The 56,014-nt window shown below is 34.5% G+C and carries 64 protein-coding genes, 6 tRNA genes and 1 other RNA gene (1 of these 71 cut by a window edge); 35 read left to right on the forward strand and 36 right to left on the reverse strand.

The window, feature by feature from the left end; genetic code table 11:
• Positions 1-60: 60 nt before the first annotated feature.
• The 11 genes from rpsQ to rpsJ are packed head-to-tail and all read right to left on the reverse strand — an operon-like array spanning position 61 to position 4,859.
• Positions 61-309, reverse strand: a complete 249-nt coding sequence (gene rpsQ / locus ABZC13_RS09130) for a 30S ribosomal protein S17 (protein WP_294964879.1) — start codon at positions 307-309, stop codon at positions 61-63.
• 10 nt (positions 310-319) lie between these two features.
• Positions 320-508 carry a 50S ribosomal protein L29 gene (gene rpmC, locus ABZC13_RS09135; protein WP_373002663.1) on the reverse strand — a complete coding sequence of 63 codons (189 nt, stop codon included), beginning with the start codon at positions 506-508 and terminating at the stop codon, positions 320-322.
• Entirely contained in the window at positions 495-920 is a 426-nt protein-coding gene (rplP, locus tag ABZC13_RS09140) for a 50S ribosomal protein L16 (protein WP_373002665.1), read from the reverse strand. The genes rpmC and rplP overlap by 14 nt, the downstream gene beginning before the upstream one ends.
• Positions 921-922: 2 nt before the next feature.
• Complete coding sequence (gene rpsC, locus ABZC13_RS09145) at positions 923-1,624, reverse strand: 30S ribosomal protein S3 (protein WP_373002667.1); 702 nt, start codon at positions 1,622-1,624, stop codon at positions 923-925.
• Between the two features lies 1 nt (position 1,625).
• Positions 1,626-1,943: a 50S ribosomal protein L22 gene (gene rplV / locus ABZC13_RS09150; protein ID WP_373002669.1), complete on the reverse strand. Its 318-nt coding sequence runs from the start codon at positions 1,941-1,943 to the stop codon at positions 1,626-1,628.
• Between the two features lie 2 nt (positions 1,944-1,945).
• A complete protein-coding gene (gene rpsS / locus ABZC13_RS09155) occupies positions 1,946-2,221 on the reverse strand; it encodes a 30S ribosomal protein S19 (protein WP_373002671.1) in 276 nt (91 codons plus the stop codon).
• On the reverse strand, positions 2,221-3,066 hold the full coding sequence (rplB, locus tag ABZC13_RS09160) for a 50S ribosomal protein L2 (RefSeq protein ID WP_373002673.1): 846 nt from the start codon (positions 3,064-3,066) through the stop codon (positions 2,221-2,223). Before rplB ends, rpsS begins: the two co-directional genes overlap by 1 nt.
• A gap of 1 nt (position 3,067) precedes the next feature.
• A complete protein-coding gene (locus ABZC13_RS09165) occupies positions 3,068-3,349 on the reverse strand; it encodes a 50S ribosomal protein L23 (RefSeq protein WP_008339166.1) in 282 nt (93 codons plus the stop codon).
• Entirely contained in the window at positions 3,349-3,963 is a 615-nt protein-coding gene (gene rplD, locus ABZC13_RS09170) for a 50S ribosomal protein L4 (RefSeq protein WP_373002675.1), read from the reverse strand. Before rplD ends, ABZC13_RS09165 begins: the two co-directional genes overlap by 1 nt.
• Positions 3,963-4,538 (reverse strand): 50S ribosomal protein L3, encoded by a 576-nt coding sequence (gene rplC, locus ABZC13_RS09175; RefSeq protein ID WP_373002677.1) that lies wholly within the window; start codon positions 4,536-4,538, stop codon positions 3,963-3,965. The genes rplD and rplC overlap by 1 nt, the downstream gene beginning before the upstream one ends.
• Before the next feature lie 9 nt (positions 4,539-4,547).
• Positions 4,548-4,859, reverse strand: coding sequence for a 30S ribosomal protein S10 (gene rpsJ, locus ABZC13_RS09180; protein ID WP_194366916.1), 312 nt, complete (start codon positions 4,857-4,859; stop codon positions 4,548-4,550).
• A gap of 156 nt (positions 4,860-5,015) precedes the next feature.
• Here rpsJ and ABZC13_RS09185 point away from each other — a divergent pair, with 156 nt between their 5' ends.
• From ABZC13_RS09185 to ABZC13_RS09195, 3 genes are all read left to right on the forward strand, one after another.
• Positions 5,016-6,080 carry an ATP-binding protein gene (locus ABZC13_RS09185; RefSeq protein ID WP_373002680.1) on the forward strand — a complete coding sequence of 355 codons (1,065 nt, stop codon included), beginning with the start codon at positions 5,016-5,018 and terminating at the stop codon, positions 6,078-6,080.
• Between the two features lie 3 nt (positions 6,081-6,083).
• Complete coding sequence (locus tag ABZC13_RS09190) at positions 6,084-6,629, forward strand: ribonuclease HII (protein ID WP_373002683.1); 546 nt, start codon at positions 6,084-6,086, stop codon at positions 6,627-6,629.
• A gap of 61 nt (positions 6,630-6,690) precedes the next feature.
• A complete protein-coding gene (locus ABZC13_RS09195) occupies positions 6,691-7,182 on the forward strand; it encodes a cytochrome P460 family protein (protein ID WP_373002685.1) in 492 nt (163 codons plus the stop codon).
• 15 nt (positions 7,183-7,197) lie between these two features.
• On the opposite strand, the gene ABZC13_RS09200 is transcribed toward ABZC13_RS09195, so the two are convergent.
• Genes ABZC13_RS09200 through ABZC13_RS09215 form a run of 4 tightly spaced genes read right to left on the reverse strand, consistent with a single transcriptional unit; the run spans position 7,198 to position 9,626 of the window.
• Complete coding sequence (locus tag ABZC13_RS09200) at positions 7,198-7,749, reverse strand: hypothetical protein (protein WP_373002687.1); 552 nt, start codon at positions 7,747-7,749, stop codon at positions 7,198-7,200.
• Positions 7,750-8,967, reverse strand: coding sequence for a molybdopterin molybdotransferase MoeA (locus ABZC13_RS09205; RefSeq protein ID WP_373002689.1), 1,218 nt, complete (start codon positions 8,965-8,967; stop codon positions 7,750-7,752).
• Positions 8,964-9,401 (reverse strand): molybdenum cofactor biosynthesis protein MoaE, encoded by a 438-nt coding sequence (locus ABZC13_RS09210; RefSeq protein WP_373002692.1) that lies wholly within the window; start codon positions 9,399-9,401, stop codon positions 8,964-8,966. The genes ABZC13_RS09205 and ABZC13_RS09210 overlap by 4 nt, the downstream gene beginning before the upstream one ends.
• 3 nt (positions 9,402-9,404) lie before the next feature.
• Positions 9,405-9,626: a MoaD/ThiS family protein gene (locus tag ABZC13_RS09215; RefSeq protein WP_373002694.1), complete on the reverse strand. Its 222-nt coding sequence runs from the start codon at positions 9,624-9,626 to the stop codon at positions 9,405-9,407.
• Positions 9,627-9,823: 197 nt separating this feature from the next.
• On the opposite strand from ABZC13_RS09215, the gene ABZC13_RS09220 reads away from it, so the two are divergent.
• The 3 genes from ABZC13_RS09220 to ABZC13_RS09230 are packed head-to-tail and all read left to right on the forward strand — an operon-like array spanning position 9,824 to position 13,502.
• A complete protein-coding gene (locus ABZC13_RS09220) occupies positions 9,824-10,471 on the forward strand; it encodes an MqnA/MqnD/SBP family protein (protein ID WP_373002696.1) in 648 nt (215 codons plus the stop codon).
• A gap of 26 nt (positions 10,472-10,497) precedes the next feature.
• On the forward strand, positions 10,498-11,418 hold the full coding sequence (locus tag ABZC13_RS09225) for a cytochrome-c peroxidase (RefSeq protein ID WP_373002698.1): 921 nt from the start codon (positions 10,498-10,500) through the stop codon (positions 11,416-11,418).
• Positions 11,415-13,502 (forward strand): EAL domain-containing protein, encoded by a 2,088-nt coding sequence (locus ABZC13_RS09230; protein WP_373002700.1) that lies wholly within the window; start codon positions 11,415-11,417, stop codon positions 13,500-13,502. The genes ABZC13_RS09225 and ABZC13_RS09230 overlap by 4 nt, the downstream gene beginning before the upstream one ends.
• A gap of 1 nt (position 13,503) precedes the next feature.
• On the opposite strand, the gene ABZC13_RS09235 is transcribed toward ABZC13_RS09230, so the two are convergent.
• Positions 13,504-14,769 carry a malic enzyme-like NAD(P)-binding protein gene (locus ABZC13_RS09235; RefSeq protein WP_373002702.1) on the reverse strand — a complete coding sequence of 422 codons (1,266 nt, stop codon included), beginning with the start codon at positions 14,767-14,769 and terminating at the stop codon, positions 13,504-13,506.
• Positions 14,770-15,003: 234 nt separating this feature from the next.
• Between ABZC13_RS09235 and ABZC13_RS09240 the strand changes: the two genes are divergently transcribed.
• On the forward strand, positions 15,004-17,412 hold the full coding sequence (locus tag ABZC13_RS09240; protein ID WP_373002704.1) for an EAL domain-containing protein: 2,409 nt from the start codon (positions 15,004-15,006) through the stop codon (positions 17,410-17,412).
• A 63-nt stretch (positions 17,413-17,475) separates the two neighbouring features.
• On the opposite strand, the gene ABZC13_RS09245 is transcribed toward ABZC13_RS09240, so the two are convergent.
• From ABZC13_RS09245 to ABZC13_RS09275, 7 genes are all read right to left on the reverse strand, one after another.
• Positions 17,476-17,610, reverse strand: a complete 135-nt coding sequence (locus ABZC13_RS09245; RefSeq protein WP_373002706.1) for a hypothetical protein — start codon at positions 17,608-17,610, stop codon at positions 17,476-17,478.
• Positions 17,611-17,752: 142 nt separating this feature from the next.
• Positions 17,753-17,837, reverse strand: a tRNA-Leu gene (locus ABZC13_RS09250).
• Positions 17,838-17,885: 48 nt separating this feature from the next.
• A tRNA-Leu gene (locus tag ABZC13_RS09255) sits at positions 17,886-17,970 on the reverse strand.
• 32 nt (positions 17,971-18,002) lie between these two features.
• Positions 18,003-18,079 (reverse strand) — tRNA-Arg (locus tag ABZC13_RS09260).
• 80 nt (positions 18,080-18,159) lie between these two features.
• Positions 18,160-18,236: transfer RNA gene (locus ABZC13_RS09265), tRNA-Arg, on the reverse strand.
• Between the two features lie 55 nt (positions 18,237-18,291).
• Positions 18,292-18,368 (reverse strand) — tRNA-His (locus ABZC13_RS09270).
• A gap of 25 nt (positions 18,369-18,393) precedes the next feature.
• Positions 18,394-18,471 (reverse strand) — tRNA-Pro (locus ABZC13_RS09275).
• Positions 18,472-18,615: 144 nt separating this feature from the next.
• Here ABZC13_RS09275 and ABZC13_RS09280 point away from each other — a divergent pair.
• Genes ABZC13_RS09280 through ABZC13_RS09290 form a run of 3 tightly spaced genes read left to right on the forward strand, consistent with a single transcriptional unit; the run spans position 18,616 to position 21,887 of the window.
• Positions 18,616-19,953, forward strand: a complete 1,338-nt coding sequence (locus ABZC13_RS09280) for a sodium-dependent transporter (protein WP_373002708.1) — start codon at positions 18,616-18,618, stop codon at positions 19,951-19,953.
• 2 nt (positions 19,954-19,955) lie between these two features.
• Complete coding sequence (locus ABZC13_RS09285) at positions 19,956-20,231, forward strand: hypothetical protein (RefSeq protein WP_373002710.1); 276 nt, start codon at positions 19,956-19,958, stop codon at positions 20,229-20,231.
• 36 nt (positions 20,232-20,267) lie between these two features.
• Positions 20,268-21,887: a diguanylate cyclase gene (locus ABZC13_RS09290; RefSeq protein WP_373002712.1), complete on the forward strand. Its 1,620-nt coding sequence runs from the start codon at positions 20,268-20,270 to the stop codon at positions 21,885-21,887.
• A 136-nt stretch (positions 21,888-22,023) separates the two neighbouring features.
• On the opposite strand, the gene ABZC13_RS09295 is transcribed toward ABZC13_RS09290, so the two are convergent.
• The 3 genes from ABZC13_RS09295 to purN form a co-directional block, all read right to left on the reverse strand.
• Complete coding sequence (locus ABZC13_RS09295; protein ID WP_373002714.1) at positions 22,024-22,803, reverse strand: thiazole synthase; 780 nt, start codon at positions 22,801-22,803, stop codon at positions 22,024-22,026.
• A 100-nt stretch (positions 22,804-22,903) separates the two neighbouring features.
• Positions 22,904-24,265 carry an NAD(P)H-hydrate dehydratase gene (locus ABZC13_RS09300; protein ID WP_373002716.1) on the reverse strand — a complete coding sequence of 454 codons (1,362 nt, stop codon included), beginning with the start codon at positions 24,263-24,265 and terminating at the stop codon, positions 22,904-22,906.
• Between the two features lie 2 nt (positions 24,266-24,267).
• Positions 24,268-24,822 (reverse strand): phosphoribosylglycinamide formyltransferase, encoded by a 555-nt coding sequence (gene purN / locus ABZC13_RS09305; RefSeq protein ID WP_373002718.1) that lies wholly within the window; start codon positions 24,820-24,822, stop codon positions 24,268-24,270.
• A 126-nt stretch (positions 24,823-24,948) separates the two neighbouring features.
• Between purN and ABZC13_RS09310 the strand changes: the two genes are divergently transcribed.
• From ABZC13_RS09310 to ABZC13_RS09340, 7 genes are read left to right on the forward strand one after another with little or no spacing between them, the layout of a single operon-like run.
• The gene (locus tag ABZC13_RS09310) at positions 24,949-25,452 is read left to right on the forward strand and encodes a heme-binding protein (RefSeq protein ID WP_373002720.1); all 504 of its coding nucleotides are present in this window, start codon (positions 24,949-24,951) and stop codon (positions 25,450-25,452) included.
• Positions 25,453-25,507: 55 nt separating this feature from the next.
• The gene (locus ABZC13_RS09315; RefSeq protein ID WP_373002814.1) at positions 25,508-26,470 is read left to right on the forward strand and encodes an SIS domain-containing protein; all 963 of its coding nucleotides are present in this window, start codon (positions 25,508-25,510) and stop codon (positions 26,468-26,470) included.
• The gene (locus ABZC13_RS09320; RefSeq protein WP_373002722.1) at positions 26,470-27,258 is read left to right on the forward strand and encodes a pseudouridine synthase; all 789 of its coding nucleotides are present in this window, start codon (positions 26,470-26,472) and stop codon (positions 27,256-27,258) included. Before ABZC13_RS09315 ends, ABZC13_RS09320 begins: the two co-directional genes overlap by 1 nt.
• Before the next feature lies 1 nt (position 27,259).
• Positions 27,260-28,447, forward strand: a complete 1,188-nt coding sequence (locus ABZC13_RS09325) for a replication-associated recombination protein A (protein WP_373002725.1) — start codon at positions 27,260-27,262, stop codon at positions 28,445-28,447.
• 47 nt (positions 28,448-28,494) lie between these two features.
• Complete coding sequence (locus tag ABZC13_RS09330) at positions 28,495-28,782, forward strand: hypothetical protein (protein WP_373002727.1); 288 nt, start codon at positions 28,495-28,497, stop codon at positions 28,780-28,782.
• Between the two features lies 1 nt (position 28,783).
• A complete protein-coding gene (locus ABZC13_RS09335) occupies positions 28,784-30,760 on the forward strand; it encodes a methyl-accepting chemotaxis protein (RefSeq protein ID WP_373002729.1) in 1,977 nt (658 codons plus the stop codon).
• 12 nt (positions 30,761-30,772) lie between these two features.
• Entirely contained in the window at positions 30,773-32,464 is a 1,692-nt protein-coding gene (locus ABZC13_RS09340) for a response regulator (protein WP_373002731.1), read from the forward strand.
• A gap of 41 nt (positions 32,465-32,505) precedes the next feature.
• On the opposite strand, the gene rplT is transcribed toward ABZC13_RS09340, so the two are convergent.
• Both rplT and rpmI read right to left on the reverse strand, forming a co-directional pair.
• Positions 32,506-32,865: a 50S ribosomal protein L20 gene (gene rplT / locus ABZC13_RS09345; RefSeq protein ID WP_373002733.1), complete on the reverse strand. Its 360-nt coding sequence runs from the start codon at positions 32,863-32,865 to the stop codon at positions 32,506-32,508.
• A 104-nt stretch (positions 32,866-32,969) separates the two neighbouring features.
• Entirely contained in the window at positions 32,970-33,161 is a 192-nt protein-coding gene (rpmI, locus tag ABZC13_RS09350; RefSeq protein WP_373002735.1) for a 50S ribosomal protein L35, read from the reverse strand.
• A gap of 81 nt (positions 33,162-33,242) precedes the next feature.
• Here rpmI and ABZC13_RS09355 point away from each other — a divergent pair, with 81 nt between their 5' ends.
• The gene (locus ABZC13_RS09355; RefSeq protein ID WP_373002737.1) at positions 33,243-33,470 is read left to right on the forward strand and encodes a hypothetical protein; all 228 of its coding nucleotides are present in this window, start codon (positions 33,243-33,245) and stop codon (positions 33,468-33,470) included.
• Between the two features lie 32 nt (positions 33,471-33,502).
• Here ABZC13_RS09355 and ffs read toward each other — a convergent pair.
• An RNA gene (gene ffs / locus ABZC13_RS09360) (signal recognition particle sRNA small type) lies at positions 33,503-33,600 on the reverse strand.
• Positions 33,601-33,659: 59 nt separating this feature from the next.
• On the reverse strand, positions 33,660-34,001 hold the full coding sequence (locus tag ABZC13_RS09365) for an Hpt domain-containing protein (RefSeq protein ID WP_373002739.1): 342 nt from the start codon (positions 33,999-34,001) through the stop codon (positions 33,660-33,662).
• 56 nt (positions 34,002-34,057) lie between these two features.
• Between ABZC13_RS09365 and ABZC13_RS09370 the strand changes: the two genes are divergently transcribed.
• The 7 genes from ABZC13_RS09370 to ABZC13_RS09400 are packed head-to-tail and all read left to right on the forward strand — an operon-like array spanning position 34,058 to position 41,309.
• A complete protein-coding gene (locus ABZC13_RS09370; RefSeq protein ID WP_373002741.1) occupies positions 34,058-34,531 on the forward strand; it encodes a hypothetical protein in 474 nt (157 codons plus the stop codon).
• Entirely contained in the window at positions 34,531-36,207 is a 1,677-nt protein-coding gene (locus ABZC13_RS09375; protein ID WP_373002743.1) for a glycoside hydrolase family 3 N-terminal domain-containing protein, read from the forward strand. Before ABZC13_RS09370 ends, ABZC13_RS09375 begins: the two co-directional genes overlap by 1 nt.
• Entirely contained in the window at positions 36,208-37,686 is a 1,479-nt protein-coding gene (locus ABZC13_RS09380; protein ID WP_373002745.1) for a sodium:solute symporter, read from the forward strand. It begins immediately after the preceding gene.
• Complete coding sequence (locus ABZC13_RS09385; RefSeq protein WP_373002746.1) at positions 37,679-38,761, forward strand: anhydro-N-acetylmuramic acid kinase; 1,083 nt, start codon at positions 37,679-37,681, stop codon at positions 38,759-38,761. The genes ABZC13_RS09380 and ABZC13_RS09385 overlap by 8 nt, the downstream gene beginning before the upstream one ends.
• The gene (locus ABZC13_RS09390; protein ID WP_373002748.1) at positions 38,754-39,692 is read left to right on the forward strand and encodes an aminoglycoside phosphotransferase family protein; all 939 of its coding nucleotides are present in this window, start codon (positions 38,754-38,756) and stop codon (positions 39,690-39,692) included. The genes ABZC13_RS09385 and ABZC13_RS09390 overlap by 8 nt, the downstream gene beginning before the upstream one ends.
• Positions 39,689-40,345 (forward strand): N-acetylmuramate alpha-1-phosphate uridylyltransferase MurU, encoded by a 657-nt coding sequence (gene murU / locus ABZC13_RS09395; RefSeq protein WP_373002750.1) that lies wholly within the window; start codon positions 39,689-39,691, stop codon positions 40,343-40,345. The genes ABZC13_RS09390 and murU overlap by 4 nt, the downstream gene beginning before the upstream one ends.
• Positions 40,338-41,309: a lytic murein transglycosylase gene (locus ABZC13_RS09400; protein WP_373002752.1), complete on the forward strand. Its 972-nt coding sequence runs from the start codon at positions 40,338-40,340 to the stop codon at positions 41,307-41,309. The genes murU and ABZC13_RS09400 overlap by 8 nt, the downstream gene beginning before the upstream one ends.
• Here ABZC13_RS09400 and ABZC13_RS09405 read toward each other — a convergent pair.
• From ABZC13_RS09405 to ABZC13_RS09415, 3 genes are read right to left on the reverse strand one after another with little or no spacing between them, the layout of a single operon-like run.
• The gene (locus tag ABZC13_RS09405; protein ID WP_373002754.1) at positions 41,299-42,102 is read right to left on the reverse strand and encodes a D-hexose-6-phosphate mutarotase; all 804 of its coding nucleotides are present in this window, start codon (positions 42,100-42,102) and stop codon (positions 41,299-41,301) included. The genes ABZC13_RS09400 and ABZC13_RS09405 overlap by 11 nt on opposite strands.
• Positions 42,096-43,364 (reverse strand): sugar MFS transporter, encoded by a 1,269-nt coding sequence (locus tag ABZC13_RS09410; RefSeq protein WP_373002756.1) that lies wholly within the window; start codon positions 43,362-43,364, stop codon positions 42,096-42,098. The genes ABZC13_RS09405 and ABZC13_RS09410 overlap by 7 nt, the downstream gene beginning before the upstream one ends.
• Positions 43,357-44,184: an HAD-IIB family hydrolase gene (locus ABZC13_RS09415; RefSeq protein ID WP_373002758.1), complete on the reverse strand. Its 828-nt coding sequence runs from the start codon at positions 44,182-44,184 to the stop codon at positions 43,357-43,359. The genes ABZC13_RS09410 and ABZC13_RS09415 overlap by 8 nt, the downstream gene beginning before the upstream one ends.
• 32 nt (positions 44,185-44,216) lie before the next feature.
• Between ABZC13_RS09415 and ABZC13_RS09420 the strand changes: the two genes are divergently transcribed.
• Positions 44,217-44,912 carry an SDR family NAD(P)-dependent oxidoreductase gene (locus ABZC13_RS09420; RefSeq protein ID WP_373002760.1) on the forward strand — a complete coding sequence of 232 codons (696 nt, stop codon included), beginning with the start codon at positions 44,217-44,219 and terminating at the stop codon, positions 44,910-44,912.
• Between the two features lie 6 nt (positions 44,913-44,918).
• Here the strand turns inward: ABZC13_RS09420 and ABZC13_RS09425 are convergent, their stop codons facing one another.
• From ABZC13_RS09425 to fliD, 3 genes are all read right to left on the reverse strand, one after another.
• Positions 44,919-45,173, reverse strand: a complete 255-nt coding sequence (locus ABZC13_RS09425; RefSeq protein WP_373002762.1) for a hypothetical protein — start codon at positions 45,171-45,173, stop codon at positions 44,919-44,921.
• On the reverse strand, positions 45,160-45,534 hold the full coding sequence (gene fliS / locus ABZC13_RS09430) for a flagellar export chaperone FliS (protein WP_373002764.1): 375 nt from the start codon (positions 45,532-45,534) through the stop codon (positions 45,160-45,162). The genes ABZC13_RS09425 and fliS overlap by 14 nt, the downstream gene beginning before the upstream one ends.
• A gap of 90 nt (positions 45,535-45,624) precedes the next feature.
• A complete protein-coding gene (gene fliD, locus ABZC13_RS09435) occupies positions 45,625-47,001 on the reverse strand; it encodes a flagellar filament capping protein FliD (RefSeq protein ID WP_373002766.1) in 1,377 nt (458 codons plus the stop codon).
• Positions 47,002-47,148: 147 nt separating this feature from the next.
• On the opposite strand from fliD, the gene ABZC13_RS09440 reads away from it, so the two are divergent.
• The 9 genes in view from ABZC13_RS09440 to ABZC13_RS09480 are tightly spaced (at most 17 nt apart) and all read left to right on the forward strand, a layout consistent with a single transcriptional unit that may run on beyond the window.
• On the forward strand, positions 47,149-48,189 hold the full coding sequence (locus ABZC13_RS09440; RefSeq protein WP_373002768.1) for an N-acetylneuraminate synthase family protein: 1,041 nt from the start codon (positions 47,149-47,151) through the stop codon (positions 48,187-48,189).
• Positions 48,182-49,372 (forward strand): UDP-N-acetylglucosamine 4,6-dehydratase, encoded by a 1,191-nt coding sequence (locus tag ABZC13_RS09445; RefSeq protein WP_373002816.1) that lies wholly within the window; start codon positions 48,182-48,184, stop codon positions 49,370-49,372. Before ABZC13_RS09440 ends, ABZC13_RS09445 begins: the two co-directional genes overlap by 8 nt.
• A 17-nt stretch (positions 49,373-49,389) precedes the next feature.
• On the forward strand, positions 49,390-50,523 hold the full coding sequence (gene neuC, locus ABZC13_RS09450; RefSeq protein ID WP_373002770.1) for a UDP-N-acetylglucosamine 2-epimerase: 1,134 nt from the start codon (positions 49,390-49,392) through the stop codon (positions 50,521-50,523).
• Entirely contained in the window at positions 50,516-51,367 is an 852-nt protein-coding gene (locus ABZC13_RS09455) for an NAD-dependent epimerase/dehydratase family protein (RefSeq protein WP_373002772.1), read from the forward strand. The genes neuC and ABZC13_RS09455 overlap by 8 nt, the downstream gene beginning before the upstream one ends.
• Positions 51,354-52,436 carry a nucleotidyltransferase family protein gene (locus ABZC13_RS09460; protein WP_373002774.1) on the forward strand — a complete coding sequence of 361 codons (1,083 nt, stop codon included), beginning with the start codon at positions 51,354-51,356 and terminating at the stop codon, positions 52,434-52,436. The genes ABZC13_RS09455 and ABZC13_RS09460 overlap by 14 nt, the downstream gene beginning before the upstream one ends.
• 3 nt (positions 52,437-52,439) lie before the next feature.
• Positions 52,440-53,135 (forward strand): cytidylyltransferase domain-containing protein, encoded by a 696-nt coding sequence (locus ABZC13_RS09465; RefSeq protein WP_373002776.1) that lies wholly within the window; start codon positions 52,440-52,442, stop codon positions 53,133-53,135.
• The gene (locus ABZC13_RS09470; RefSeq protein ID WP_373002778.1) at positions 53,132-55,267 is read left to right on the forward strand and encodes a hypothetical protein; all 2,136 of its coding nucleotides are present in this window, start codon (positions 53,132-53,134) and stop codon (positions 55,265-55,267) included. Before ABZC13_RS09465 ends, ABZC13_RS09470 begins: the two co-directional genes overlap by 4 nt.
• Positions 55,267-55,962 (forward strand): nucleotidyltransferase family protein, encoded by a 696-nt coding sequence (locus ABZC13_RS09475; RefSeq protein WP_373002780.1) that lies wholly within the window; start codon positions 55,267-55,269, stop codon positions 55,960-55,962. Before ABZC13_RS09470 ends, ABZC13_RS09475 begins: the two co-directional genes overlap by 1 nt.
• A protein-coding gene (locus ABZC13_RS09480) for a kinase (RefSeq protein ID WP_373002782.1) crosses the window boundary here: on the forward strand, positions 55,959-56,014 show its 5' portion. The gene runs 940 nt beyond the window's last position; only the first 56 of its 996 coding nucleotides appear in the window; the start codon lies at positions 55,959-55,961; the stop codon falls past the right edge of the window. Before ABZC13_RS09475 ends, ABZC13_RS09480 begins: the two co-directional genes overlap by 4 nt.

The raw sequence follows: 56,014 nt of genomic DNA on the forward strand, positions 1-56,014 counted from the left end.
ACATAATCTCTTTTGCACCTGTATTATCAGCTACAACTAAACGAGTAAAACCTTGGATCATTACTTAGCTCCTGATACTACTGTTTTAAGTCTAAAAGATTTAGTCTTAGAAAGTGGACGACATTCGATTGCAATAATCTCATCACCAACTTTTACTTCATTACGCTCATCATGTACTAAGTACTTTTTGAAACGTTTTACAACTTTGTGGTAACGAGGATGCATTACACGACGTTCAACAACGATAGATACCGTTTTTTCGCCTGCAATTGTAACTACTTTACCTTGAATTTCACGCTTATGTGTCATTACCAAGCCCCTAGTTTGCCACTGCAGTAAGCGCAGTGTTGATTTTAGCAATGTCTTTTTTAGCGATACGTAGTTCGCTAGTGTTATTTAATTGCATCATCTTTTGTTTTATTTTTAAAGTAAACAGTTCTGTTTTCTTTTCTTTTAGCATAGCATTAAGCTCTGCTGAATTTTTATCTGCTAAATCAGAATATTTCATTGCTCATCTCCGCAGTAATTATTTTAGTTTTGAATGGTAATTTGTGCATTGCAAGAGTTAGCGCTTCACGAGCTAAATCATGAGGAACACCAGCCATTTCAAAAATTATACGACCTGGTTTAATGTTCATAACCCACTGGTCAACTGAACCCTTACCTTTACCCATACGAGTTTCAAGAGGCTTAGCAGTTAACGGTTTAGCAGGGAATACACGAATCCAAATCTTACCATTTCTTTTAATGTGACGAGTAGCTGAAATACGAGCTGCTTCAATCTGACGTGAGTTAATACGACCTGCTTCAACCGCTTTAAATGCGATATCACCAAATGCTAATGTATAACCAGAACGAGCGTAACCACGGTTACGTCCCTTCATTACTTTACGATATTTTGTTCTTTTTGGCATTAACATGATTAATCAGCCTTTCTCGGAGCACGTTTTCTTGGGCGCTCGTTTTTCTCTTCTTTTGCTTCTGCAGGGATACCTTTAGTAAGTACCTCACCTTTGAAGATCCATACTTTAACACCGATAATACCGTATGTAGTATGAGCTTCTGCGAAACCATAATCAATTTTTGCACGAAGAGTATGTAAAGGAACACGTCCCTCTAAGTACCACTCAGTACGAGCCATTTCAGCTCCACCAAGACGGCCTGCAACTGCAACTTTGATACCTTTAGCGCCAGAACGTTGTGCACCTTGCATAACTTTCTTCATAGCACGACGGAAAGCAACACGACGTTCTAACTGAGTAGCAACATTCTCAGCAACAAGTTGTGCTGAAGTTTGAGCTTTTTTCTCTTCTTTGATATTAACAGAAACTGTTTTACCAATTAACTTTTGAAGTGAAGTCTTAAGTTTTTCAATGTCCGCACCTTTTTTACCAATAATGATACCAGGGCGAGCTGCAACGATAGTTACACGAAGTCTCTTAATTGTTCTTTCTATAATGATGTTAGCAACACCAGCATAGTAAAGCTCTTTTTTCAAAAATGTACGAATCTTGTGATCTTCACCTAAAGCTGCCGGAGCAGTTTTAAAATTAGGGAACCAACGGCTCTCCCAATTACGGTTGATACCAAGACGTAAACCAATAGGATTAACTTTTTGACCCATATTATTTACCCTCTACTTCTACTAAGATATGTGCTGTAGGCTTTCTGATTCCAGATGCCATACCACGTGCTCTTGGACGGAATCTCTTAAGAACAGGACCATTATCAATACGACATGATGTAATAGTACAATCTTCAGCTTCACTACCACTGTTAGCAACTGCAGAAGCGATTACTTTAGCGATGATTTTAGCTGCCTTATTAGGAGTAAATTCTAAAGATGCTAATGCAAGTTCTGCATTCATACCTTGAACTTCTCTTGCAATAAGACGAGATTTAATTGGTGATACACGGATAAACTTTAATAATGCTCTAGCCATGACTACCCCTTCTTCTGAACAGAGCCCTTATGGCCCTTGAATGTACGAGTTGGTGAAAACTCACCAAGTTTATAACCAATATGATTCTCTGTAATATATACAGGAATAAATTGACGTCCGTTGTGAACATTTAATGTTAAACCAACCATTACAGGAAGAACCATAGATCTTCTTGACCAAGTTTTAATAGGTTTTTTGTTGCCTTCAGCCTTAGCTGCTTCAACTTTTTTCATTAAATGGTCATCAATAAATGGACCTTTTTTTACTGAACGAGCCATTAGCCTACCCTTTTTGCATTTGGTTTACGGCGAGTAATAATAAGTTTATCACTAGCTTTCTTACGACGAGTTTTAGCACCCTTCGTTGGTTTACCCCATGGAGTAACTGGATGACGACCTGAGTTCGTTTTACCTTCACCACCACCATGCGGGTGATCAATTGGATTCATTGCAGAACCACGAGTTTGAGGACGAATACCTAAGTGACGCTGACGACCAGCTTTAGCGATAACAATGTTACCAAACTCTTCGTTACCAACTGAACCAACAGTAGCTAAACACTCACCTAATACTAAACGCATTTCAGATGAAGGCATACGAAGTGAAACATATTTACCATCACGACCCATAATCTGAGCAGAAGTTCCAGCAGCACGACACATTTGTCCACCTTTACCAGTTTTAAGCTCGATATTATGAATTAATGTACCCACTGGGATATTTTTCAATTTCATTGTATTACCAGGTTGAATATCTAAACCAGCCTCAGCTGATTGGATACTATCACCTACACATAAACCTTTTGGTTGAAGAATATATCTCTTCTCACCATCAGCGTATGTAACTAGTGCAATACGACAGTTACGGTATGGATCATACTCTATAGCACTTACAGTAGCAGGGATATCAAATTTATTTCTTTTGAAATCAACGATACGGTAAAGTTTCTTAGCACCAGCTTGACGGTGACGAGATGTAATACGACCATTGTTGTTACGACCTGCATGAGTAGGTAACTTAACAAGTAATGAACGAACACTTGCTTTTGCAGTAATGTCAGACGAATCAACATTAGTATAAAAACGACGAGATGGAGTTATCGGTCTATAAGTTTTAATTGCCATCTTATACCGCCAAACTTTCTATTTGTGCACCCTCTGGTAACTTAACATAAAACTTTTTAAAGTCATTTTGTTTACCAGCAACACCACGGAAACGTTTAACTTTCCCGCTTTGATTAAGTGAGTTAATGTTTGATGGAACTATTCCAAAATACTCACGAAAAACCTCTTTAAGACCTGTTTTAGTCATACGTGGAGAAGTTTGTACAACGATAACGTTGTCTTCTTGCATTCCTAAAGTCTTCTCTGTATAAAGTATAGATTTAATATCTGTAATATCTGCCATTATTTAGCCTCACCTACAAGATTGTCCCATACCGCTTTTTCGATCACTATAGAACGATAATTAGCAGCTAAATAAGCATTTAATTCATTTGATTCAATTACATAAGTACTTGAAAGATTATCAAACGCTAAAAAAGTATTTTCATCTAAAAGAGATTTTACTATTAGTACATCTCTTTGATTTAGTGCTTTAAACATTGCCGCTGCATCTTTAGTTTTACCAGATGCGATTTCAATGCTGTCAACGATGAAAAGACTACCGTTTTGTGCATGCTCGTTAAGAGCAAAGTTAAGAGCAAGTTTCTTTTGCTTCTTATTTACTTTAAGGTCATAATTACGATTGTTCTTAGAACCAAATGCTTTACCACCACCCACAAAGATAGGAGAACGACGTGAACCAGCACGAGCGCGTCCGCCACCTTTTTGAGCCCATGGTTTCTTACCACCACCTCTAACTTCACTTCTACCTTTTGTAGTAGCAGTGTTTGCACGTTGTGCAGCCTGAGCTGACTTAACATACAAATATAAGTTGTGAGGATTAATACCAGAAAAACTCTCTGGTAATGCTAACTCAGATGCTTTTTCCATTTTATCATTTAAAACGATTGCGCTCATTATTTAGCTACCTTTACACGACCTAAAGAACCATTAGCTCCTGAAACTGAACCAGACACCGCGATGATGTTGTTTTCAGCGTCGAAAGAAACGATCTCATTCTTAACACTATTTTGTGTATTTCCGTAATGTCCTGGCATTTTCTTACCTTTCATTACACGACCTGGCCACTCTGCATTACCGATTGAACCTGTTCTACGACCAAATCTATGACCGTGAGATGCAGGACCACCAGAGAAATTCCAACGTTTCATTGCTCCAGCAAAACCGCGACCTTTAGTAGTAAAAGTAGATTTTAAAACTTTAGCTTCTGCTAAAGGTGCTAAATCTAAATCACCAGCTTCAGTGTTTGATACTTCTAAAGTAACAAAACGGTTAAACTCAGATGAAAGGCTATATTTCTTTTGCTGACCTTCAATTGATTTATTCATTTTTTTACCGCTATTGTAAGCTACAATTGCAGTGCCTTCATTAACTTCACAAACCTTAGCGTCTAAAACTCTTAAAAGAGTAACAGCTTGACTTGGTACTGTGATTGTACGGCTCATACCGATTTTTTCAACAATATATTCCACGACCTACTCCTACTTATCCATAGAGCGAACTTCAACGTCCACTTCCGGTGCAAGATCAAGCTTCATTAGAGAATCTACTGTTTCTGGCGTAGCAGAAACGATATCGATAACTCTAGCGTGCATACGAATTTCAAATTGCTCACGCGCTTTTTTGTTAACGTGAACTGATTTCAATACTGTATATTTACGAATCTTTGTTGGTAAAGGGATCGGACCACGAATTACGGCACCTGTACGCTTTACAGCCTCAACTATTGATGCTACTGATCTATCTAATACACGATGATCGTATGCTTTCAATTTTAAACGAATTTTTTCCATGTTTTTCCTTCTAAAGAACTCGTTAGGTCTTGCCTAACTATATTAAGGGAGTGGAATTGTACCCAAACAAAAGTTCATATCCAAGGTTTTAGGGGGTAAAAAGTGAAATTCCTTAAAATTTATTTCCTTTAAGGAAGGAAATGATAAAATTGCTTTATGGAAATATTACTACAAGAACTATATAAGACTGATATTCATTTAGATAAATTTCACTTTAGAAAAGTATATTTAGAAGATTCAAGTTATCAGATAAATGGAATTTCTCAAAGCGGAAAATCTAAACTGGCTAAAAATTATCTTCTCGGTCTGAAAAAAAACAGTTATCTGTATATAGATTGCAGTGACATAAGAATAGATATAAAAGAGTTAAACAACACTCTGGCTAGATTTTGTAATCTAAACAAAATTGACACATTGGTTTTAGATAATTATAAAAAAGAAATCAAGATAGTAAATGTGTCTCAGCTTATCATATGCTGTGAAACTCATTTAGATATAGATTATCTTAACACTGTACAACTTTATCCACTTGATTATGAAGAGTTTTTAGCTTATGAGCATAAGTATGATTCAAATGCACTAAACCACTTCTTTCAACTTGGCGGCTTTCCATCTATGCATAAGGTACATAGTGATGAGAGAACTATCTATATTCAAAAGACACTAAAGTATGCTCTTGATGAGATGGAGTTTGACATACTGGTTCTTTGTGCGAAGATGATGGCTCAAAAGCTATCTCCATACTCTATATATGAGAGACTCAAACAGACTAGAAAAGTATCAAAAGACAAATTATATAAATCATATGAAAATCTATATGCAAAAAATTATATACATCTGCTGGAGAAAAATAATCATCCAAAGGCTACAAAAAAAATCTACCTATGTGATATATCTCTAAAGTCAGCACTTAGTCTAGATAAACACTTTGGCAGACTTTTTGAGAATATGGTATATCTTGAGCTTTTAAAATCAGGTATTGATTGTTTTTATGACGATGGAATTGATTTTTATATTCCAGATCAGGATGAAGTTATACTATGTAAGCCATTTGCGGATGAGAGAACACTATTTAAAAAGATGGAAGCAATAGAAGCATTTATATTTAGTTACGGTATAAAAAAAGTTACAGCCATTACAATGAATAGAGAAGGTAGTGTGAGTCACCCATTTTCAAAGGTTGAGATGCTACCATTTGATATATGGGCGATAGGAGATTAATATATGTTGTGTGGTATAGATGAAGCTGGACGTGGACCGATAGCAGGAGACTTAGTAATGGCTGGATGCATACTAAATTCTCATATAGAAGGTCTGAATGATTCTAAAAAACTTACTGAAAAAAAAAGAGAGGCTCTTTATGAGCTTATAGTAAAAGATTCTACTTATCATGTAGTAAAGATATCTCCCCAAGCAATAGATGCTGATGGTATATCACTTTGCATCAAGCGAGGACTTGAAGAGATCATAGAAAACTTAGAGTGCGAAGAGTATCTATTTGACGGTAACTCTAACTTTGGAGTTGTCGGACTGCCTACTATGATAAAAGCAGATGGCAAAGTTGCAGAAGTTAGCGCTGCATCCATACTCGCAAAAGTTACGCATGATAGAGATATTTTAATAGAAGCAAAAAAATATCCTGAGTATCAATTTGAAAAGCACAAAGGATATGGAACCGCTCTTCATGTAGAGATGATTAAAAAACATGGTTACTGCGATATTCATAGAAGAAGTTATAAACTTAAAGCTCTTCAGGCAACTCTCTTTTAATTTATATATATAATAGTTTTTTATCATTTGAAGTACTATAATTGTAGTGGAAGGAAAGGCGATGAAGTTTTTATTTCCAATGCTATTTTTTATAGTATCTCTCTTAGCACAAGATAATTATGAAAACTGGGACAAACATTACAAGCTTACGCCTACAGTTATAGACTCTGAAGCTCATAATGCTTATATAGAAATATTTACAAACAAAAAAGCAACTCTAGCCTACATCAATAAAGAAAAAAAATACCCTATTGGAGCGATAGTATATAAACCACTTTATCAAGACAAAGGTAAAAAAATATTGGTACGTGTTGTTATTATGGAGAAGATGTATAAGGGATATGATAGCGAGAATGGAGATTGGTTCTATGCTGTATCAAATCCAAAAGGTGACGATGTTTATGAAAAAGGAAAAATCCAACACTGTATCTCTTGTCATAAATTAGTAAAAGAGGCTGATTATATGTTTAGTAAAAGCGTTATGAAAAAGATAGATGATGTAAACTTTGCGTTTGAGAAAGTAATTCCGGATCTAGAGCTGTATGAAAAATAGCTCCAGAGTAAAGTATTATTGGTTAGCTGTTGCATTTAAAGCAAGAATCGCCATATTTTGCATATGAATAGTAATATCTTTTTTAGCTTCTACCGCTTTATTAAGTTCTTCTAAAAAGTATTCTTTCGTTCTATCATCAGCCATATTGAAGACGTAAAGTACCCATTCAGTATTTAGTTTGATATCTTCTTGCTCTTTTGTAACTTCAAATATTCTATATAAATTAATATCAGTATCTTTGATAAGATTTAAAACCTTCTTGTAAAAAGGTGTTACTTCATAGCTTACAAGTGATTCTAAATCATCTTTAGGGATAGTAGCATCTGTATCAAACAAACCATCTTTACCGACAATAAGTGCATTTCCAACTATAAGTTGTTCACCTATAAAAAATGGTTCCATATTTTTTGATATTGCATCTGCATCACTATGGATAGTATGTTTATCAAGTGTAGAAAGTTCATCTGTTAGAATAGAATTAAAAAAGCTATACACGGTATTAGCCTGCATCTCTATATCTATCTCTTTTACTTCTTGTGTAGTTGAGTCAATCGAATATGCTTTCATTTAAAAATTCTCCAATAAAATTACATTTACAAAAGTGCCCTCTTCCAAGTCACCGTCATCTTCGCCCGTTACCATTAAAGCGCTGCCGTTTAACATGTTAGTTAGTATTGCAGAACTTCCAACTTTTTTGTCTTCAAAATTTACAAAATATTCACCGTCAACAACTTCAACGTTACATGCTGTAAATTCTGTCAGGCGACTTCGTTTTGTAAATCTCTCGCTTAGTTTTGCTTCTACTCTTTTATATGGTTCACTTTTACCTAGCATCTTAGATATAAGAGGTAGTCCATAAAGTATAGAAACCACAGTTGAAGAGTATGCAAAACCAGGTAGAGCTAAGATGAACTTTCCTTCTCTTTGCGCAACCATAATATGCTTTCCTGGCTTAATAGCCACACCCTTGTAAACTACTTCAGCACCAAGACGCGGAACTATATCTTTTACAAAGTCATAATCACCGACACTTACACCACCTGTACTGATAAGTATATCAGCAGATGCAAGCGCATTTTCAAAAGTCTGCATTATCTCGTCTCTGTCATCAGGCGCAGTTCCAAGCTGTATAGCATCTGCACCGGCTTGCTCAAATAGAGCACATAGAGTATAGTTGTTTGAACTTCTGATCTGTGCCGGATTATCACTCTGCTCACCAAGGTCTAAAATCTCACTACCCGTAGAGATAACAGCTACTCTAGGTTTAAGAGCAACTTTAACCATCACCTTGTTCAGGCCAGCCATTACACCAATCTCAGCAAAGCCGATTTTCGTACCTTTTTTTATCAGCACATCGCCAGCTTTGTATCCTTCACCAATAGGACGAACTGAAGATCCAAAACTAACTTTTTCATCTATATAGATTTTATCACTGTTCTCGCTTACGCTAACGTTTTCTATTTGAATAAGAGTATCTGCACCCTCTGGCATCATAGAACCTGTGAAAGTCTTAATACATTCTCCGTCTGAAAGAACTCTTCTTTCATCATTCCCGGCAGGGTTATATCCAAGTATCGAGATGCTATCACTATCTAAGTCTGCGTGCTTAACGGCATAACCATCCATAGAAGCTGTTGGAAACTGAGGGTCATTATACTCTGCAACGATATCATCAGCTAGGATTCTTCCAAGAGTAGAACTTAATGGTAAGTTCTCACTTCTAAAGCTTCCTATATCTAATAGGTCTAACATATTTTGGCTTGTCTCATAAGATAGTAATTTCATTTTAAAATTCCACTCCCTTTTATAGCTGTTGATCTATCTAATGCATAGATTCTTTTTCCATTTCGAAGATCATATTTCCAGATAGGAGCAGAAGCCTTGAAGTCTTCAACAAACTCATCTATAAATTCTAGAGCAACACGTCTTTTTGGAGAAAAGACTGCAGCTATATAAGATGACTCATGAAGCATTACATCTCCACGAGAGTGTGCCATTTTTATTACTGCACCTTTTTCTTTTGCCTTGTCTTGCCAGTCATTAAACCACTTCTCTAAAATAGGTTCATAAATATCAAAACTAAGTCCATCAATATCATCTTCGCTTCTTACAGTTCCAACAAAAGGGATGTAAGCACCATAATTACTAGTAGCTTCTTGCTCATACCAATCTTTTAAAATAGTCGGTACGTCTAAAGATCCGTTATAAAGATATAGCATCTATCAGCCTCCGCAAACCGGAGGGAGTAGTGCTACTTTGTCACCGTCTTTTAAAACAAAATCTCTACTGCTAACAAGCGTATCGTTTACTGCAACTGCTGAGTTTTCTAACCACTCCTGCATCTGCGGATCATCTTGCAGTATTGTTGCTAATTCATTTAAATTTGTAATTTCTAACTCTAAGGGCTCTTTTTGAATAGGGCCTAAAAACTCTACTTTTACCATAATGCTATCTCCTTAATTTCATTCCATAAAATGAAGGGAACCTCCATCTCTTTTAACGAAAAAGGAACTAGTTCCTTTTCCTACGCTTGGACCGCTTCGGTCACTAAAGCTTGATGATTTTTATCAATATTGACGAGATTATATCTAAGATAAGTTAAGTCATGTATAATTTCAATCAATTTATTTTGGAGTTGGATTTGGTTTTTGGAAAAATTGAGTATTTAAATTTATTACCTTTTCATGTTTTTATGAAGCGTTTTACCAAGAGTTCTCAGCAGAGCATGAGTATGCATTATAAGCGTGGTGTTCCTGCAAAAATCAATGAAAAGTTCCTATCTCGCAGAGTGGATGCAGCTTTTATCTCAAGTATCAGTGCAAAAAAATATAGGCATGTAAATCTTGGAATCATCGCAAAAAAAGAAGTTCTTAGTGTTCTTGTAGTTCCCGATGTAAAAAATGAAGCTGATATAGAATCAGCAAGCTCCAATGTACTAGCTCAAATCTTAGATATCAAAGGTAAAGTTCTCATTGGTGACAAAGCTCTAAAGCACTATCTTCAAGGTAAGCCTAATATAGATTTAGCTGCTCAGTGGAACAAAAAATACAACCTACCATTTGTTTTCGCTCTACTTTGTTACCATAAAGATCAAGAAATGTACAAAAACATAGAGAAACTGTTTTCAAAACAAAGAGTTAAAATACCACAATATCTTCTCAATTCAGCATCAATTAGAACAGAAATATCAAAAAAAGATATACTCTACTATCTATCGCATATATCGTACGATTTAGACCATAAGGCGAAGAAAGGTCTCTCACTTTTCTATAAAAGTGTCAAAAACTGACAATTTTATGTTAAAATGTCCCAATGATGAAGACATTTTTATTACTTATTATTACTCTTACACTTTTTGCAAATGAACCGATATCACCGATTCCTACTGAAGTAAAATTCAATCTTGAAAAAGCAAAACTTGGCAAAAAATTATTTTTTGATACTATTTTATCTAAAGATAACTCAACAGCATGTGTTAGTTGCCACAACGTTTTTGATGGCGGGGCAGATTCAAATGTTGTCTCGAGCGGTTATGCAAACAAAAAAGGTAATATCCAATCACCCACAGTTTTAAACTCTAGATATAACTTTAAACAGTTTTGGAATGGACGAGCAAGAAACCTGACACAACAAGCTGATGGTCCTATAAATAATCCAGCCGAACATAATATGGATGCTAAAACTGTTGAGAATAGAATAAATGATTCTATTGAGTATAAAAGACTATTTAAATCAGTATATGGTACTTCATATATTTCTTACACTCAAGTTCTTGAAGCTATAGTAGAGTTTGAGAATGCTCTAACTACGCCAAACTCAAAATTTGATAGATTTTTAAGAGATGAGATTCAACTTACAAAAGATGAAAAAGAGGGCTACATACTTTTTAAGCAAAACGGATGTATTACCTGCCATAACGGTATTAATATCGGTGGCAATTCATTTCAGAAAATGGGAACATTCTTAGAGTATGAACTAAAGAGTGATTATCCAGACAGAAGCAAGATTACAAACAATCCAAATCATAAGAATGTATTTAAAGTTCCTACGCTTAGAAATATTAATAAAACAGCCCCTTACTTTCATGATGGAAGTGCTAAAACACTCAAAGAAGCCTTAACTATTATGGCTAAACATAATTTAGGAATTAAGCTTGAAGATAAGGAAGTTGAAAAGATTATAGCTTTTTTGAAAACACTTGATGGTGAGAAACCTAAAATACTGGAAGAAAAATGAAACTAAAACAACTTATGTTCATAGTACTGGGTCTTGGAATAATATCATCTATTGCCATCGTATACTTCTATATAATCCAAAAAGATTTCACTAAACAACACAGAGAGTTTCTTTTATCTGTAAATGCATTGGAAAATGCCAACATAGACCTTGAACACCAAATACTTCAAAACTCAATCTACGCTTACCACAACCAAGACGAGATATCAGCTACTATAAATAGAGTTGAGAAAACCTATAGAGATATACAAGAGTCTGAAATATTAAATGATAGTACATATGCACAGACTAAGGAAAGTATACTATCACTGCAAAAGGATATAAGCCTTAATCTACAAAATATAGAAGAGTATATCATGCTAAACGCTGGTATAAAAAACTCTTTGGTATTTTTAAGCAGACGTATAGATGAAGCAACTTTTTTACAAAACAAAGATAGAGATCTTTTCATACATGCTACAAAGATTTTAAAACACTTCAACGATGCAAAAAGAATGCAGGATCTTGATTACATAAATCATAATAATTTTTTAATAAAATCTAAATCCACTGATATCAAGACTCAAAGCTTTATTGATAACTTCAACCTTCATTCTAAGTACCTGATAAACAGATATCCAATCTTTATGCAGACTACAAAGACTGTTCTAAACAACGATATTCACAGCTATCTGGAGAAGTTGAAAATAGATTTCTCAAAAGTTGCACTGAGTGATTTTAAAGCACTTGATATGTTTGCATTTATACTCTTTAGTGTGTTTATCTCATCTTTGTTTCTCATAATTGTGCTGTTTGTAAAATATCTAAAAGAAAACAAAAAACTGCAAGATATAACAGCTTCGCTAGAACACTCACTCTCATATGATCACTTAACAGACCTGCATAACAGAAGAGCTTTTGAGATTCAGCTGCAAAAGATCAGAGAACCTCACCTTCTTATTATAAATATTGACGGATTTAAATATATAAATGATATCTACGGAAACGATGTAGGAAATGTAATACTTCAAGAATTAGCGCAAATCTTAAAAGATGAGTTTTCTAATCGTCCAAATACTTGCATCTACCGTCTCGGCGGTGATGAGTTTGGAATACTATTTAATAAAATCTCAAGCGAAAACGCGTTAGAAATAGCAAAAAAACTTGAGAAAAAAATATCTAATTATGACTTTATAGTTTATGACTTGACTCTTCATCTACTTGTTAGTATTGCGAGTAACTCTACAGTCCCTATTTTAGAAAATACCGACTTAGCACTAAAACTACTTAAAAAAGATCACACACAAAGAATTTTAGAGTATAACGACAACCTAAATATCAAAACAGATGTAAAAGAAAATATGAATACAATCGAGCAGATAAAAACTGCTGTTAAAAACGATAAAATAGTTCCATTTTTTCAACCTATTATAAATCTAAAGACATCTAAGATAGAAAAATATGAAGCTCTTGTTAGACTAAGACTTGAAGATGGAACATTTCTACCACCATATAAATTTTTAAATATTTCTAAAAAGAGTTCTTATTACCACTTCATCACTAAGACTATGATAGAAAAAACTCTTAAAATGGCTAAAGAGTTCCCTCAATATAGATTTTCTATAAATATTTCTATGATAGATATACTAGATGCTAAACTGACTCATATGTTATTTGAGACTTTAAATGCTAATCCTGATGTAGCGAATAGATTGGATATTGAACTACTGGAATCAGAGAATTTGCAGAACTTGCAGGTCGTTCAAGACTTCATTACTAAACTTCATGTTTTTGGTTCAAAAATCCTTATAGATGATTTTGGAACAGGCTACTCTAACTTCTCATACTTCTCTAACCTAGATATTGATCTAGTAAAGATTGACGGATCAATTGTTAGTGAGATAGAGACAGATGATAAAAAGCTTCATATGTTAACTAGTATACATAAGTTCTCAAATGGAATGAATATGAAAAATGTTGCTGAGTTTGTTGAGACGAGAGAGGTAGCACTTCTACTTCAAGAGATCGGTGTAGAGTATGCACAGGGATACTACTTCAGTCAACCGCTAGAGAGACCTTTAGAGGATGACAGAGTAATAATTTAAACTATTTTAATATCTTAGCCAACTCTTTTCTGTATGTTTTGATATTAAAGTCTTTCATATCAGATGCACCACTATCTACTGCAGCCTGAGCTACAGCACTAGAGATTTCTACAATTAGTCTTTTATCAAACGGCTTTGGAATAAGATAGTCTTTACCAAACTTGATCTCTTTAGCATATAGCTCACAAATATCTTTTGGTACTTCTGTACGAGCTAGATCAGCAAGTGCATGAGCAGCGGCTAGTTTCATCTCATCGTTTATCTTTTTTGCTCGAACGTCCATCGCACCTCTAAATATAAATGGAAAACCTAGAACATTGTTTACTTGATTATCAAAGTCACTTCTACCAGTTGCTACAACAGCATCCGGTCTAGCTTTCATAACATCCTCTGGAAAAACTTCAGGTGTCGGATTTGCCAGAGTAAATACAATAGGCTCATTTGCCATAGTCATAATATCTTCTATTGTAAATGTACCAGGTTTTGAGAGCCCTACAACAACATCAGCACAGTCAAAAACTTCTGAGTGGGTCATATATCCTCCCGCACAGAATTCTCTCTTATATGCATTTAAATCACTTCTACCATTGTGAACAACACCTTTAGAATCAAGCATATAAATCTCTCTGGCACCAAGCTTTTTATATAATCTTGCACAAGATATTGCAGCAGCACCTGCTCCAACAACTACAATTTTAAGGTCTTCAATCTTTCTATGCGTAACTTCACAGGCGTTTATGATCCCCGCAGCAGATATTACTGCTGTTCCGTGCTGATCGTCATGCATTACTGGTATATCTAACTCTTCTACAAGTCTTCTTTCTATCTCAAAACATTCTGGTGCTTTTATATCTTCTAAATTAATTCCACCAAAAGTTGGAGCTATTGCTGTCACGACAGAACAAAATCTGTCTACACTCTCGGTATCTACTTCTATGTCAAAACAATCAAGCCCGGAGAAGCTTTTAAACAATACGCCCTTTCCTTCCATAACCGGCTTAGATGCCAATGCACCTATATTACCAAGTCCCAAAACTGCTGTTCCGTTTGAGATAACGGCAACAAGATTCTTCTTTGAAGTATATCTGTATGCATCTTCAGGATTTTCTTCAATTGCCAAACATGGAACAGCAACACCGGGAGTGTATGCTAATGATAAGTCTTTTTGAGTTGCCACAGGTTTTGTAGTCTCAACTGATATTTTTCCTGGACTTGGAAATTCATGATAATCAAGAGCTTCTTGATCTGTAGTAGATGTTTTAGACATAAGACAAAATCCTCAATTTTATTTTTGAAATTATATCTTAATATAAATTTATATATACTTTTTCATAAGTTATTCTAATCTATATACAACTATTTCTGTTTTAATTATGACTTAATAAAAGTGAAATAGTAATCACAAAACTGAGACATTTATGTTTACAAAAGATTACAAGAACTTTTAACTGACAATTTGATAAAATATGATTATAAAAAATTATACTTGAAAGGTAACTGTGTGAATTTCAATATCGATAACAACCTGATACTTAATACATTAGAACAAAACATCTTTGTTAAAGATATTAATTCAACTTACCTTTTTGTAAATACTACTTATGCCAAACTAGTTGGAGAAGATGCAAATTCTATCATAGGGAAAAATGATTTAGATTTTTTTCCAAAAGAGATTGCTGATAAATATCGTGATGATGATTCTCTGGTCATACAAAATGAACAAGTTATTGATACAATTGAACCTATCCTAATAGATGGTGAATACAGAACCATAAGAACTGTAAAGAAACCTCTTTACTCCAACGGTGATGTCATAGCTGTACTTGGAATATTCTGGGATATTACAGATTTTAATGAAGAAAAAGAGAACTTAAAAAAACTAGAATATGGTCTAAACAAAGCACAAGAACTTGCTAATATTGGTCACTGGGAACTAAACCTGGCTACAAATGATCTTTTTTGGTCGGATGAAGTCTATCGTATTTTTGGACTTCAACCTCAAGAGTTTGGTGCTACATACGAGGCATTTTTAGAATATATTCACCCGGACGATGTTGATCTTGTTAACAGAAGTTATACAGATTCAGTAGCAGGTAAACGTGGCTATCATGTTACACATCGTATAGTTCGCAAGAATGGTGAGATTGGTTTTGTAGAAGAGAGATGCGAACATGAGTTTGACATAGAAGGAAATGTTACTAGATCAATTGGGACTGTTCATGATATCACAAAGCAGAAAATAGCTCAAAACGAGCTAATGTTGGCATCTGAAGTTTTTTCTAAAATGAGTGATGGTGTTGTAATCACAGACGCTAATCAAAAAATTATCAAAGTAAACGAAGCATTTACTAAAATAACAGGCTACACAACTGAAGAACTTGAAGGAAACACACCAAAAGCTTTTAGTTCAGGTTGGCATGACGAAGCATTCTATCAAAAAATGTGGGATGATATTAATCATCACGGACAATGGAATGGTGAAATAATCGACCGTAAAAAAAATTCTGAAAGATATACGGCAGAGATGCACATTATAGCTTTACATAATGATGAAGGTACTTTAACAAACTATATCTCGATAACAAATGATATCAGCAAGAAAAAAGAGCAAGAAAAACTCATTCATAATCTTGCATATTTTGATGCACTTACAGAACTTCCAAATAGAGTGCTTTTTGAAGAGCGTGTAGTCAGTAGGATGCCATTTACAAAACGTAATGATAAAAAAATGGCTCTTATCTTTATTGATATGGATAATTTCAAGAATGTAAATGATACACTTGGTCACTTTATGGGTGATATCTTTTTAATAGAAGTTGCTAATACCATTAAAGAAACTCTCAGAGAGCAGGATACTCTTGCACGTTTAGGTGGAGACGAGTTTACAATATTAGTAGAAGATATAAATTCTATTATGGATGTTATTCCAATTGCTGAGAAAATCATTGCCTCATTTAAAAAACCTATAATGATAGAAGAAAAAGAAATATATACCGGTGTCAGCATCGGTGTAAGCATCTATCCGGATGACGGTGAAAGCTATGATGAGTTAGTTAAAGCTGCCGATACAGCTATGTACCAAGTAAAAGCAAGTGGAAAAAACAACTTTCAGTTTTATACACAGACTATGAATGAGAAAATCACAGAACGTCTATTTTTAGAAGATGGTTTACGTAATGCCGTTAGTAATAATGAAATATTCATAGTCTATCAGCCAAAAGTAAATCTAGAAACAAAAAAAGTTTATGGGATGGAAGCACTAGCACGCTGGAAGCACCCAGAACTTGGACTCGTGCGACCGGATAAGTTTATTGCCATATCAGAAGAGACGGGACAAATATACAACTTAGGACTCTGGATTGCTAAACAGGCTCTTATTGATACAAAAGCATTGCATGAGGTAGGTCACAGACTAACAGTATCTATAAATGTATCTTCTAAACAGTTAGAAAAAGAAAGTTTTATTGATGACATATGCTCACTTGTTAATGAAATAGGCATCGACAAAAGTTATGTTGAACTTGAGATTACAGAATCTCACATTATGAGTAATATAGACAAAGCTCTAATTATTTTAAAAGAATTATCTTCTAAAGGCTTCAAACTATCTATTGATGATTTTGGAACTGGTTACTCATCACTTAGCTATCTCAAAAAACTACCTGCTCAAACGATTAAAATAGATCGCAGTTTTGTACTTGATATTGACAAAGATGAAGATGACAGATCTATTGTAGCAACTATTATCGCAATGGCTAGTGCATTAGGCAAAGATGTTATAGCTGAAGGTTCTGAGACACAAGAGCATATAGATACTTTAAAATACTTACACTGCAACAAGGTACAAGGATACTTTTTTTCAAAACCGATAGAAATAGGTGAGTTTAGGGAATTTGTTGATAATTTTTAAGAGTGGGAAGTTACGACGCCAAACAAAAGCGCCGTAATCTTTAAATACTTATACTATTTTTTTTTAAAAAACCATGTCTAAATGTGGTGACGTAGACGGAATATTAACTCCGGCATCTTCATAAGCTGCCATATGATGAGCAAATGCACTTGAAGCTAAAGCTCCGACTAATAATGCTAACGTAATAAACTTTTTCATATTTATTCCTTTGTTTTGAGATAGCGTATTTTAACATCGTAGTGTTAGTTGAGTGTAAGTAGTCTAGTAAACAGTTTAAAGGATGCTAATTAAAGTTTGAAGTATTTATTTTATGGGATTGTAAAAGAGTTGAATAAGTTGATGGTGCGGATGAGAGGACTTGAACCTCCACGCCTTGCGGCACCAGATCCTAAGTCTGGCGTGTATACCAATTTCACCACATCCGCATGTGATTGTTAAAAAAAATACTAATGTTATGAATTCTGCTTTATAAATGGTGCGGATGAGAGGACTTGAACCTCCACGCCTTGCGGCACCAGATCCTAAGTCTGGCGTGTATACCAATTTCACCACATCCGCGTAAATAAAGCAGAATTCATAACATTAATAAATGGTACCCCCTACACGATTCGAACGTGTGGCCTACGCCTTAGAAGGGCGTTGCTCTATCCAGCTGAGCTAAGGAGGCAAATTGCACTTGTTTTTAGATTTTTTGGTTTCGTAAAAACCATAGCTTCAGTGCCCAAGCGGCTAGCATATGTAAAAAGGTGGTACGCCCGATAGGATTCGAACCTATAACCCTCGGAGCCGAAATCCGAAACTCTATCCAGTTGAGCCACGAACGCTTCCAATTAATTTTATTAGTTATTTTAAAAAGTTTTTATATTTATGATTATTGAATGGGGTGAGATACGGGATTCGAACCCGCGACCCCCGGCACCACAAACCAGTGCTCTAACCAACTGAGCTAATCTCACCATACGAAAGTTATAAATATAAAAGTGGTCGGGGTGAAAGGACTCGAACCTTCGGCCCCCTGGTCCCAAACCAGGTACTCTAACCATACTGAGCTACACCCCGACCTGTACAAAAACCTAGCTTTACGCTGATTAATGAGGCGAAATTATAGTCAATAACTTTTGAAATGTCAATGCTTTTTTGACAATTCTTTCATATATTTTAATTTTCTAGTATAATTGCTTCGATTTAAGGGGAATATTACATATGAAAATAGCTAGATTTAGTAGAATTGGGTTTATTTTAGCAGCTGCTGGGAGTGCAGTTGGGCTTGGTAATATTTGGAAATTTCCATATATTGCAGGTGAGTATGGTGGTGGAGCATTTGTTCTAATATATCTTATTACAGTTTTACTCATCGGCTTTTCAATAATGATAGCTGAGATGTTAATAGGATACATGGGAAGAAAAGATGGAGTCACATCTTTTGAAGATTTGGCACCTAAACACAAACATATTTGGAAATATGGAGGCTTTCAAGGGCTAGCCGGTCTTTTTATTATGATTTTCTATTCTGTCGTTATTGGATGGATATTTCATTATATAGTCACATCCCTATCTTCTCTTCCTGCTACAGTCGAAGAAGCTGAAACTACATTCAACGCTATGCTTCATACGGACATCTGGACACAACTCTTTTATCATACAATTGCATTTATATGGATAACTCACGTTTTAACAAGAGGTATTAAAGGCGGGATTGAAAAAGTAAATATGGTTTTAATGCCGACTCTTATGATTATTTTACTAGGAATGTTTGCCTATGCCACTACACTTGACTCATTTGCTAGAGCAGTTAGTTTTATGTTTGAACCAGATTGGTCTAAGATAGACTCTGAGGCTTTTGTAACTGCTGTTGGTCATGCCTTCTTTACTCTTTCCCTTGGTATGGGTGCAATAATGACTTACTCAGCTTCTATGGAGAAAAATTCTAATCTTGTCCAAAATGCTTTTTGGGTAGTATTTTTAGATACTACCATAGCCATTGTGGCAGGACTTATGCTTTTTACATTTCTTTATCAATATGGAGCAGGCCCCGCAAAAGGTCCTGGTTTAGTTTTCATCTCACTTCCTGCTGCTTTTTATGAGATGGGAATTATTGGTAATTTCTTTGCCGTCTTATTCTTCTTAGCTCTTGCCTTTGCAGGTCTTACATCTTCCGTATCTCTAGTTGAGCCCATGGTTCAGTACTTTATAGACAGATTTGCTTGGAGTAGATTAAAGTCTTCTGTCGCAATGGGTCTATTCTTCTATCTTATAGGTATCATTGCCCTACTCTCAAACATAGATGGATATAAAGAAGCTCTTACATTCGGAGATAAAAACTTCTTTGACTGGGTTGATCATTTTACAGCTGCTGTCATGCTTCCTCTTGGTGGACTGATTATGGCGCTGTTTGTGGGTTTTGTTATTGAGAAACAGAGAGTAGAATCAATCTTGAAACCTCAGTTGGGCTTTGCATTTGAAGCTTGGTACTTCTCACTTCGCTATATCACACCAATAGCTATGTTTATAGTTATGTTATCTTTAATGGGAATTTTATAATTATGGATCAGATTACAAGACAGTGCAAACAGATACTAATAGATGAAGGAATAGATGCAAATTCTACTATAGATTTTGATGTAAACGGAGAAGTTCATAGCATGACTTTTGAGTATATTATTGATACATTTATGCAAGCTTCTCAAGAGTCTCAGTTGGTTTTTTATGCTGCCCTGCAAAAAGCATTGGATGCTAAAGATATGGGAGTTGATAAATTCTTTGAAGGCATGGGACAACTTCTGTTAATGACACATTTGTCAAAGAATATTGAAATTTAAGAAGAAGTGATTTAACTATTTGTTAAAATTAGTCTAATGAGTAATTTTAACAAATATATGGCACTTGTTGCTCTTTTTATCATATCAGTATTTTCTCTATTCTACCCTATCGATATTTTTAGCGAAAAAGGGGTGGAGCTACAAAAACAGATACTCGTGAATCAAGCCCAAACACACTTTCAAGACCAAGTAAATACTAGGAAATGGGTTGCAAAATACGGTGGAGTCTATATCAAGCCTCTAGAGGGTGAAAAACCTAACCAGTATCTTCCCGACAACACTCTGTATGTAGATGAAAATCTGACACTTTTTAAAGTAAACCCAGCATGGTTAACTAGACAACTATCAGAAATAGCAGACATTAAAGATTTTCACTTCCGCATAACAAGCCTTATACCAATAAATCCAAATAACAAAGCAACCCCATTTGAAGAAAGAGCATTAAAGTATATTGATAGAACAGGAGAAAAAGAGTACTACGAAATAAATGAAGAATCCGATTTTGAATATATGGGAGCATTAGTCACCACTAAAGCCTGTCTTCCATGTCACGAACATCAAGGCTATAAACTCGGTGATGTAAGAGGTGGTATTAGTGTCAGTTTAAGTACTACAGAGTTTAAAACTGTTACGGCTTCTATAAAAAATAGAGCAATAATTTTAAAAATATTTGTACTATTTTTCCTACTGAGCATCATGCTACTAATATATAAACAATTAAAACACAGTGAAAAACTACAAAGTGAAGTTAACCGCAGAACAAAAGAGATAGAGTCTACTAAACAACTTCTACAGCAGATTATTGACACAGATGCCAGCTTTATTGTGCTTGCTGATGGAAAGAATATTATCTATGCTAACAAAACTATACTTGAGTTTGCCGGGTATACATCTATCGAAGAGTTTAGAGAAAAGCATGAATACCTGTCTGATATGTTTGAGAAAGTAGAAGACAACAATAGTTTCATCCAAACATACAATGATGGTGTTCACTGGATTGAATATGTAAGAAGAGAACAAGACTCTCAAAAGCTAAAAGTTCGTATAGAAAAAGATGGAGAACATAGGTACTTCAGACCTTATGCTAAAGATATAAAAACAGATGATAAAGTACTATATCTAGTAACTTTCGACGAAATAACAAATGAGTATGTAAAGATTAAAGAACTTGAGCATATGGCTTCAACCGATGTTTTAACAAAACTATTTAACAGAAGTAAGCTAAACGATGTTTTAGAGAAAGAGATGGCACTCTCAAGTACTATTTCATCACCTCTCTCCATAATTTTTATTGATATAGACCATTTTAAAGATGTAAATGACACCTATGGACATGATGTTGGAGACAAAGTACTAATTGATATCGCGAATATTATCAGTTCCAGCACTAGAGCAAGTGATATAGCAGCCAGATGGGGTGGAGAAGAGTTTATGATTACTTTACAATCTACGGATACTGCTCACGCCTCAATCCTCGCAGAAAAACTCAGAGCTACCGTAGAAGAGTACACTTTTGCTATCGTTGGAAAGTTAACGATATCACTTGGTGTTACAGAGTATATGAATAATGAAAGTGAAGAAACATTTATTAAAAGAGTTGACAAAGCACTTTATGAAGCAAAAGAAAGCGGTAGGAACAGAGTAGTTATTAAATAGCCTCTAATGACTCAAAAGGAATAAACTCTAACTCCAAAGGAGTTAATCTTTTAGGAATGCTAACCAATGGCATTCTCCACGATGAGTGGGCACAGTGTCCCAAACGAAGCTAAAGGGACTTTGTTCCTTTAGCGGACTAGAATTGTATCATTCCATCGATTGGAGAAGATGCTGTAGCATATGGACGCTTAGGTATTCTACCGGAGAGATAAGACATACGACCGGCCTGAACTGCATGTTTCATAGCCTGAGCCATAATCATAGGGTTTTGAGCTTGAGCTATTGCAGTGTTCGTTAAAACACCTGCTGCGCCTAACTCCATCGCATAAGCTGCATCTGAAGCACAGCCGATTCCAGCATCTACGATTACAGGTACACTTACAGCTTCACGAATGAAAACTATGTTGTAAGGGTTTTGAATACCAAGACCTGAACCAATTGGAGCAGCTAAAGGCATGATTGCATGAGAACCTGCATCTTCAAGTCTTTTTGCCATAATCGGATCATCAGAAGTATAAGACATAATAGTAAAACCGTCTTTTGCTAAGATCTCACAAGCTTTGATAGTCTCTAAGACATCAGGGTAAAGAGTTTTTTGAGTATCTCCGATAACTTCTAGTTTAATAAGATCAATCCCCGTAGCCTCACGCATCAAACGAAATGTTGTAATAGCTTCTTCAGCCGTAACACATCCTGCAGAGTTTGGCAAAAATTTTACATTTGTTCCAGCAAATGTATCACGAAGATTTTCTTTATCAGGATCTGTAATATTCAAACGACGAACAGCAACGGTGATTAGTTCACTTCCAGATGCAAGAGTTGCTTCTTTTGTAGTTTCAAAAGAATCATATTTTCCACTACCAACAATCAGGCGAGAACCTAGTTCATATTTTCCAATTTTTAAGATATTATCCATTTCTTATATTCCTTAATTTTACACTTCTTTTTACTTAGCATATTGCCACAGCACTTTTGTGCTGTTTATTATTAATGATTGATTTATATCATAAGCTATCTTATAAGTTGCCAATTCCATTAATCAAATCATCCGGCGTAAGAGAAAAATCAGCACCCTTGTAACTTTGTGCTAATCTAGTGTGTGCAAGAGAAGCATTTATCGCTGCTTCGAGAGGCTCATAACCTTGTGCTAAAAGTGCTCCTATAAGCCCACTTAGTACATCTCCACTTCCACCTTTTGCAAGAGCGGATGTACCATGAGGATTTATGAAAAACTCACCATTTTTAGCGATGATTACATTTGCACCTTTTAAAAGAAGTGTGCTTTCAGGATAAGCTTTAGTAAAAATCTCTACGTATTTAAAGCGGTCTTTTTGTAACTCTTCAACACTTAGATCTGCAAGCTCAGTACGTTTTAAAAGAGCTACAAACTCTTTTGCATGTGGAGTTAAAACAACATTTTTTCTTTTTAAAATCTCTATGATTATAGGCATATGAAAGATATCAGCATCTGCGATAAGAGGCAGAGAATTATTTAAAAATTTATCTAACTCTTTATCGCTAAACTCATCGCCTAGTCCCATACCAATAGCTAAAGCTGTTGTATTATGAGGGAGTTCATGAGAGTACATAATACTGTGAGGTATCTGCTCATTTTCATAACCCACAAGAGTAACAAGTCCTGATCCAAACCTAAGAGCAGCTCTAGCACTTAAGATGCTCGCACCACTCTTACTTCCACAAGCTAAACCCAAGTGCCCAAAACTACCTTTATGAGTGTTTTTAAGTGCTCTTGTTGGAAGTTTTAAATCTTTTTCATCTAATAGATTCCAGTTTGTATAACGCTCATAAATATCTCTACTGATCCCGAGATCTAAAACTTCGATCTTTCCTACAAACTCTTTAGCTTCATCTAAAAACATAGACTTTTTTAAAGCACCCATAGTTAAAGTAACATCCGCATAAAAACCCGAAGATGGAACATCACAAGCTATTTTAAAAGAATCTAAGCTATTTAATTTTTTTACTAGTTCTTTTAAATCTGTACTGAATTCACCACTAAAACCAGTACCGACAATAGCATCTATCAAAACATCAGATGCAACTATCTCAGTAAACTCTTTTACACCTATAGCACGTGAACGTTTTTGTTGAAGAAGTGCCATTTTTGATTTTGGCTCTTTTGCGTAGTAGATGCTAACATCGAAATCACCATGAAGAAGTCTTGCACAGGCAATACCATCTGCACCATTGTTACCGCTTCCACAGACAACAGTTACTTTTGAGTTTTTTGCAAAGTTCTCTCTAATATAAGAAGCCATACCATTAGCAGCATGTTCCATCAAAACATCTTCTGTCAGTTCAAACTCTTCGTAACACCTTCTATCTAGTGAACCTACTTCTTCAAACAACTTTTGCATCTTTAATCCTCTAAAACACTCACTATAGCCTGTGGCATTATTTCATATTCAATATTCTTGATTTTAGCAGAAAAACTCTCTAATGTCTCATTTTCTACTCTGAGAAAACTCTTTTGCAAGATGACTTCACCACCGTCAAGCTCACTGCTTACATAGTGAACACTTACTCCACACTCTGCGTCCCCACTCTCAAAACTTCTCTCTATGGCTTTTGCACCTTTGAACTTTGGAAGCAGAGATGGATGCAGGTTTATAGCTTTCATATTTGACGTAAAAACATCACTCAAAATTCTCATAAATCCACTCAAAACTACCAAGTCAGGCTCATAAGAGTTTACAAGTTTTACAAGTTCGGCATCAAAATCTTCTCTTGAGTTAAAATTTGTATGCTCCAATACATCTGTTTTTATTGATAACTCTTTGAGTTTATCAAGACCTTTTGCATCTCTTTTATTTGTAATTCCACACACTACATAACACTCTTTGTTATGCAGTTCTTTCACGATGTTTTGGGCATTAAAACCATCACCGCTAAATAATAATACTATCTTTTTCATACGCGAATTATATCCAATGAAGATAAGAAAAAAAACAAGTTTTTTGGATTCTAAAAATTCATACAGAAAAAGTTAATAAAAAAGCTGTACAATTATTGAAAATTATTATAAAACAGAAGGAATAATATGAAAGCTACAAAGGTAATCTTGATTTTACTTATAAGCGTATCTGCTCTATTTGGTGCGGATATTGTTAAGATTGAACGAATGAGTATGGAGTTAGCGATGGAAGTCGCTAAGAAGTCAGTAGAGAGTTGCCGTAAAAAAGGCTACTGGGTTAGTGCAGTTGTAGTTGACAGAAGTGCAAATGTTCAAGTGACTCTACGTGATACTCATGCAGCTCGTTTTACAATGGAGATTGCCGAACAAAAAGCAAATCTTGTAATTATGTCAGGAATTAACAGCTCTGATTTTGTTCCTGCCCGTAGTGATATTCGTAATGAACTTAATAACATAAGTGGCTTGATAATGATGCGCGGAGGAGTAGCTGTTAAGTCAGGAGATATAATACTTGGTGCAGTCGGTGTCAGCGGTGCTCCAGGTGGGGACATAGATGCTGCTTGTGCACAAGAAGCACTTAAATCACTTGAAGAAAGACTTGCTTTTGCTTCAATGAATGATGGCGACTAAAATAGCTATCTGTTTACAAAATGCCAATATAAGCAAAAAACGATATAATCACGTTATGAATTATAAAGAGATTGCACAAGAAACTTTAAATATTGAAGCACAGACACTACTTTTAGCATCACAAAACATGGGCGATGTCTTTGACAAAGCCGTTGAAATGATTCTTGCATGTAAAGGAAAGCTTATAGTTACCGGTGTTGGTAAAAGCGGACTTATAGGTGCCAAAATGGCAGCTACTTTCGCGTCAACCGGAACTCCAAGTTTTTTCCTCCACCCTACTGAAGCACTGCATGGTGACTTAGGTATGATTAGTGAAAATGACGTAGTTATTGCAATAAGTTACAGCGGAGAAAGTGAAGAACTCAGTTCTATTTTACCTCATATCAAAAGATTTAAAACACCTCTTATCGGAATGACAAGAAATCAAAACTCGACGCTGGGAAAATATAGCGATGTGGTTATTGATGTTATTGTAGAAAAAGAGGCTTGTCCGCTTGATATAGCACCTACAAGTTCTACTACACTTACTTTAGCACTGGGCGATGCTTTGGCAGTTTGTCTGATGAAGGCAAGAGACTTTAAAAAGAGCGACTTTGCTTCTTTTCACCCTGGTGGTGCCTTAGGTAAAATGCTGTTTGTAAAGGTAAGTGATCTTATGAAAAAAGACAACTTGCCAATAGTCTCAAAAGATACAAAAGTAAAAGATGCGATTGTTAAAATCAGCGAAGGTCGTTTAGGTACGGTTCTTGTAGCAGATGAAGACAACTGCCTGATAGCTCTTGTTAGTGACGGTGATATCCGTCGTGCTCTTTTGCAAGATGACTTTTCACTTGAAGACAATGTTTTAAAATATGCAACTCAAAATCCAAGAACTTTAGATGATGAAAATATTCTTGCAAGTGAAGCACTTGTGATCATCGAAGAGATGAAGATACAACTTTTAGTAGTAACAGACAAAAATAAAAAGATAAAAGGCGTACTACACATTCATACGCTGATTGAAAAAGGCATATCATAATGATGCGATTAAACAAGTACATAGCACACCATTCAAGCTACTCTCGTCGTGAAGCGGATAAAGCTATCTTAGATGGTTATGTAAGAATAAATGGAGAGATTCAGGATAATCCTGCAACTCAGGTAGACGAAAAAGATGACATAGTTTATGTTAGCGGAAAGCAAATTACTCCAAGAGACAAATATACGGTTATAGTTTACAACAAACCAAAAGGAGAGTTGGTAACAAAGACTGATCCTAGAGGTAGAAGAACTATATATGATGGTTTAGAGAGCAAATACAAACACTTCATCCCTGTTGGCAGACTTGATTACGCAACTGAAGGTGTTTTACTATTAACAGATGCTTCAAAAATAGCAACTGCACTAATGGACTCGAACCTTGAGAGAATTTACAAAGTAAAGATTAAAGGCGAAGTAACTCCTGAGATGGAAGCTGCTATGATGAACGGTTTAGAGCTTATGGATGCAACTGCCGGTGGGCACTCTCACTCAAAAGTAACTTCTATGACTTTTTCACCTTTTCTAGGTTACAAAATTCAAAAAAATGAGCATAACTACTCAATCCTAAAAATAGCAATTTCTGAGGGTAAAAATAGAGAAATCAGAAGATTTTTTGCACACTTCGGTACTGAAGTGGCTGACCTTAAACGTATCAGTTTTGCAGAAGTTGAGCTAAATAACCTTCCTACAGGAAAAACTAGATTTTTAAGCAGAAGTGAATATTCTGCTCTATTTACTTTCATGAAAGCTGAAGAAAAGTTAGCAAGAGAGAAAGGGAAAAAATAGCTTGGACTTTACACATCTTCTCAGACCAACTGCGTTTGATGACTTAGTAGGCCAAGAACACTTAAGCTCTCAAAATTCTCCACTAAGAATTTTATGTGAAAAATTTGCATTGGGACATAGTTTTTTCTATGGTCCTGCAGGTTGTGGAAAAACTTCCATAGCTAGAATAATCGCTAAAACTATGGACTTGCCATTTTATGAGTTCAATGCAACTTCTATCAAAATAGAACAACTTCGTAAAATATTTGACCAATACAAAAACACTCTACAAAAACCCCTACTTTTTATAGATGAGGTACATAGACTTGCAAAGAACCAACAAGAAGTCCTACTTCCTGTGATGGAAAACAACTCTGTTTTAGTTATCGGTGCTTCTACTGAAAACCCATTCTTCTCTCTGACTTCAGCAATCCGTTCACGATCTATGCTTTTTGAATTAAAGCATATTAATAACGAAGCACTATCAACTCTCTTACAAAAAGCTATAGAACATGCTAATTTAGCAGTTGAGGAAGACGCAAAAGAGTATCTTATTGCCAGTAGTGGAGGAGACGCAAGAGCGATGCTAAAGCTTCTAGAATTTGCATCTAATATCGATACGATAATCACTCTTGAGATCTTAAAATCCCTTCGACCAAATGCTCTTAGTGCAGGAAGCAGTGAGGCAGGTGTTCACTATGATCTTGCTAGTGCTCTTATTAAATCAATAAGAGGCTCAGATGCGGATGCAGCTATTTACTATCTTGCACGTCTTATAGATGGAGGAGAGAGTGCTGACTTTATTGCAAGAAGACTTGTCATTTTAGCCAGCGAAGATGTAGGAAATGCAAATCCGCAGGCCCTAACACTAACAACTTCTGCGCTAACAAGTGTCTCAAAAATAGGTTACCCTGAAGCTAGAATTATTTTAGCTCAAGCTGTAATATATCTCTGTGCATCTCCAAAATCAAACTCAGCATACTTAGCTATAAACTCAGCACTCAAAGCAGTTAATGACGGAATAATGCTAGATATTCCAACAAATATAACACAAAGAAATGAGAATTATCTATATCCTCATGATTTTGGTGGTTATATAAAACAAACTTATCTCTCAAAGCCATTGAAATTTGTAGAGTTAAAAGAGATTGGCTATGAGAAAAAGATGAAAGAATGGATGCTAAACATCAAGGGTTTTATAAAAGATTAATCATTAACATTATAAACTATGCAGTATAATAACAAGGAGTTCTACCTATGGAAATCACATCATCTTCGAACACTATCAACATCACAGGAAATATAAAAAGTATTAATAATTTTTCTGAAATTAAAAACCTAATTGATAGTGTAGTAACTCAGCATAAAAGCATAACTATAAATATAATAGATTCTCTTTCTATTACGTCTTCTGTAATTGGATATTTCAACAAACTTATTTTAAAAGACAATATAAATATAGAGATGCGTATAGGTAATGATCAACTTATGCATCTGCTTACTGACCTAAATCTAGCATCTACTTTTAAGGCAAGGAAGGCATAGAATGAGTATAAAATTCAAACTAAATCTAATTGCGACAATAGTTGTCTCTTTCGCACTGATAATTATTGCAATTACTACGAACAAAGCATTTCATGACAGATCTGTCATATCTCAGGCAAAAGAGTTAAATGTACTTTCTCAAAAATTATCACTGTTAATTCATGAGACTCAAAAAGAAAGAGGAGCTAGTGCTGGTTTTCTTGGTTCCAAGGGTGCAAAGTTTGCAGATATTTTACCAAAGCAAAGAGTTCTAACAACAAAAAGAAACACAGAACTTCTAACTTATACTTCAACTCTTGACTTAGGTTCATTTCCACAAGAACTACAGTCGGAAATAGCGGCATTCAACCTTGATATGAGTAAAATAAATGATATCCGCTCAAAAGTAGACACACTAAGCATAAGTGTAAAAGATGAAGTGACTTACTACACAAAGATGAATAAAAAGATCTTAAACATAGTTGCTCTTACTGCTAAACTTGCTGATACTCAAGAACTTGTAAAGTCACTAGACGCTTATACTAACTTTTTAAAATCAAAAGAGAGAGCTGGTATCGAGAGAGCTGTGCTGAGTGGAACATTTGGAGCAGACAAATTTGGTCCTGGAATGTTTTCAAAATGGATAACTCTTGTTGCTGAACAAGACGCTTACATGGACTCATTTTTAGCAATGGCTACAGAGAGTTCTAAAGCATTTTACAAATCTAAGATGAATGCACCTGTTATTGCTGAAGTAAACGGTATGAGAGATATAGCAAGAGCTAAAGCTTCAGAAGGTGGATTTGGAATCGACAGTGTTGTCTGGTTTCAAACTATCACTAAAAAAATCAATCTTCTAAAACAAGTTGATGATGAACTTGCAAAACAAAATACTGCATTACTAGAAGAAGTAGAATCTTCTTCAAAAATAGGCACAACTATTACGCTTGCTAGTTACAGCGCCTTTGCAATAGTTATATTTATTATTATCTTCTTTATATCTAAAGGAATCAATGTAAGTGTTAGAAGCTCTCTAGAAAAAATCAGCTGTGTTTCTGATAACCTTGATTTGACTTGTGACATTATAGTTGAAGGAAAAGATGAGATATCTCAGATTTCCAAAGCAATTAACGTTATGATAATTGCTTTTAAAGCAAGTGTACACCAAGCAAAAGATGTATCAGCTGCTACAACAACTGAGAGTCAAAAACTACATAACGTTGTTGAAGACCTAACTAAAAACGGTGAAATAGCAGACGCTAAAATCACAAATATAAATGTTCTTGTTTCTGAAGTTGGAGAAAGACTTGACGCAGTTGAAGAAGCTTCTATCACTGTAACAGAAGATTTAAATAAAACATTTAACGTACTAGATAGCTTTGTATCAAAACTAGACTCTGTTGTGCAGGCGATTGATGAAGGAAGCGAGCATCAACAGGACTTAGTTCAAAAGGTATCTTCACTTACGGAACAAGCTAAAAATATTAAAGATGTACTTGCTATTATCTCTGATATTGCAGACCAGACTAATCTACTCGCCCTTAATGCTGCTATAGAAGCAGCTCGTGCTGGTGAGCATGGACGTGGCTTTGCCGTTGTTGCCGATGAAGTAAGAAAACTTGCTGAGAGAACGCAAAAATCACTTAGCGAAATCAGTGCGAATGTTAATCTTATCACTCAAAATGTTGTTGAGATATCTGAAGAAACTGATAAAACATCAAGAAATATGCAAAATATTTCAGGTTCTGCTCAAGAGCTTATTTCTGACTCACAAGAGACTAAAGAAAACCTATCAATTACTACTGACAAATCAACAGATGTTATGCATCAAAGTACATACATTGCAACAAAAACAAAAGAGTTGATTGCTAATATGGATGAGATTATAGAATTGTCAAATGAAAATATACAACACAGAACTAAAGTGGAGAGCAGTGTTAATAAGCTTTCAAGCGATTCAGATAGACTGCAAAATGAGCTTAGTAAGTTCAGAGTATAGTAAAACTAATATATGATAAAAGAACTTACTGAGATAGACAACAATATTTTACAACATATGAAATCTTTAACACTTTTATGTGTTGAAGATGACCCTACCACCCAAATTTTATACGAATCTATATTTGAAAACATTGTTAAAAAGATAATCTTTGCCAAAGATGGCGAAGATGGATATGAAAAGTATCTCGCAAATAATATAGATCTTATACTTACTGACTACTCCATGCCGAAACTAAATGGTTTAGATATGATAAAGAGGATTAGAATATCAAATAAAGATATCCCTATCATCCTAGTTAGTGCTATTACAGATATAGATATAATTGTAAAAGCTCTACAACTTCACGTCAACAACTTCATAAAAAAACCAATCGTCGAAAAAGAAGTTATCAATGCGCTTGAGTCAGTTTCAAAATTAGTAATTGCCAATAGATACCTGGAAGATCAGAAAAACACTAAGCTTCAAGAGTTGGAAGAAAAAGATAAATACAGTTCTTATCAAGAAGATTTAGCATTTGCAAAAGAGTTAAATATTCTTAGAAATGACTTCTATTATCAGATGATAGACACAACATGTACTGCTCTCGTAGATTTTTCATATCAGCCTCTGGACATTTTAAGCGGAGATGCATACAGTGCAAGAAGAATAGACAAACACAAAACATTTTATCTTATAGTTGATGGAATGGGAAAAGGTCTATCCGCGTCCCTAAGCTCAATGCTTGTTACATCTTTTATAAATCATATCATTGACAAAATGCACTACTTAGATAATTTTGACTTGCATAGACTCATATATGAGTCATTAGAATACATTAAACCTATTTTACTTGATGAAGAAGCTCTATCAATAGACTATATACTACTTGATTGTATGAATTCAAAGATGCAATACGCTAAATTTGCGATGCCGGCAATACTACTGCAAAACAAAGATGATGAAGTAATAAAAATTAAATCTAACAATGGCCCTATTAGTAAATATATGAGAGACTTTACTATATCAAATTATGATACTTCGCAGATAAATAAATTTCTTTTTTACAGTGACGGTATGGTCGAGAACCCTACAAGATTCAAAGATAAACTCTACATCGACTATATAGAAGAGGATTTCTTAGACTCTTTTACAAAAGATGGAATGAGAGAGAGACTTCTTTGGAAAATAGACAAAGCTGAAGATGATATTACATTTATTTTTATCAACAAACTTGATCTAGTCAATACTATTATTGCAGAGAAGAGTTTTGATACTAACATGGAAGAAATTGACAATGCAAATGAGTGGAACACAAATGTTTGGGAAACTTTAACAGATAATGTAAAGATGGTTTACAGTGCAGGAATTGTTTTTACAGAGCTTTTTATGAATGCTTTTGAGCATGGCAATCTAGGGCTTGACTCACAGACCAAGCACAGACTTATAGAAGAAGACACATATCTAGAGACTCTACAAAAACAGCAAGAGAACTGTAACAAACAGATACATGTCATAATAAATAAGATAACCTACAAAGATGCAAACTACATAATCACTAGAATCGAAGATGATGGTGAAGGTTTTGACACTCAAATACTAAGTGAAATATTTAGAAATGCTAAGTCTTTTAATGGAAGAGGTGTTTTTGTATCTAGAAGTTCTTCGTTGGGGATTTACTACAATACTAAAGGGAATTCAGTACTATTTTTACATAAAATATAGACTTCCAACGCAGAGTTGGAAGTTTTTATACTTAGCAAAAATTATTTGCTAAGTGCTGCTTTAGATGCCTCTGCAACTGCTGTGAAAGCTGCTGCGTCATTCATCGCCATGTCAGCAAGAATTTTACGGTCAAGCTCGATGCCAGATTTATGAAGTCCGTTCATGAAAGTTGAATAATTCATTCCATTTAAACGAGAAGCTGCATTAATACGTACGATCCATAATTTACGGAAATCACGTTTTTTCTGCTTACGGTCACGGTGAGCATATACCCATGAACGTTCAATTTGTTCTTTAGCTTTTCTAAAGTGTTTACGACGACCACTATAGAAACCTTTTGCTAATTTTAATATCTTTTTGTGTCTTCTTCTACGAACAACACCTGTTTTTACTCTTGGCATATTTTTCCTTTTTCTTTACCCGGTCACTTTTTGTGATAAGGTGCCACATCAATGGTGGTCTTGCCCAATTAAATAATTGGAGATTTATAATTGACTAATAAAAATTAGTTAATCATAGCCTTAATGTTTGCTTCGTCAGCTTTTGAAACAACTTTTGGGCTGTTTTGATCACGACGAGTGCCTGCATCTTGTTTAGTTAAAATATGACTTCTGTACGCTGTACCACGTTTAACAGAACCGTTTTTCTTAACTTTAAAACGCTTAACAGCGCCTTTTACCGATTTCATTTTTGGCATCGATGACTCCTTTGTAAAATTCTCATAAATTGAGAGTGGGATTATACCCAAAAATTTCTAAATTTTAGCTACAATAGCCAAATGAATTCAATTAAACACATAGATAATGCACTAAAAGAACTAGATGATGAAGTACAGAAAATACTTTTAAATTGGGATATTCCTCTTAACGAGAAAGATAATCTTATGCTTCCAATACTTCAACAGAAGAAAGTACTTACACAAACATTAGAAGACTTAACATACTTAAAAGATAATCCGCCAAAACCAAATCAGCCATGTGGAATAAGTAAGTATAGAGAAGATTAATAATTATTTTTGATTGTTTATTTAAGAAGTACCCTTCTCCAGATACCTGCGGCACATGACGAATCAAGGTGTGCTGCTGTATTCCTACCCTGACACATTGTCCTAAAACATCATTGCACAGGTCTAAAGAAGAGCGGTGGAATTATAGCCAATTTTTTTTAAATAGCAAAGCTTTTAGTAAACAACTCTCTAAACAGTTGGTATTGTAGCTACTGCATCTTTTATAGCTTGCAGATATGCCGCGTATTGAAAATCTTGATTTGCATCTGAGGCTGCAAACTCTAGCTCCTTTGACATCTCATAAATTTCATCAAACCTTAAATTACCTGCACTACCCTTCAGAGCGTGAGCATGTGCTTTTACAGCTGGATAATCTTTTGAGTTGATTGCATCTTCAAGTGCCTGCAAAATCGGAGGAGTCTCTTGTAAAAAGCTACTCAGCAAAATAGGTATATGTTTTAGTTTTAATCCTATTGCACTTGCCATGTCTTCGTGTAAGAGCGTTGAGTAGTTAGGTGTTAAAATTGGCATGATTTATTTCCTATCTTTATGTATAATTTACTACAATTGTAACACAGGATTCTAAAATGTTATACATAATATGTGCTTTAAAATCAGAAGCTCAAGCTTTTGTCGATAAATACAAACTTCCAAAAAACAGGCAAAATGCACAAATCACTCTAATAGTAAGCGGGGTAGGCTCTGAGAATATGTTTAATGCAACAAAAGATGCTGTAACTAATATGAGTAATAATGATACAATCATCAATGTAGGCATCTGTGGTGGAGATAAAAAGTTTGCTATTGGGGAGCTTATAGATGCAAGAGATGAAAATCTTACATGCGTAGTATCTGAAATCTCAGAACATGGTCAGTATGAACTTGTAGATATGGAATCTGAGGGGTTTTTAAAAGCTGTGCAGAATGTAGAGAATAAATATATTTTCAAAGTCGTATCAGATCATTTTGAACCTCATAAAGTAACCAAAGATAAAACGAAATCTCTTATATTTAATGTTATAGATGATATAAACAATAAAATAAATTTTAAGGCCAATTAATGAAATACATCATTTTACTATTACTAGCTATTTTAACTCTAAATGCAAGCACATCTGAGGAAATGAAACTAAAAAAACAGATTGGCCGTATGCTTGTTATAGGATTTGAGAATCAAAGCGTTAATCAAAACACTGAAATTGTAAAACAGATGCAGAAATACGATCTTGGTGGAGTTATTTTATTTGATAAATTTTATCAAAAAAGAAGCATCACTAAAAATATAGATTCACCAAAACAACTTCAAGAGCTAACTTCAAAACTTCAAAAATTCTCACGAAAACCTCTTTTAATATCTGTTGATCAAGAGGGTGGAAATGTAGCACGACTAAAACATTACTATGGATTTGATAGATTTCCATCTGCAAAAGAGGTCTCATTTCTTTCAACAAGACAGGCAAAAGATATATATGACAAACAATCACAGATGCTTGAAGAAAATAATATCAACTGTAACTTTGCTCCTGTTGTTGATTTGGATATAAATCCTAAAAACAAAGTTATCTCAGAACTGGAACGCTCATTTGGAGATTCAGGTCAAAAAGTAACTAAATACGCAAAAATAATGATAGATGCACAGGCAAAGCATAATGTCATAAGTGTTTTAAAGCATTTCCCAGGTCATGGTTCATCACTTGGAGATTCACACAAAGGTTTTGTAGATATCTCAAACACTTGGACTCAAAAAGAGTTAATACCCTATCAAAATCTTATAGATGCAAACAAAGTAGATATGATAATGAGTGCTCATGTTTTTAACTCTACACTAGACCCTAAATATCCTGCGACACTTTCATATAGTATAAATACTAAACTCCTTCGAGAAAAGATGGGCTTTAAAGGCGTGCTTATAAGTGATGATTTGCAGATGAAAGCAATCACAGAGCATTACACTCTAAAAGAGACAGTTACAAGAGCTATAAACTCAGGCGTAGATATTCTTCTCTTTGGAAACCAGTTAGCATCTAATAATGCAGATGAGTTGGTTAAACTAATCTACTCTCAGGTTAAGAGTGGATCTATTTCAAAGAAAAGGATTGAAGAAGCAAACACAAGAATAGAAAACTTGCATACAAAAAACTCTATAGTTCAACGACCAATAGAGTTTGGTGAAGAACGCATAGAGATGACTAAAGCTTACATCAAACAGCACTACGCTCTAGAGACAAAAGACATAACAATAGACCCCAAGGTTATAGTTCTACACTGGACTGCTGTTATGGACTTCGAGGATTGCTTTAAACGACTAAAAGGAAACACACTCTACAGTGACAGAGGTGATATAGCAGATGCTGGAGCACTAAACGTATCTTCTCACTTTTTGGTAGCTCGTGATGGGACTATCTATCAGCTAATGCCGGACAATTGGATGGCGAGACATGTCATAGGACTTAACTACTCAAGTATCGGTATAGAAAATGTTGGTGGAGAAGATAATGTTAAAGATGATTTAACTCCTGCGCAAGTAGAATCAAATATCAAACTTGTAAAATATTTAAAAGCAAAGTATCCAAACATAGAGTACCTCATCGGTCATCATGAATATCAAGAGATGGAAAGGTCTGCTCTTTGGTTAGAAAAAGATGCAGAGTATAGAACAGAAAAAGCTGATCCTGGAAAGAAGTTTATGAATAAGGTCAGAAAGAATGTTAAAGAATTAGGACTAAAGAAACCATAGATGCAAAGTGCTTTCTCATCTCTTGACTGGTCTGTTTTTGGAGCTTATTTTCTAATTCTCGCCATTACTTCATACATTTTAGCTCAGGCAAAAATAAAAACTTCAAGAGAGTACTTTGTAAGTGCCAACTCCATGCCTATGTTTGCAGTTGCCATCTCTGTTTTAGCCACGTCTCAATCAGCCGCAACCTTTTTAGGAGCACCTGAGTTTTCATACAAAAACGATTTTACCTTTATAGGTTTTTATATCTCTGGTTTGGTCGCTGTTATCTTTGTGGCCTATGTTCTTATCCCTAAGTTTTACGCTATGAGAGCGGTTACCGTTTATGAACTTTTAGAGACTAGATACGGCGAGTCTGCAAAGAAACAAGCGGGGATCATGTTTCTCATCGGTCGGGTGCTTGCAAGCGGGGCAAGACTCTACATAGGTGCTTTAGCAATCTCGATGATTCTCTTTGGAGATATTATCTTCATAAATGTTCTACTCTCTATCATCATACTGATGCTTGGAGCCTTGGTCTATACATATTTTGGCGGTATAAAGTCTGTCATTTTAAGCGACATCATTCAAGCCATTACCTATGTCGGAGCAGGTATTGTAGTACTTATCTATCTATACTACTCTCTTGATAGCATAAACATTATGCAAGTGCTAAGCGAGAACGATAAACTCCGTCTTGTTGATACTTCATTAGATGGGAAGTTTAGTATCATCGGGCTATTAAGCGGTTGGCTGCTTCTAAATATTGCCGCTTTTGGAATGGATCAGGATATGACTCAAAGAGTTCTTAGCTGTAAAAATAAACAAGAAGCTGCAAAGTCTCTTATCGTCTCCATCTTACTTACCATCCCTGTAGTTTTACTCTTCCTTGCCATCGGTGCCCTACTCTTTGTCTTTTATCATCAAGCATCCGTAGTACAAAGTTTTGATGGAGAAAACATCACTATATTTATGTACTACATCTTAAATGAGATGCCAGACGGCCTTCGCGGTTTAGTAACTGTCGGAGCGATTGCCGCAGCACTTTCAAGTACAAACTCGGTTCTTGGAGCTATGGCATCTGTAGCCATCGAAGACCTATATAAACCTTGGAAACTAAGACAAGGCAAAATAGATGAGATGCACTTTGTTAAAGCATCAAAAAGAGCAGTTGTATTTTTTGCAATTGTCTTATCTATAATGGCAGTTGTCAGTTACTTCTGGCAAAGATATAGTGACCTCTCACTAATCAGTTTTGCACTTGGTGTTATGGCTTTTGCATATACTGGTCTCTTAGGAGTTTTTTTCTCAGCTATATTTACAAATAGAGGAGACTCAAAACTAGTTCCTTTTGCGCTTGTCGGTGGCTTTATAACCGTACTTTCACTTCAGCCTTACACTTTTGGCATCAGCCTTGGTTTTTCATGGCAGATAGTCATTGGGACGATTGTTGCTTTTGGGATTATGCAATTAAAATCTTCTAAGGCTAAAAATGAGTGAACTATATATCGGTGTTATGTCAGGGACAAGTATGGACGGTGTCGATATAGCTCTTTGTGAGATAGACAGCACTAAATGCTCTCTTGTAGACTCTGCACTATATCACTACGATGGTGAGCTTGAGTCTGAAATACTTAAAGTTATAAACGGCTCCACTACACTAGAGCAAATAGGCACTATTGATAACAAGCTTGGAAATATGTTTGCAGATATAATAAACACATTTTTAAAATATAAAAAAATAGACCCTTCAACCATAAAAGCTATAGGTCTTCATGGTCAAACACTCTGGCACGCTCCAGATGCTGACAACCCATTTTCAATGCAACTTGGGTGTCCTAATGTCGTAAGTGCAAAAACTGGCATCCAAGTAGTAGCGGACTTTAGAAGAATGGATATGGCAAATGGTGGGCAAGGTGCACCTTTTGCTCCCGCTTTTCATCAAGAAGTATTTAAGCATCTGGATAAAAAAACAGCTGTTTTAAATATTGGTGGAATGGCAAATATCACCCTTTTGGGTGATACGTTAAAAGGCTGGGATACCGGCTGTGGAAATGTTCTGATGGACTACTGGAGTATAAATGATTCAGATATTGGTTATGACCTCAATGCCGAGTTTGCTCTTAGAGGAGAAGTTAAAGAAGATCTTCTTGATAGTTTTTTAAAAGATGAGTACTTTGCCAAACTTCCTCCAAAGAGTACAGGACGTGAATATTTTAACGCTACTTGGCTTGCAAACCATCTTCCACTTTTTGACACTATAAAAGCAGAAGACATCCAACGTACTCTGCTTGAACTAACAGCTAAAAGTATCGCTAATGATGCCAACAATACAGATGCAGAGCTTCTTATAGTCTGTGGTGGTGGCGCACAAAATCCACTTCTAATGCAAAGACTAAGTGAGCTGTGCAAGGCAGATATAAAAGTCAGTGATGAGTTTGAAGTAAGTTCTAGCTACATGGAAGCAATGGCATTTGCATGGCTTGCATACAAAAGAGTTCATAGAGAAGTTGTAGAGCTCTCAAGCGTAACAGGTGCTACAAAAGACTCTATTTTAGGCGGAATTTATGGATAAGACAAAAGCGTGGTTGGGTACTACTCCCTATAGAGACTATGAGATAAGCATAGCATCTGCAGATGCAAGTTTTAGAAAATACTATAGGCTGTCTGGGGCGAACAAAACACTCCTGCTTATGGACTCATCACTGGAAAAAGATTCTCTTGCTCCTTTTATAGATGTGACTTCAAGACTCTTGGATGTAGATGTTAATGCTCCTAGGATTTTAGAGAAAAACCTTAAAGATGGTTTTTTGATTATTGAAGATTTTGGGAATATTCACTATCTAAATATACTAAATGATACAAACTACAAAGAGCTTTACTCAAAAGCAATAGATACAATCATAACTATGCAAGATGCAGATACAAAAGATTTACCACTTTACGACAAAGCTTTTTTACATTTTGAGATGGATTTGATGAAAGATTGGTACTTAGAGAAGAACCTAAAAGTAACTCTAAATAAATCTCAGAAAAAGACCATTGAAAAGTCGCTAGAGACAATCTCAAATGTAGTTCTTTCTCAGCCACAAAACGTCTTTGTTCACCGTGATTATCACTCAAGAAATATCATGTTGACAAAGGATGACAAAATAGGTGTTATAGACTATCAAGATGCAATGAGAGGAGCGATTACTTATGATCTAGTCTCGCTTCTAAAAGATTGCTACATTGCTTATGAAAGAGAAGAGATAGAAAAACTTGTTTTAGAGTTTCGTGACAAAAAAGGCTTGGACGCAAGCAATAGCGAATTTTTAAAATGGTTTGACTTTATGGGAATGCAACGACATATAAAAGTCCTAGGAATCTTCTCTAGGCTATTCCTGCGTGACTCTAAAGACGGTTACTTAAAAGATATTCCCCTAACACTAAAATACACTATAGATGCAGCTAGCAGATACGAAGAGACAAAAGATTTGGCAGAACTTTTAAAAGAACTTCAATGAAAGCGATGATACTCGCAGCTGGTCGTGGTGAGAGAATGCGACCGCTTACAGACACTCTTCCAAAACCACTTCTTGAAGTTAGAGGAAAACCTCTTATAGTCTGGCATCTACAAAAGCTTGCACAGAATGGCTTTAGAGATATAGTAATAAATATTGCTCACCTTGGATATAAAATACCAGAAGCTCTTGGCGACGGCTCGAAATATGGAGTAAATATAACTTACTCTGATGAACAAGACGAAGGAGCTTTAGAGAGTGCAGGTGGAATCGTAAAAGCTTTAGCTCTTCTCGGTAATGAACCTTTTTTAGTTGTTAATGGCGACGTCTTTTGTGACTATGATTTTGATGCTGATTTTGACCTAGGAGAGAATTTAGCCCATCTTATTTTAGTTCCCAATCCTGAGCATAATTTGGACGGAGACTTTGGCTTAAATGGAACTTCCGTTTTAAATGAAGACCAAATAAAATATACTTTTTCAGGCATAGGCTACTATAATCCAAAACTATTTAGTGAGTTAGAATATGGCAAATCTGCTTTAGCCCCACTACTTAGAGAGAAAATAAAAAATAAAAAAGTTACTGGTGAACTATATAAAAATATGTGGCATGATATCGGTACACCACAAAGATTGAAAGATATAAATAATGATTAAATTACTTTTAGCTGCACTAATAGCAAGCACACTATCGGCAAAATATACAAACTGTGAATTTCAAAACAAGCATTACATAGATGTGTGTAAAAAGGCTGTCAAAAATGGTGTCTCATACAACTATGCGAACAAATTTTTACTTTCTTATTTTAAAACACAAAAGTATGATGAGATAAGTTGGAAGTATCTTCAACCTCGTCATATAAAGACTCATAAAAAGAGTGAAAAAAAAGCTAATAATGTATTGGTAAAACATATTCCAAAAATAGTGCTCCATCTACAAAAATACAAAGAGGTCTATGACTACAGCGAGAAAAAGTATGGTGTAAATCGTGAGATAATAGCAGCTATACTAATGAAAGAGACAAAACTTGGAAAGATAAAACCAACTCATGATGCCTTTATAGTATTTAATACCATCGTTGTTAGAACAGATCCAAAAACTTCACGCCAAAAGTGGCTGCTAAAGATGGGTAAAACCAATATGGTCTCCATCATCACACACTGCTATAAAAAAGGGGTAGAACCTGAACAGTGTAATCTACCGAGTTCTTATGCCGGTGCTGTTGGCATTCCTCAGTTTATGCCAAACAGTTTTGTATATACAGATGGCTATAAATCTAAACATGCTGATCTGACTAAGATGGAAGATGCTATTGTCTCTGCCAGTAAATTTCTTCATAAAAAAGCGAATTTTTCTGAGCTTATAAAGTGGGACAAGATGCCAAATATGCCAAAAGTAGAATCAGAGTGGTATGACTATGAGCACAAATATGAAAATGCTTCACTTGTTTACACAGAGAACAAGCATGGGAAAAAGTATAAGTGCTTTACATGTAAGAAAAAAGATTTTGATTATTTTAAAGAGTATGCTAAAAAGATTATGAGGTATAACAACTCATCTAACTACGCTATCGGGGTTATGAGGCTGGCATACGACTCACACTATTTGCTCAGTAAATAGTAGCCTTCAGCGTATGAGTCTTTCCCGGTTCTACTAATCTAAAATCATCAAATGCATTGGCTGATTCGATGCAGACAAAATCCTTATATGCCTCATCTCTCATAGCACTCATTCTTTTACCTTTTTCTATCCAAGGATTCCAGATTACTACTGAAGATGAACCTTCATTGTTTATGTGGATAGTTCTATCTTTATCTGTTAGTAAGATTTCAGAATTTACCTCTTGGTAAACTCTATCTACTTCCTCTTCAAACACAACATCTCCACTTTGAGTTAATTGCTCATTTGTAAGAGCATCTAAGAATGGTTTTTTATCAAGACCTTTTACTTTTGCATCTGAAATATGTGAAACAGGAAAATAAGTATGAAGAGCTTGTGTGATTTTAAAAGTTTTATCATCAATGTTTTTTGTAGTAAGTTCCATAGTAAGCTTGTCTGAGACAGTTACTTTTAACTCCAGTTCAAACTTGTATGGCCATAGAGTTAATGTCGCTTCTGAGTGCTTTAAAATGAGTATAACTTCCGTTGTGTTGGCATCTAACTCTTTAGTACTTGTATGTTCAAACAACGCTGTCCTTGCAAAGCCGTGCTGAGGCAAGTTTGGGTTATTCATTCCAAAAGATGGCCAGCAGACAGGAATTCCACCACGGATGGCTTTGCCCACTTCAAAATCACTTATTTCACTAAGCCACAAAAGAGGTTTTTCACCTTTACGAGAGTAGTGAAAAATATGTGCTCCTTGAAGTGCGATCTTTGCAGATGCAGAGGCGTTGTTTATTTCAACAATTACCATGATGATTTCTTATGCCATTTAACTGCATACATAAGTATAAAGAGATAACAGACTATGCCAACTAGATATGATGACTGCATATCTCCACTTATTTGAGCGACTTTACCAAATGCAAGTGGAAGTATCGCTCCGCCGGCAATTGCCATGATTAGAAGTGCACTTCCCTGAGCTGTGTACTTACCAAGACCGTCTAATGCCAGAGGCCAGATAGTAGGCCAGACAAGAGCATTGGCAAATCCAAGAAGCGCAACGAAAGTAACCGTATCTGGAAGTGTAGGTACTCCACTCCATCCCCATAAGATCTCTGATATTTGATGTGAAGTGCTCGAACTGTAAGCAACTCCTATTAAAAACAAAATCCCCACAATAGCAGAGCTCATAAGTGCTTTTTCTTGTGAAAGAAACTTAGGTATAAAGGCAACTCCGACTAGATACCCAAAAACCATAAAGACCATCGTATAAGATGTAAGCGCAGTTGCATTTTCAACATTCAGTCCTTGAGCATAAAGACCGATAGTATCACCGGCTATAACTTCTATACCTACATAAAAAAATAGAGCAACAGCCCCAAGTACAACACGAGGAAAATGAAAAATTGTATCTTTATCGTAAGAATCCTCTTTTTCAAACTCCAACTCTGGAATAGATGAAAACTTTACTAAAGCTATCAGTCCAGTTAAAACAACTGCCATGATGATGTATGGAATAATAAGCCTAGACGCTAACTCTTTTGTATCTATAGACGCAAGACTCTCAGATGATAGAGATGGAATATCTGCTAGGATTAAAGATGTAAAAAGAAGTGGAACTAAGACTCCTGCACTTTTATTTATCAATCCCATAATAGAGATTCTCATTGCGGCACTCTCTATTGGTCCAATCAAAACCACATAAGGGTTAGATGCAGTTTGAAGTATTGTAAGCCCGGTTCCAAGAGTAAATAGTGCCACTAAAAATAGTAAAAAGTCAGCACTAAGAGCGGCAGGGATAAAAACTAAACTACCCACAACCATAACTCCCAGACCAATGGCCATACCATTTTTGTATCCAGTACGTTCAAGTACAAATGACATCGGCAGAGCCATAACCGTATAAGCTATATAAAAAGCAAAAGTTACAAAGAGAGCTTGAAACTCATTCAAGTCACAGATGACTTTTAAAAATGGGATAAGTGAACCATTTAACCAAGTTACAAAACCAAAAATAAAAAATAAAAGACCAATTATTATCATTGCAAACGAGTTAGTATGGTTTCTACGCAAATTTTAATCCTTCGAGATATTTAGCAACTCCGTCTTCATCATTTGTATGAGGTAGAATAATATCAGCCTCATTTTTAACTTCCACCTGTGCATTCGCCATTGCAACAGAAGTCGCTGCTAATGCAAACATCCCTAAATCATTAAAATTGTCACCAAATACAGTAAGTTTAGAGAGATCAAACCCGCTGTACTCGCTAACACTTCTAATGCCATGAACTTTGTCAGCATCTTTATGAAGAATAGTTAAAAAATAGCAGCCGACATAAGCCTCAGGTGCTAGGATAAACTTTAAAGAATTTCCAAATATTTTCTCTAAAAGAGCTGCTAACTGACGAAGCAGTTTCTCTTCACCCATATAGACTATTTTAAAGTTATCATCCATTGCTCTGATTTCTTTGCACTCCTGCAAGTTATCATCTTTTGCGTAGCGAGTAAGTACTTCTTTTTGGTGCTCATTTAAAATGCTTGAATAAAGGAAAGCCTCATTTAGATTCTCATCTGCAAGTGCTAAAACAAATGGATATATACCAAACTTTCCACCTTCATTTATAATAATATCTGCTATCTCCTTACTTATAAACTTAGTGTCAATTATCTTTTTGTCCATAGTTGCTACTAATGCACCATCGAGAAGAATCATGGGAGCATTTATATGTACATTTTCTAAAAACTGTGCTGTTTTTTTGTATGTTCTTGCAGTCGCAACGCTTAAAATAGAGTTTGTAGATTTTGAATTCCAAATAGTTTTAGTATAATCACTAATAGATAAATCAGTTTTCAAAAAAGTATGGTCAAGGTCTGTAATATAAATATTTTTCATGTTGAGATTATAACCAAAATAGGAAGAAGTAGATGAAGAGAGCAATAATTACCGGTGCGAGTAGTGGGATTGGCAAAGAGATATGTAAAAGACTTCTAGAACTACACTATGAGGTTATCGGAATCAGTAGAAGTATAACAGATGAGGAGTTTAACACTCCGCATTTCACGCCACTTCAAGCTAATCTATCAGATGAAAAATCAACACTTCTAACCTGCAACAGTTTAAAAGATGAAAAGATTGATATGTTAATAAACTGTGCCGGTTTTGGAAGGTTTGAGCCGCATGAAGAACTAAGTCCAAAGACTATTACGGATATGACTTTTTTGAACCTGACAGCGCCGATGCTTCTAACAAATGCTCTACTTAGATCTCTGAAGAAAAATGATGGATATCTTATAAATATCAACTCCATCGAAGCTATCAAAACGAGTAAATTTGCAGGTGTATACAGTGCCACAAAAGCTGGTTTAAAAGCCTTTAGTGATTCTCTTTTTGAAGAGACCAGAAAGAGCGGACTTAGCGTAACAAACATAAATCCGGATATGACTCAGACATCTTTTTATGATGAACTGCGTTTTGACACAAGCGATAAAGAAGAAGAAAGACTATTGGCATCTGATATAGCAGATGCTGTTGAACATATTCTCACTATGAGAAAAGGTGCAGTCATAAGCGACTACACAATAAGAAGTTTGAAATTTGGAATTTCTAAAAAAAGTAAATAGTTAAGACTAGAGTTTAATATCTAACTTATTTATTTTTTGTCTTTCTGTAGATCGAAGAAAAGCTATATTTTTTTTAATTTTATTCATGGAGATTTTCGTCTCATCTTGAAGTGTATATAAAAGCTCGGTAGCTTCTTTGAGAAGGTAAATTGCCTGTTCAACCTCTTCTGCTTCACTTAATTCTGGAATATCATCCAAAAGCGCATCTAAAGCGTCAGTGTTTTTTTCAATAATGGCTATTTTTAATTTAGTTAGCCACATTATTAGTTTCTCTCCAAGCGTCTAAAAGACCTCTGAAAACATTACTAACCTCATCAAGTTGTTCAATATTCTTTTCAACTCCAGCAGATGCTAAAAGTTGAATCTGATAGTTGTAAAGACCTTCTAAATATGTAGCAACGTCACCTTGGGAAGTGTCCAAAACTAAAATAAGCTCGGTAATAATAGCTATAGAACGATTTGTCCAATAAACTCTTTTTTCAATATCACCATCTTTGATAGCTTTTTTTGCTTGTGCATTAAAACGAAGAACACCCTCATAAAGCATCTCTATAAGTTTTGCCGGAGACTCGATTCCTACATTGTTTTGTGCATAAATATTATGAGCATTACTACCATACATGTTAGATCCTTTTTTACCATCTTTACTAATTTCTTTCATGATAAATATATCGACATTTCAAATACTATCTTTAGCTATTTTCCTACAAATTTAGCTATTTTGTGCTGCTGTTTGAGCATTTGCTATCTGAGCAAACATTGATGATGCTGAGTTTAGTTTACTTATTATCAAATCATAAGCAGCAAATCTTCTTGCCATGATTTCATATTTAGATTCCAGTCTCTCATTTGCCAATGTTTTTTTATCTTCAAGAGAACTAATAGAGTCTGTAATAGAGCTTTTTAATTGATCTAATGTAGCATCATATTTTGTATATTCCTCTATTTTGGTTGCATATTCATTAAATGCACCATCTAACTCTGTAGTTGTACCATCTCCATTATCAAAAGTTCCTCCGGCAAAAAAAGCTTCTACATTTGCAGAATTTTCATCCATTTTTGTAGTTAAAACATCTTTATCAAGTGTCATAACCCCTTCTTTATCTACATCAAAACCATAATCAATTAACGAACCAACACCGCCGCCTATACTTTGTACCATATCCTCAATAGTAGACAACATATTTTTTATAGTACTTTCAGAAGAGAATGAACCTCTAGTTTCACTATCTACACTTGACAATACCATCTTTTTAATGCCAGATACAGATTCATTGTATTTTTCTACAAAACTATCAAATTTTGCCATTATTGTTTCGCGGTCTTGAGATATATTCACTTGAGATGTACCAACTTCTTTTAAAGTGATACTTACTCCACTAAGTAAATCATCTACAGTATTACTTGTACGAGATATAGGTAACCCATTAAATGTAAAAGCTGCATTGACACCACTCTGAATGGCAGCTGCATCAAAATCAGTACTTAACTTTGAGTCTATTGTACCAGTTACATCTGTGATCGTAATATTTTGTGTTGTACCCGTATCAGCGGAGCTTATAAATAGTCTAAAATCAGTAGCACCGATTTGGACAACTGTTGCATCTACTTTATCTCCGGCGACATCATTTATCAAGGCTTTTAACTCTTTAAGTGTAGTCGTATCTGTATAATCTATTGCAAAATCTTGACCATCAATATTTAAATTTATTTGTCCTGCGCCACCAGACACTAAAGCATCCTCGCTAGCAAATGAACCAGACTGCTCTATTTGTTTTGTAGCTAAAGTTGTAACATTTAGACTGAAATCTTGTATATCACTACCTGCAGCCGCTGTTACAGCTACTGATGTCCCAGTTATTTCAGCCCCTCTTTCGTCATACAAACTACTGCTATTTAGTTCATTAATACTATCTATTAGATTTGTCATATACGAATCTATAACTTCCAAGTCATCCTGTTTTTTATTTTCAACAGTAAGCTTGCTACTAATAGGAGTAACATACTTAGCATTATCCGCAGCTCTAAGTTGATCAATAACATCTTGAGTTAATATACTTGAACCAGCTCCTAGTGAACTAATACCCATAACAAATCCTTTCCTTTAAATAATCTTTCATTATTATAATATCTATTGACTGTAAATCGACCATATAATAAATATCTTTAATCACAATATATTTGGTATTATTATTGCTCAATAATTGAATAGAAAAATCTGTTATAAAGTATAAAAATGAATAAACTGATAATACAAGGCAGAGAGGTTAGCAAAGAGACTAAACCACTCATCATCGTCGAAATCGGAATAAATCATAATGGAGATTTAAATGAAGCATTTAAGCTAGTTGATGCAGCCCATGCTTCAGGTGCTGAAATAATAAAGCATCAAACTCATGTAGTTGAAGATGAGATGAGCAAAGAAGCAAAAAAAGTCATCCCTGGAAATGCAGATATTTCTATATATGACATTATGGAGCAGTGCGCTTTAAATGAAGAAGATGAGATAAAACTAAAAGAGTATGTTGAATCAAAAGGTATGATATTTATCAGCACTCCTTTTTCAAGAGCAGCAGCTGACAGATTAGAAAAAATGGGCGTAAAAGCCTATAAAATAGGTTCAGGAGAGTGTAACAACTACCCGCTTATAGAGCATATTGCTTCTTTTGGCAAGCCTATGATTGTCAGCACTGGGATGAATGATATAGCATCCGTAAGAAAAACTGTTGAGATTTTAGAGAAATATAGAGTGCCTTATGCTCTTCTTCATACAACTAACCTTTACCCTACTCCATCTCACCTTGTAAGACTTGGCGCTATGCAAGAACTCATGATAGAGTTTCCAGAAGCGATAATAGGACTTTCAGATCATACTACTTCAAATCTTGCATGCTTTAGTGCCACAGCACTTGGTGCCTGCATCTTGGAAAGACACTTTACAGACAACATGAGTAGAATCGGTCCAGATATTATAAATTCCATGGATCCAAAAGCTTTAAGTGAATTAATAGAGGGCAGTGCTGAAATAGTAAAGATGCGCGGTGGTAAAAAAGAAGCTGCTGCAGAAGAGCAAGTTACAATAGACTTTGCTTTTGCTACAGTTGTTACAATTAAGCCTGTAAAAAAAGGTGAACTCTTTACAAAGGAAAACATCTGGGTAAAAAGACCTGGAACCGGAGAAATACAAGCCCAATATTATGATGATGTACTTGGAAAAGTATCATTAAAGGATCTGGAAAATGACGAACATCTATCATGGAGCGATATTGATGAGTAATATTCTCAGTCTGATTGGAAGAGAAAAAGAGCTTTTTATATCAGACATCTCATCTCATGAAGAAAAACTCACATCCACAGTATCAAGTTCATCTTTTTTAGTAATCGGTGGAGCTGGATCTATTGGTCAAGCGGTAGTAAAAGAGATATTTAAAAGAGACCCTAAAAAACTCCATGTAGTAGACATTAGTGAAAACAATATAGTCGAACTAGTTCGTGATATACGAAGCTCTCTTGGTTATATAAATGGTGATTTTAAAACTTTTGCTCTTGATATTGGAAGTGTAGAATACGATGCATTTATAAATTCTGATGGCAAATATGATTATGTTTTAAACCTATCTGCGCTTAAACATGTGAGAAGTGAAGAAGACCAATACACACTTATGCGAATGATAGATGTAAATATTTTTAACACTGACAAAACACTAGCCCAATCTATACAAAAACGAACTAAAAAGTACTTTTGTGTATCAACAGATAAAGCTGCAAATCCTGTAAATATGATGGGTGCGAGTAAAAGAATTATGGAGATGTTTTTAATGCGCAGAAGCAAGTACATCAAAATATCTACTGCAAGATTTGCAAATGTTGCATTTTCAGACGGTTCACTTCTGCATGGCTTTAATAAACGTATAGAGAAGAGACAGCCAATAGTCGCTCCAAACGATATAAAACGTTATTTTGTAACTCCCAAAGAGAGCGGTGAGCTATGTCTTATGTCTTGCATCTTTGGTCAAAACCGTGATATATTTTTTCCAAAACTCAGTGAAGATCTGCATCTCATCTCTTTTGCAGATATCGCAGTAAAGTATCTTGAAGACTTTGGCTATACGCCATATATTTGTAAAAGCGAAGATGAAGCCAGAGAGTTAATCAAGACTCTTCCTGAGCAAGGGAAATGGCCATGTCTATTTACATCTAGTGACACAACAGGTGAAAAAGACTTTGAAGAGTTCTATACAGAGAATGAAACTCTTGATATGCAAAAGTTTAACAACTTAGGAATCATCAAAAATGACCCTATTTATGATGAAGTAAAACTAAATAATTTTACTCAAAAGATAAAAGAGTTTAAACAAAAACTGATTTGGTCAAAAGAAAATATAAAAAAAGAGTTCTTCAAACTAATCCCTGATTTCACTCATAAAGAAACGGGTAAATATCTTGATTCAAAGATGTAAAAAAGGAAAACTGTAAAATGAAAATATTAACACTTGTTGAAAGACGAGCAGACTACTCTAGAATGAGACCTATACTAAAAGAGTTGTACAAAGATCCTTTCTTTGATGTTCATTTAGTAGTTACCGGTATATGTCTTCTTGATATTCATGGTAGTGATATTGATTACATCAAAGAAGATGGCTTTAAGATAAACGCACAGCTTGAGATGTTTGAACCAAACACGAGGAATACAAATGCTTCAATGGTTAAAGCACTAAGCAAAATTATGAGTTCTATGACTGATGAACTTGAAAAAGTCAAACCTGACTTAGTCCTTACAGGCTTCGATATAGGTGCCAACCTTGCAACAACTATAGCAGCGGCTCATATGAATATACCTGTAGCCCACATACAAGGTGGTGAAGTAACTGGAAGTATTGATGAGAGCATCAGACACGCCATGAGTAAATTTGCTCATATTCACTTTCCCGCAACTGAAGATGCTAGACAAAGACTGATAAGGCTAGGTGAAAACTCGGACTATGTTTTTAATGTAGGTTGTCCATCAATTGACACAATCATGCAAACTCCTATCATAGACAAAAGTATACTAGAGAAAAAGTTTAATGTTGACTTCTCAAAACCAACAATTTTACTTATCCAGCATCCGGTTACAACTGAGAGTTCTGAATCAAAAAGACAGATTTTAAATACTATAGAAGTTATTAAAGATTTAGGTGTTCAAGCTCTTGTAGCTCTTCCAAACAATGATGCAGGATCTTCAGATATTATAGATGAGATTAAAAACTCTGGACTTAGCTGGTACCCTAGTCTCTCCACTGAAGAGTTTATAAATGTATATAGAAATATCTGGGCTATAGTAGGAAACTCTAGCTCAGGGATTCATGAATCTTCTACATTCGGCATACCTGCTGTAAATATAGGTACAAGACAACAAGACAGAGAAAGAGCAGATAATGTTATAGACGTATCTTACGATAAAGCAGATATCAAAGCAGGTATAGAAAAAGCACTTTTTGATGCTGATACAAGAGAAAAGGCTAAACATACACATAATCCATACGGAGAAGGTGAATCTGCAAAAGCGATAGTAAAGATCTTAAAAACTGTCTCACTTGAAGGCATAGTTCAAAAGAGGTTTTATGAGTAGCATCCTAATTTTAGGAGCAAGTGGATTACTTGGTCGTACTTTAGTAGATTTCTTCAAAGATAAAAATCACACTATAGGTGTGCTATGTAGAAATCCAATACACTATACGGAGCCAAATATAGATGTTTATAGTGTTGATATACTAGAGTATAACTCACTTGATTCTATAATACAGAAGTATGAAACTATTATAAACTGTACAGGTCAAATAACAAACCCCATAAACCTCTCTCTTTTACTAAATACAGATGGTATAAGCAATATTGTAAAAGCTGTAAAAAAACATGATAAAAGACTAATACATATCTCATCTGTAGCAGTTTACGGTGAAGCTGAATATGTCAATGAAGAGAGTCCTATAAACCCGCAAACTCCTTATGGGAGCTTCAAATATTTCTCAGAGTATCTAGTTAGAGGCAGTTTAGAAAACTACTCTATTTTGAGGGTCTCTAACCTATTTGGAAAACACCAGGAAAAGGGAATCATTAGTTATCTGACAAAAAGTTATTTAAATAACACGCCTAATGTGCATTTTAATAATGATGGCAGTTTAAAACGCTACTATTTACATATAGAAGATTTATCGTCAACAATTAATCAAATAATCAGTAAAAATCTTAATGGTACTTATAATATTATTGGCAATGAATGTTTAAGTATAAAAGAGTTAGTACATATGTTTGAAGATATTCTAGAGTATAAATATTATGTAGAATATTCAAAAGACTCGGCTATAGAAAATATAGATAAGATAGATGATTTTAAAATTCATAATATTACAAAAAAAGCTTTAAATGTCGATGTACTGGAGTATATTAAGGACTTAAAAAATGAAATCTTTTAAAAAACTTATACTAGGTAAGAACTCCACTATAAAAGATGCTCTTAGAATTATAGATAATGGTAAGATGAGGATTGCCTTAGTCGTAAAAGAGGATAATAAGCTGATTGGTACTATTTCAGATGGAGATTTAAGAAGAGCATTTTTAACAGGTGCGACAATTGATGATTCTATCGAAAAGTTAATATTTAAAAATTTTATCTATGCGGCAGTTGGTGATTCAAAAGAGAAGCTCATTCAGCTTGCCAAGCATAATAATATATATATTATCCCGATTGTTGATAAGAACTTTATTTTACTTGGCATAGAAGAGGTCAATGACTTAATTACGCTTAAAAAATATGACAACAAAGTTGTACTTATGGCAGGAGGTCTGGGAACAAGGCTTAAGCCACTTACTGATAATATGCCAAAACCATTATTAAAAGTTGGCAATAAACCAATTCTTGAAACTATTATAGAGAATTTTTCTAAATACGGATTTAAAGACTTTATTTTAAGCGTTAACTATAAATCAGAGATGATTAAAGAGTATTTTGGTGATGGAAAACGTTTTGGGGTAAGTATAGAATACATTATGGAAGATAAGAGAATGGGTACAGCCGGTGCTCTATCTCTGATGAAAGAAAAATTAACAAATAATTTCTTTGTAATGAATGGGGATTTATTAACAAATATCAATTATGAGCATCTTCTAAATTACCATATCAATGAAAAAGCTGATGCCACGATGTGTGTAAAGGAGTATGATTTTCAGATACCTTATGGGGTTGTAACTATTGATAATAATAATATAACAGAAATAAGTGAAAAACCATTACACAAGTTTTTTGTCAATGCGGGAATATATATTTTAAACAACAGTGTACTAAAATATATACCGGAGAAAGAGTTTTTAGACATGCCAATTCTTTTTGATGAAATCATTAAACATAAAAACAAAAGCATCTCTTTCCCTATTAGAGAGTATTGGCTAGATATTGGTGAAATTGAAGAATATAAAAAAGCAAATATAGAATATATAGACATTTTTGAAGAAAATATTAATGATAACGACATTAAGCAAAGGTAATATATGGAGGAGAAGATATTAGCTATTATTCCAGCAAGGGCAGGTTCTAAAGGAATAAAAGATAAAAATATAATCAACTTAAATTCAAAACCATTAATTGCGTGGAGCATAGAAGCAAGTACAAAATCAAAATTCATAACAAAAACAATAGTGAGTTCAGATGCTGACAATATACTAGATATAGCCAAACAGTATGGTGCTTCAACAATAAGACGACCAGACAATTTGGCACTAGATTCAACACCTAGTGAAGATGTGATAAAACATACAATTGATTTATTAGAAAATGAAAATGAAATTTATGATTACTTAATCCTACTTCAACCAACATCGCCTATAAGAGATCAAAATGATATAGATAAGGCCTTTTCAAATTTATTTAAAACAGATGCAAATGCTCTTATTAGCGTATATAAAGAGGATAGTAAAATCCTAAAAACATTTAAAGAAAATAAAAACGGATATATAGAAGGCATCTCTAACAACGATTTTCCATTTATGCCAAGACAAAGCCTGCCTCCCGTTTATATGAGTAATGGGGCAATATATATTATTAAAGTTTCAGAGTTTTCAAAAACTAAAAAACTATTCACAGACAAAACAATCTTCTATGAGATGTCAAAAAGAAGAAGTATAGATATTGACAGCTTATCCGATTTGAATGAAGCCAAAAAACAATTAGATGGAGAAAATATATGATCTACACACAAAATGTATACGTATTTGACTCTCAAAGTGCTTTATATGCTTCGCAAAACACTAAAGACAAAAATCAGATATTTTTTTATGATGGTCAAAAGCTACCTAATGAGCCTGACAAGTGTATAAATGTTCCTATAGATGATTTTATAAACTATTTTTGTACATCTTCACATGCTTACCCTGAAGAACTAAATTTTGATAATATGGATTTTTCTGATGAGATAATAAATCAAATTATTAAGAACTTGACAAATGCTCTTTCTACAGTTAAAGAGAAAAGAGAGAGATATCTTAATAAAGTATTATTAGAAGAATTCTCCTCTGAGAATGTAGATAAGTCAATATATACAATTCTTGAGTATATTAAAATAAACAATTTAATATACTCAGAGGTTCCATTTGAAGTTGTGTATAAACTTCTTGAGGCAACCGTTTATACAAAATCTAAAAATATTTCACTCTCACAAGAAACCATAAAAATAGTAAAAGAGCTAAGTGAAAACTCAAAAGATTTTAATAATAATTTTTATAATTTTCATATAATACATGTACTCTCACTTTTAAACAATATTTCTGATGATAAAAGATATTTTGATTATCTAGCCTCTTTTTCAAATCTAGAACAACTAATCAAAGATTTTGCAATAATAAAAATTCTTTACCCTGAGGAAAAGCTCAAAGAGTATATTACATCTTTGAGTACAAGCCTTTTTAACCATGAGTTTTGGGACAAAGATATACTAAAACAAAAACATGCAATATTTAAACTCTATTATTTAACAGGAATGTATTATGGTAGAGGAGAGTCATATAAAGAGATTTTCTACACTTTAAGTAAAGTTTTTTTATCAGCTATTGAAAAGAAAATGGATGAACTTGTATTTTATTTATACACTCCGCTAGCTATGTCATACAATGGTGTATCACAGACACAAGAAGAGTTGAAGTTTTTCAACAATACAATAGAGAAACCTCTGGAAAATTTTATATCAGATATTTTAGTACCAAAATACAAGCTAAAGCAAAACAACAACGTAATTGATAAAAATAAAAAAATAAAAATTGCTTTCTTACAAGAAAGGATAATAAACTACTCTATATACAAAGTGTTTTACAGTCTTATAAAATCTATTTCTGAGAATCCATCTTCAAAATATGAATTCATTATATACGACCTTAACTTTAAAGAATTTGGTGGTTCAAACAGCAAAACTATTGAGGAGTTAAAAGCTCTTGGAGTTCAATATATTGACCTGCATAAAGAGAGTGTAGGGACTAATGATGAGTTTTATTCCATTATTCAAAAAAGTTTAAAAATTAGACGAAAGATCATAAAAGATAAAGTCGACATACTAATAGGTATGCACTCCCGCCCTGAATATAATTTTTTGTTTACAACTAGAACAGCGGCAAAGCAAATATATTGGAGTCATGGGAATCATATGTATGATATAAAAAATATTGACAGGAGAATATCCCATTATCAATATTTGGATTCTCCATATGATTTTCATAGTTTTATCATACCAAGGACGTTGGAAAGCTTAAATCCATTTGTAGATTCAAATAAAGTTAAAGAAACTCACTCTTTATATTCAAATGCCACTACTATTCTAGGTAGTATTGGTCGTTTAACTAAAATGCAGAGTAGAAACTACCTAGAATGTATTAATACCTTGTTATGCAAATATGAAGATAGTGTATTTTTAGCATGTGGCACAGGGGATAATACAAAAATAAAATCTATCCTTATAGAACTAAATGCTCCAATGGATCGTTTTATTTTCACTGGTCACATTGATGCACACTTGTATGGTCATGTTATTGATATACTTTTAAATACTTTTCCTTATGAACAAGGAGAGGCTGTTGCAGAGTTTATCGCAAAAGCGAAACCAGTTGTATCATTAAAGCCATCAATTGAGCAAATTAAAAGTGAATGTGAAGAAATATATTCAAATATTGAAAAATGCCCATTTGTAAATACTACTACAGAATATATAGATATAGCTAGTATACTAATTGAAGATGTGGGTTACCGTGAAGAAATAGGTCAATGCAACCTAAGATACATGGAAAAGATATTTTTCAACCAAAAATCTAACTTTGTTCACAGTTTAGGAATTTAATGAAAATTCAAGAAGCTATAGTACTTGCTGGTGGTTTAGGCACCCGTCTGCAACCTGTTATCCATGATGTTCCAAAACCTCTTGCTCCAATTAATGGAATTCCTTTTTTGACATATTTATTGGACTCTTTAAATCAACAAAATATTACACATGTAGTTTTAGCAGTAGGATATATGCATGAAAAGATTCAACAGCTGTATAATAACAAATATAAAAATATAGATATAACATATAGCATAGAAGATAAAGCTCTTCAAACGGGTGGAGCAATAAAAAAAGCTCTAAAATATACTAAAGACAAACATATATGTATATGCAATGGGGATACTTTTTTTCAATGTGATATTAATACTTTATTTACAAAACATATATCCCTTAATGCCGATATAAGTGTTGCAAGTAAACGTATGAAATCTTTTAATCGTTACGGGCAACTAATAACAGATAATGATAAAGTTATAAAACTTGAAGAAAAAAAACAATGTGCGGATGGCTTAATAAATGCTGGTGTATATATAATCAATAGAGACTTATTGAATATGCAAACTCAAAATAGTTTCTCATTTGAATACTTTTTACAAAACAATGTAAATAATATTTCATTTATTCATAATACTTTTGATCGATATTTTATCGACATCGGCATACCCGAAGACTACAAAAAAGCAGAAATAGATTTTAAGGAGTTATTTTGATAGTATCACGAACACCGTATAGAATCTCTTTTTTTGGTGGTGGAACAGATTA

Origin of the sequence: Sulfurimonas sp. (genome assembly GCF_041563035.1) — a bacterium.
Lineage (GTDB): Bacteria > Campylobacterota > Campylobacteria > Campylobacterales > Sulfurimonadaceae > Sulfurimonas.

Excerpts from the sequence above, each read along its gene's own strand:
- ABZC13_RS09380 (WP_373002745.1), top strand. The coding sequence starts at position 36,208 with ATGCAAAGTGCTTTCTCATCTCTTGACTGGTCTGTTTTTGGAGCTTAT.
- ABZC13_RS09205 (WP_373002689.1), bottom strand. The coding sequence starts at position 8,967 with ATGAAATTACTATCTTATGAGACAAGCCAAAATATGTTAGACCTATTA.
- rpsS (WP_373002671.1), bottom strand. The coding sequence starts at position 2,221 with ATGGCTCGTTCAGTAAAAAAAGGTCCATTTATTGATGACCATTTAATG.
- ABZC13_RS09185 (WP_373002680.1), top strand. The coding sequence starts at position 5,016 with ATGGAAATATTACTACAAGAACTATATAAGACTGATATTCATTTAGAT.
- ABZC13_RS09335 (WP_373002729.1), top strand. The coding sequence starts at position 28,784 with ATGAGTATAAAATTCAAACTAAATCTAATTGCGACAATAGTTGTCTCT.
- ABZC13_RS09165 (WP_008339166.1), bottom strand. The coding sequence starts at position 3,349 with ATGGCAGATATTACAGATATTAAATCTATACTTTATACAGAGAAGACT.
- neuC (WP_373002770.1), top strand. The coding sequence starts at position 49,390 with ATGAAAATATTAACACTTGTTGAAAGACGAGCAGACTACTCTAGAATG.
- ABZC13_RS09340 (WP_373002731.1), top strand. The coding sequence starts at position 30,773 with ATGATAAAAGAACTTACTGAGATAGACAACAATATTTTACAACATATG.
- ABZC13_RS09230 (WP_373002700.1), top strand. The coding sequence starts at position 11,415 with ATGAAACTAAAACAACTTATGTTCATAGTACTGGGTCTTGGAATAATA.
- ABZC13_RS09280 (WP_373002708.1), top strand. The coding sequence starts at position 18,616 with ATGAAAATAGCTAGATTTAGTAGAATTGGGTTTATTTTAGCAGCTGCT.
- ABZC13_RS09320 (WP_373002722.1), top strand. The coding sequence starts at position 26,470 with ATGATGCGATTAAACAAGTACATAGCACACCATTCAAGCTACTCTCGT.
- rpmC (WP_373002663.1), bottom strand. The coding sequence starts at position 508 with ATGAAATATTCTGATTTAGCAGATAAAAATTCAGCAGAGCTTAATGCT.
- ABZC13_RS09285 (WP_373002710.1), top strand. The coding sequence starts at position 19,956 with ATGGATCAGATTACAAGACAGTGCAAACAGATACTAATAGATGAAGGA.
- rplD (WP_373002675.1), bottom strand. The coding sequence starts at position 3,963 with ATGAGCGCAATCGTTTTAAATGATAAAATGGAAAAAGCATCTGAGTTA.
- fliS (WP_373002764.1), bottom strand. The coding sequence starts at position 45,534 with ATGTATGGTAGTAATGCTCATAATATTTATGCACAAAACAATGTAGGA.
- ABZC13_RS09295 (WP_373002714.1), bottom strand. The coding sequence starts at position 22,803 with ATGGATAATATCTTAAAAATTGGAAAATATGAACTAGGTTCTCGCCTG.
- ABZC13_RS09455 (WP_373002772.1), top strand. The coding sequence starts at position 50,516 with ATGAGTAGCATCCTAATTTTAGGAGCAAGTGGATTACTTGGTCGTACT.
- ABZC13_RS09470 (WP_373002778.1), top strand. The coding sequence starts at position 53,132 with ATGATCTACACACAAAATGTATACGTATTTGACTCTCAAAGTGCTTTA.
- ABZC13_RS09445 (WP_373002816.1), top strand. The coding sequence starts at position 48,182 with ATGAGTAATATTCTCAGTCTGATTGGAAGAGAAAAAGAGCTTTTTATA.
- ABZC13_RS09440 (WP_373002768.1), top strand. The coding sequence starts at position 47,149 with ATGAATAAACTGATAATACAAGGCAGAGAGGTTAGCAAAGAGACTAAA.
- ABZC13_RS09195 (WP_373002685.1), top strand. The coding sequence starts at position 6,691 with ATGAAGTTTTTATTTCCAATGCTATTTTTTATAGTATCTCTCTTAGCA.
- murU (WP_373002750.1), top strand. The coding sequence starts at position 39,689 with ATGAAAGCGATGATACTCGCAGCTGGTCGTGGTGAGAGAATGCGACCG.
- ABZC13_RS09465 (WP_373002776.1), top strand. The coding sequence starts at position 52,440 with ATGGAGGAGAAGATATTAGCTATTATTCCAGCAAGGGCAGGTTCTAAA.
- ABZC13_RS09375 (WP_373002743.1), top strand. The coding sequence starts at position 34,531 with ATGAAATACATCATTTTACTATTACTAGCTATTTTAACTCTAAATGCA.
- ABZC13_RS09310 (WP_373002720.1), top strand. The coding sequence starts at position 24,949 with ATGAAAGCTACAAAGGTAATCTTGATTTTACTTATAAGCGTATCTGCT.
- rplV (WP_373002669.1), bottom strand. The coding sequence starts at position 1,943 with ATGGCTAGAGCATTATTAAAGTTTATCCGTGTATCACCAATTAAATCT.
- purN (WP_373002718.1), bottom strand. The coding sequence starts at position 24,822 with ATGAAAAAGATAGTATTATTATTTAGCGGTGATGGTTTTAATGCCCAA.
- ABZC13_RS09460 (WP_373002774.1), top strand. The coding sequence starts at position 51,354 with ATGAAATCTTTTAAAAAACTTATACTAGGTAAGAACTCCACTATAAAA.
- ABZC13_RS09405 (WP_373002754.1), bottom strand. The coding sequence starts at position 42,102 with ATGGTAATTGTTGAAATAAACAACGCCTCTGCATCTGCAAAGATCGCA.
- rplB (WP_373002673.1), bottom strand. The coding sequence starts at position 3,066 with ATGGCAATTAAAACTTATAGACCGATAACTCCATCTCGTCGTTTTTAT.
- ABZC13_RS09300 (WP_373002716.1), bottom strand. The coding sequence starts at position 24,265 with ATGCAAAAGTTGTTTGAAGAAGTAGGTTCACTAGATAGAAGGTGTTAC.
- ABZC13_RS09290 (WP_373002712.1), top strand. The coding sequence starts at position 20,268 with ATGAGTAATTTTAACAAATATATGGCACTTGTTGCTCTTTTTATCATA.
- ABZC13_RS09370 (WP_373002741.1), top strand. The coding sequence starts at position 34,058 with ATGTTATACATAATATGTGCTTTAAAATCAGAAGCTCAAGCTTTTGTC.
- ABZC13_RS09225 (WP_373002698.1), top strand. The coding sequence starts at position 10,498 with ATGAAGACATTTTTATTACTTATTATTACTCTTACACTTTTTGCAAAT.
- ABZC13_RS09190 (WP_373002683.1), top strand. The coding sequence starts at position 6,084 with ATGTTGTGTGGTATAGATGAAGCTGGACGTGGACCGATAGCAGGAGAC.
- rplT (WP_373002733.1), bottom strand. The coding sequence starts at position 32,865 with ATGCCAAGAGTAAAAACAGGTGTTGTTCGTAGAAGAAGACACAAAAAG.
- ABZC13_RS09215 (WP_373002694.1), bottom strand. The coding sequence starts at position 9,626 with ATGGTAAAAGTAGAGTTTTTAGGCCCTATTCAAAAAGAGCCCTTAGAG.
- ABZC13_RS09235 (WP_373002702.1), bottom strand. The coding sequence starts at position 14,769 with ATGTCTAAAACATCTACTACAGATCAAGAAGCTCTTGATTATCATGAA.
- ABZC13_RS09200 (WP_373002687.1), bottom strand. The coding sequence starts at position 7,749 with ATGAAAGCATATTCGATTGACTCAACTACACAAGAAGTAAAAGAGATA.
- ABZC13_RS09425 (WP_373002762.1), bottom strand. The coding sequence starts at position 45,173 with ATGTGGCTAACTAAATTAAAAATAGCCATTATTGAAAAAAACACTGAC.
- ABZC13_RS09390 (WP_373002748.1), top strand. The coding sequence starts at position 38,754 with ATGGATAAGACAAAAGCGTGGTTGGGTACTACTCCCTATAGAGACTAT.
- ABZC13_RS09315 (WP_373002814.1), top strand. The coding sequence starts at position 25,508 with ATGAATTATAAAGAGATTGCACAAGAAACTTTAAATATTGAAGCACAG.
- ABZC13_RS09245 (WP_373002706.1), bottom strand. The coding sequence starts at position 17,610 with ATGAAAAAGTTTATTACGTTAGCATTATTAGTCGGAGCTTTAGCTTCA.
- ABZC13_RS09210 (WP_373002692.1), bottom strand. The coding sequence starts at position 9,401 with ATGCTATATCTTTATAACGGATCTTTAGACGTACCGACTATTTTAAAA.
- rpsJ (WP_194366916.1), bottom strand. The coding sequence starts at position 4,859 with ATGGAAAAAATTCGTTTAAAATTGAAAGCATACGATCATCGTGTATTA.
- ABZC13_RS09330 (WP_373002727.1), top strand. The coding sequence starts at position 28,495 with ATGGAAATCACATCATCTTCGAACACTATCAACATCACAGGAAATATA.
- ABZC13_RS09420 (WP_373002760.1), top strand. The coding sequence starts at position 44,217 with ATGAAGAGAGCAATAATTACCGGTGCGAGTAGTGGGATTGGCAAAGAG.
- ABZC13_RS09415 (WP_373002758.1), bottom strand. The coding sequence starts at position 44,184 with ATGAAAAATATTTATATTACAGACCTTGACCATACTTTTTTGAAAACT.
- rpsC (WP_373002667.1), bottom strand. The coding sequence starts at position 1,624 with ATGGGTCAAAAAGTTAATCCTATTGGTTTACGTCTTGGTATCAACCGT.
- ABZC13_RS09400 (WP_373002752.1), top strand. The coding sequence starts at position 40,338 with ATGATTAAATTACTTTTAGCTGCACTAATAGCAAGCACACTATCGGCA.
- fliD (WP_373002766.1), bottom strand. The coding sequence starts at position 47,001 with ATGGGTATTAGTTCACTAGGAGCTGGTTCAAGTATATTAACTCAAGAT.
- rpmI (WP_373002735.1), bottom strand. The coding sequence starts at position 33,161 with ATGCCAAAAATGAAATCGGTAAAAGGCGCTGTTAAGCGTTTTAAAGTT.
- ABZC13_RS09365 (WP_373002739.1), bottom strand. The coding sequence starts at position 34,001 with ATGCCAATTTTAACACCTAACTACTCAACGCTCTTACACGAAGACATG.
- ABZC13_RS09475 (WP_373002780.1), top strand. The coding sequence starts at position 55,267 with ATGAAAATTCAAGAAGCTATAGTACTTGCTGGTGGTTTAGGCACCCGT.
- ABZC13_RS09385 (WP_373002746.1), top strand. The coding sequence starts at position 37,679 with ATGAGTGAACTATATATCGGTGTTATGTCAGGGACAAGTATGGACGGT.
- rpsQ (WP_294964879.1), bottom strand. The coding sequence starts at position 309 with ATGACACATAAGCGTGAAATTCAAGGTAAAGTAGTTACAATTGCAGGC.
- ABZC13_RS09355 (WP_373002737.1), top strand. The coding sequence starts at position 33,243 with ATGAATTCAATTAAACACATAGATAATGCACTAAAAGAACTAGATGAT.
- rplP (WP_373002665.1), bottom strand. The coding sequence starts at position 920 with ATGTTAATGCCAAAAAGAACAAAATATCGTAAAGTAATGAAGGGACGT.